Annotated in this window: 59 protein-coding genes; 12 read left to right on the top strand and 47 right to left on the bottom strand. The window is 39.0% G+C overall.

Features of this window, described 5'->3' with window-relative positions; genetic code table 11:
• Nucleotides 1–241: 241 nt before the first annotated feature.
• Both DC498_RS23500 and DC498_RS23490 read right to left on the bottom strand, forming a co-directional pair.
• On the bottom strand, nt 242–676 hold the full coding sequence (locus DC498_RS23500) for a tyrosine-type recombinase/integrase (RefSeq protein ID WP_255415866.1): 435 nt from the start codon (nt 674–676) through the stop codon (nt 242–244).
• A 206-nt stretch (nt 677–882) separates the two neighbouring features.
• A complete protein-coding gene (locus DC498_RS23490; protein ID WP_165813942.1) occupies nt 883–1,896 on the bottom strand; it encodes a helix-turn-helix transcriptional regulator in 1,014 nt (337 codons plus the stop codon).
• Nucleotides 1,897–2,244: 348 nt separating this feature from the next.
• On the opposite strand from DC498_RS23490, the gene DC498_RS23485 reads away from it, so the two are divergent.
• The 4 genes from DC498_RS23485 (at nt 2,245) to DC498_RS23470 (ending at nt 8,329) form a co-directional block, all read left to right on the top strand.
• Nucleotides 2,245–4,689: a TonB-dependent receptor gene (locus DC498_RS23485; protein WP_116876596.1), complete on the top strand. Its 2,445-nt coding sequence runs from the start codon at nt 2,245–2,247 to the stop codon at nt 4,687–4,689.
• A 24-nt stretch (nt 4,690–4,713) separates the two neighbouring features.
• Complete coding sequence (locus tag DC498_RS23480) at nt 4,714–6,099, top strand: hypothetical protein (RefSeq protein WP_116876595.1); 1,386 nt, start codon at nt 4,714–4,716, stop codon at nt 6,097–6,099.
• 227 nt (nt 6,100–6,326) lie between these two features.
• Entirely contained in the window at nt 6,327–7,340 is a 1,014-nt protein-coding gene (locus tag DC498_RS23475; protein WP_206197733.1) for an FAD:protein FMN transferase, read from the top strand.
• Between the two features lie 209 nt (nt 7,341–7,549).
• A complete protein-coding gene (locus DC498_RS23470; protein ID WP_116876594.1) occupies nt 7,550–8,329 on the top strand; it encodes a patatin-like phospholipase family protein in 780 nt (259 codons plus the stop codon).
• Nucleotides 8,330–8,355: 26 nt separating this feature from the next.
• Here the strand turns inward: DC498_RS23470 and DC498_RS23465 are convergent, their stop codons facing one another.
• Complete coding sequence (locus tag DC498_RS23465; protein WP_133176963.1) at nt 8,356–9,186, bottom strand: hypothetical protein; 831 nt, start codon at nt 9,184–9,186, stop codon at nt 8,356–8,358.
• Between the two features lie 185 nt (nt 9,187–9,371).
• Here DC498_RS23465 and DC498_RS23460 point away from each other — a divergent pair, with 185 nt between their 5' ends.
• Entirely contained in the window at nt 9,372–9,932 is a 561-nt protein-coding gene (locus tag DC498_RS23460; RefSeq protein ID WP_116876592.1) for a hypothetical protein, read from the top strand.
• On the opposite strand, the gene DC498_RS23455 is transcribed toward DC498_RS23460, so the two are convergent.
• The 3 genes from DC498_RS23455 to DC498_RS23445 all read right to left on the bottom strand — a co-directional run bounded on the left by DC498_RS23455 (nt 9,929) and on the right by DC498_RS23445 (nt 13,606).
• Nucleotides 9,929–11,011 (bottom strand): oxidoreductase, encoded by a 1,083-nt coding sequence (locus tag DC498_RS23455; RefSeq protein ID WP_116876605.1) that lies wholly within the window; start codon nt 11,009–11,011, stop codon nt 9,929–9,931. The two genes, DC498_RS23460 and DC498_RS23455, sit on opposite strands and share 4 nt — an antisense overlap.
• A 274-nt stretch (nt 11,012–11,285) precedes the next feature.
• A complete protein-coding gene (locus DC498_RS23450) occupies nt 11,286–12,344 on the bottom strand; it encodes a response regulator (protein ID WP_116876591.1) in 1,059 nt (352 codons plus the stop codon).
• Nucleotides 12,341–13,606, bottom strand: a complete 1,266-nt coding sequence (locus DC498_RS23445) for a PAS domain-containing sensor histidine kinase (RefSeq protein WP_116876590.1) — start codon at nt 13,604–13,606, stop codon at nt 12,341–12,343. The genes DC498_RS23450 and DC498_RS23445 overlap by 4 nt, the downstream gene beginning before the upstream one ends.
• Nucleotides 13,607–13,927: 321 nt before the next feature.
• Between DC498_RS23445 and DC498_RS23440 the strand changes: the two genes are divergently transcribed.
• Complete coding sequence (locus DC498_RS23440; RefSeq protein WP_116876589.1) at nt 13,928–14,329, top strand: hypothetical protein; 402 nt, start codon at nt 13,928–13,930, stop codon at nt 14,327–14,329.
• Complete coding sequence (locus DC498_RS23435; RefSeq protein ID WP_116876588.1) at nt 14,329–14,607, top strand: SelT/SelW/SelH family protein; 279 nt, start codon at nt 14,329–14,331, stop codon at nt 14,605–14,607. The genes DC498_RS23440 and DC498_RS23435 overlap by 1 nt, the downstream gene beginning before the upstream one ends.
• A 2-nt stretch (nt 14,608–14,609) precedes the next feature.
• On the opposite strand, the gene DC498_RS23430 is transcribed toward DC498_RS23435, so the two are convergent.
• From DC498_RS23430 to DC498_RS23275, 32 genes are all read right to left on the bottom strand, one after another.
• Nucleotides 14,610–15,014, bottom strand: coding sequence for a cytochrome C (locus DC498_RS23430; protein WP_116876587.1), 405 nt, complete (start codon nt 15,012–15,014; stop codon nt 14,610–14,612).
• Nucleotides 15,004–15,279: a hypothetical protein gene (locus DC498_RS23425; RefSeq protein WP_116876586.1), complete on the bottom strand. Its 276-nt coding sequence runs from the start codon at nt 15,277–15,279 to the stop codon at nt 15,004–15,006. The genes DC498_RS23430 and DC498_RS23425 overlap by 11 nt, the downstream gene beginning before the upstream one ends.
• Nucleotides 15,276–16,286 carry a cbb3-type cytochrome c oxidase subunit II gene (locus DC498_RS23420; protein WP_116876585.1) on the bottom strand — a complete coding sequence of 337 codons (1,011 nt, stop codon included), beginning with the start codon at nt 16,284–16,286 and terminating at the stop codon, nt 15,276–15,278. Before DC498_RS23420 ends, DC498_RS23425 begins: the two co-directional genes overlap by 4 nt.
• Before the next feature lie 10 nt (nt 16,287–16,296).
• Complete coding sequence (locus tag DC498_RS23415) at nt 16,297–18,264, bottom strand: cbb3-type cytochrome c oxidase subunit I (protein WP_240628085.1); 1,968 nt, start codon at nt 18,262–18,264, stop codon at nt 16,297–16,299.
• A gap of 222 nt (nt 18,265–18,486) precedes the next feature.
• The gene (locus DC498_RS23410) at nt 18,487–18,918 is read right to left on the bottom strand and encodes an RrF2 family transcriptional regulator (protein ID WP_116876583.1); all 432 of its coding nucleotides are present in this window, start codon (nt 18,916–18,918) and stop codon (nt 18,487–18,489) included.
• 209 nt (nt 18,919–19,127) lie between these two features.
• Nucleotides 19,128–19,454, bottom strand: coding sequence for a metal-sulfur cluster assembly factor (locus DC498_RS23405; protein ID WP_116876582.1), 327 nt, complete (start codon nt 19,452–19,454; stop codon nt 19,128–19,130).
• A complete protein-coding gene (locus tag DC498_RS23400) occupies nt 19,451–20,719 on the bottom strand; it encodes a hypothetical protein (RefSeq protein WP_116876581.1) in 1,269 nt (422 codons plus the stop codon). Before DC498_RS23400 ends, DC498_RS23405 begins: the two co-directional genes overlap by 4 nt.
• A gap of 28 nt (nt 20,720–20,747) precedes the next feature.
• Nucleotides 20,748–21,581: a DUF2249 domain-containing protein gene (locus DC498_RS23395; protein WP_116876580.1), complete on the bottom strand. Its 834-nt coding sequence runs from the start codon at nt 21,579–21,581 to the stop codon at nt 20,748–20,750.
• 42 nt (nt 21,582–21,623) lie between these two features.
• The gene (locus DC498_RS23390; RefSeq protein WP_116876579.1) at nt 21,624–22,559 is read right to left on the bottom strand and encodes a DUF542 domain-containing protein; all 936 of its coding nucleotides are present in this window, start codon (nt 22,557–22,559) and stop codon (nt 21,624–21,626) included.
• A gap of 376 nt (nt 22,560–22,935) precedes the next feature.
• Nucleotides 22,936–23,298 (bottom strand): ApeI family dehydratase, encoded by a 363-nt coding sequence (locus tag DC498_RS23385; protein ID WP_116876578.1) that lies wholly within the window; start codon nt 23,296–23,298, stop codon nt 22,936–22,938.
• Nucleotides 23,288–23,911 (bottom strand): hypothetical protein, encoded by a 624-nt coding sequence (locus DC498_RS23380; protein WP_116876577.1) that lies wholly within the window; start codon nt 23,909–23,911, stop codon nt 23,288–23,290. The genes DC498_RS23385 and DC498_RS23380 overlap by 11 nt, the downstream gene beginning before the upstream one ends.
• Entirely contained in the window at nt 23,889–24,524 is a 636-nt protein-coding gene (locus tag DC498_RS23375) for a LolA family protein (RefSeq protein ID WP_116876576.1), read from the bottom strand. Before DC498_RS23375 ends, DC498_RS23380 begins: the two co-directional genes overlap by 23 nt.
• A complete protein-coding gene (locus tag DC498_RS23370; protein ID WP_116876575.1) occupies nt 24,517–25,290 on the bottom strand; it encodes a polysaccharide deacetylase family protein in 774 nt (257 codons plus the stop codon). The genes DC498_RS23375 and DC498_RS23370 overlap by 8 nt, the downstream gene beginning before the upstream one ends.
• The gene (locus DC498_RS23365) at nt 25,284–26,321 is read right to left on the bottom strand and encodes a beta-ketoacyl synthase chain length factor (RefSeq protein ID WP_116876574.1); all 1,038 of its coding nucleotides are present in this window, start codon (nt 26,319–26,321) and stop codon (nt 25,284–25,286) included. The genes DC498_RS23370 and DC498_RS23365 overlap by 7 nt, the downstream gene beginning before the upstream one ends.
• Complete coding sequence (locus tag DC498_RS23360; RefSeq protein ID WP_116876573.1) at nt 26,321–27,526, bottom strand: beta-ketoacyl-[acyl-carrier-protein] synthase family protein; 1,206 nt, start codon at nt 27,524–27,526, stop codon at nt 26,321–26,323. The genes DC498_RS23365 and DC498_RS23360 overlap by 1 nt, the downstream gene beginning before the upstream one ends.
• Before the next feature lie 130 nt (nt 27,527–27,656).
• Entirely contained in the window at nt 27,657–27,920 is a 264-nt protein-coding gene (locus DC498_RS23355; RefSeq protein WP_116876572.1) for a phosphopantetheine-binding protein, read from the bottom strand.
• A complete protein-coding gene (locus tag DC498_RS23350) occupies nt 27,901–28,551 on the bottom strand; it encodes a hypothetical protein (RefSeq protein ID WP_206197732.1) in 651 nt (216 codons plus the stop codon). The genes DC498_RS23355 and DC498_RS23350 overlap by 20 nt, the downstream gene beginning before the upstream one ends.
• Before the next feature lie 135 nt (nt 28,552–28,686).
• A complete protein-coding gene (locus DC498_RS23345; protein WP_116876570.1) occupies nt 28,687–29,943 on the bottom strand; it encodes an NAD(P)/FAD-dependent oxidoreductase in 1,257 nt (418 codons plus the stop codon).
• A 191-nt stretch (nt 29,944–30,134) separates the two neighbouring features.
• Nucleotides 30,135–31,205, bottom strand: coding sequence for a class I SAM-dependent methyltransferase (locus tag DC498_RS23340; RefSeq protein ID WP_116876569.1), 1,071 nt, complete (start codon nt 31,203–31,205; stop codon nt 30,135–30,137).
• Nucleotides 31,206–31,225: 20 nt separating this feature from the next.
• Complete coding sequence (locus DC498_RS23335; protein WP_116876568.1) at nt 31,226–32,359, bottom strand: beta-ketoacyl-[acyl-carrier-protein] synthase family protein; 1,134 nt, start codon at nt 32,357–32,359, stop codon at nt 31,226–31,228.
• A gap of 15 nt (nt 32,360–32,374) precedes the next feature.
• Nucleotides 32,375–32,800, bottom strand: coding sequence for an acyl-CoA thioesterase (locus DC498_RS23330; protein ID WP_116876567.1), 426 nt, complete (start codon nt 32,798–32,800; stop codon nt 32,375–32,377).
• 114 nt (nt 32,801–32,914) lie between these two features.
• Nucleotides 32,915–33,556 (bottom strand): hypothetical protein, encoded by a 642-nt coding sequence (locus tag DC498_RS23325; RefSeq protein ID WP_116876566.1) that lies wholly within the window; start codon nt 33,554–33,556, stop codon nt 32,915–32,917.
• Nucleotides 33,557–33,565: 9 nt separating this feature from the next.
• Nucleotides 33,566–33,979, bottom strand: a complete 414-nt coding sequence (locus DC498_RS23320) for a 3-hydroxyacyl-ACP dehydratase (protein WP_240628084.1) — start codon at nt 33,977–33,979, stop codon at nt 33,566–33,568.
• Nucleotides 33,980–34,405: 426 nt separating this feature from the next.
• Nucleotides 34,406–34,648: a type II toxin-antitoxin system RelE/ParE family toxin gene (locus DC498_RS26845; protein WP_370443933.1), complete on the bottom strand. Its 243-nt coding sequence runs from the start codon at nt 34,646–34,648 to the stop codon at nt 34,406–34,408.
• A gap of 48 nt (nt 34,649–34,696) precedes the next feature.
• Entirely contained in the window at nt 34,697–34,918 is a 222-nt protein-coding gene (locus tag DC498_RS26020; RefSeq protein WP_133176961.1) for a hypothetical protein, read from the bottom strand.
• Nucleotides 34,919–35,081: 163 nt separating this feature from the next.
• Complete coding sequence (locus DC498_RS23305) at nt 35,082–36,761, bottom strand: SulP family inorganic anion transporter (protein ID WP_116876563.1); 1,680 nt, start codon at nt 36,759–36,761, stop codon at nt 35,082–35,084.
• Between the two features lie 77 nt (nt 36,762–36,838).
• A complete protein-coding gene (locus DC498_RS23300) occupies nt 36,839–37,144 on the bottom strand; it encodes a hypothetical protein (protein WP_116876562.1) in 306 nt (101 codons plus the stop codon).
• A 212-nt stretch (nt 37,145–37,356) separates the two neighbouring features.
• On the bottom strand, nt 37,357–38,139 hold the full coding sequence (gene scpB, locus DC498_RS23295; protein ID WP_116876561.1) for an SMC-Scp complex subunit ScpB: 783 nt from the start codon (nt 38,137–38,139) through the stop codon (nt 37,357–37,359).
• A gap of 77 nt (nt 38,140–38,216) precedes the next feature.
• Nucleotides 38,217–39,098, bottom strand: a complete 882-nt coding sequence (gene atpG / locus DC498_RS23290; protein ID WP_116876560.1) for an ATP synthase F1 subunit gamma — start codon at nt 39,096–39,098, stop codon at nt 38,217–38,219.
• Between the two features lie 136 nt (nt 39,099–39,234).
• Entirely contained in the window at nt 39,235–39,729 is a 495-nt protein-coding gene (locus tag DC498_RS23285) for a hypothetical protein (RefSeq protein WP_133176960.1), read from the bottom strand.
• Nucleotides 39,730–39,764: 35 nt separating this feature from the next.
• Nucleotides 39,765–40,439, bottom strand: a complete 675-nt coding sequence (gene cmk, locus DC498_RS23280) for a (d)CMP kinase (protein WP_116876558.1) — start codon at nt 40,437–40,439, stop codon at nt 39,765–39,767.
• Between the two features lie 213 nt (nt 40,440–40,652).
• On the bottom strand, nt 40,653–43,184 hold the full coding sequence (locus DC498_RS23275; protein WP_116876557.1) for an ATP-dependent Clp protease ATP-binding subunit: 2,532 nt from the start codon (nt 43,182–43,184) through the stop codon (nt 40,653–40,655).
• Nucleotides 43,185–43,425: 241 nt separating this feature from the next.
• Here DC498_RS23275 and DC498_RS23270 point away from each other — a divergent pair, with 241 nt between their 5' ends.
• Nucleotides 43,426–43,803 carry an STAS domain-containing protein gene (locus DC498_RS23270; RefSeq protein ID WP_116876556.1) on the top strand — a complete coding sequence of 126 codons (378 nt, stop codon included), beginning with the start codon at nt 43,426–43,428 and terminating at the stop codon, nt 43,801–43,803.
• A 225-nt stretch (nt 43,804–44,028) separates the two neighbouring features.
• Here DC498_RS23270 and DC498_RS23265 read toward each other — a convergent pair whose 3' ends face one another.
• The 6 genes from DC498_RS23265 to DC498_RS26275 form a co-directional block, all read right to left on the bottom strand.
• The gene (locus tag DC498_RS23265) at nt 44,029–45,033 is read right to left on the bottom strand and encodes a bestrophin family protein (protein WP_116876555.1); all 1,005 of its coding nucleotides are present in this window, start codon (nt 45,031–45,033) and stop codon (nt 44,029–44,031) included.
• A gap of 838 nt (nt 45,034–45,871) precedes the next feature.
• On the bottom strand, nt 45,872–46,534 hold the full coding sequence (locus DC498_RS23250; protein ID WP_116876552.1) for an NAD-dependent epimerase/dehydratase family protein: 663 nt from the start codon (nt 46,532–46,534) through the stop codon (nt 45,872–45,874).
• A 153-nt stretch (nt 46,535–46,687) separates the two neighbouring features.
• Complete coding sequence (locus tag DC498_RS23245; RefSeq protein WP_116876603.1) at nt 46,688–47,530, bottom strand: CvfB family protein; 843 nt, start codon at nt 47,528–47,530, stop codon at nt 46,688–46,690.
• Nucleotides 47,531–47,849: 319 nt separating this feature from the next.
• Nucleotides 47,850–48,635: an oxygenase MpaB family protein gene (locus DC498_RS23240; protein WP_116876551.1), complete on the bottom strand. Its 786-nt coding sequence runs from the start codon at nt 48,633–48,635 to the stop codon at nt 47,850–47,852.
• Nucleotides 48,636–48,644: 9 nt separating this feature from the next.
• Nucleotides 48,645–49,133 (bottom strand): hypothetical protein, encoded by a 489-nt coding sequence (locus DC498_RS23235; RefSeq protein ID WP_116876550.1) that lies wholly within the window; start codon nt 49,131–49,133, stop codon nt 48,645–48,647.
• 100 nt (nt 49,134–49,233) lie between these two features.
• A complete protein-coding gene (locus DC498_RS26275; RefSeq protein ID WP_165813941.1) occupies nt 49,234–49,410 on the bottom strand; it encodes a hypothetical protein in 177 nt (58 codons plus the stop codon).
• A gap of 16 nt (nt 49,411–49,426) precedes the next feature.
• On the opposite strand from DC498_RS26275, the gene DC498_RS23230 reads away from it, so the two are divergent.
• From DC498_RS23230 to DC498_RS23220, 3 genes are all read left to right on the top strand, one after another.
• Entirely contained in the window at nt 49,427–49,894 is a 468-nt protein-coding gene (locus DC498_RS23230; protein WP_116876602.1) for a PA2169 family four-helix-bundle protein, read from the top strand.
• A gap of 123 nt (nt 49,895–50,017) precedes the next feature.
• Nucleotides 50,018–50,374, top strand: a complete 357-nt coding sequence (locus tag DC498_RS23225; protein ID WP_206197731.1) for a hypothetical protein — start codon at nt 50,018–50,020, stop codon at nt 50,372–50,374.
• A gap of 28 nt (nt 50,375–50,402) precedes the next feature.
• Nucleotides 50,403–50,786: a response regulator gene (locus tag DC498_RS23220; protein ID WP_116876549.1), complete on the top strand. Its 384-nt coding sequence runs from the start codon at nt 50,403–50,405 to the stop codon at nt 50,784–50,786.
• A gap of 29 nt (nt 50,787–50,815) precedes the next feature.
• Here the strand turns inward: DC498_RS23220 and DC498_RS23215 are convergent, their stop codons facing one another.
• Nucleotides 50,816–51,187 (bottom strand): STAS/SEC14 domain-containing protein, encoded by a 372-nt coding sequence (locus tag DC498_RS23215; protein WP_116876548.1) that lies wholly within the window; start codon nt 51,185–51,187, stop codon nt 50,816–50,818.
• A gap of 155 nt (nt 51,188–51,342) precedes the next feature.
• On the opposite strand from DC498_RS23215, the gene DC498_RS23210 reads away from it, so the two are divergent.
• Nucleotides 51,343–52,578: an isocitrate dehydrogenase (NADP(+)) gene (locus DC498_RS23210; RefSeq protein ID WP_116876547.1), complete on the top strand. Its 1,236-nt coding sequence runs from the start codon at nt 51,343–51,345 to the stop codon at nt 52,576–52,578.
• A gap of 180 nt (nt 52,579–52,758) precedes the next feature.
• Here the strand turns inward: DC498_RS23210 and DC498_RS23205 are convergent, their stop codons facing one another.
• Both DC498_RS23205 and DC498_RS23200 read right to left on the bottom strand, forming a co-directional pair.
• Nucleotides 52,759–53,058 carry a HigA family addiction module antitoxin gene (locus DC498_RS23205; RefSeq protein WP_116876600.1) on the bottom strand — a complete coding sequence of 100 codons (300 nt, stop codon included), beginning with the start codon at nt 53,056–53,058 and terminating at the stop codon, nt 52,759–52,761.
• Between the two features lie 10 nt (nt 53,059–53,068).
• Nucleotides 53,069–53,350 (bottom strand): type II toxin-antitoxin system RelE/ParE family toxin, encoded by a 282-nt coding sequence (locus DC498_RS23200; protein WP_116876546.1) that lies wholly within the window; start codon nt 53,348–53,350, stop codon nt 53,069–53,071.
• Nucleotides 53,351–53,660 lie beyond the last annotated feature (310 nt).

Genomic DNA, 53,660 nt, shown 5'->3' with positions numbered 1-53,660 from the left:
CCCAATCAAGGGCAGAGTCGTACTTGATAGTTTGATATGGTTCAACTCTAATTATATCACCACCGTCAAATATTTCAAAATATGTTTCAGAAGACTGTTTCATAAAAGTTGCCTACAACTCATAAATATACGAAAGTTTTCCTCTCCTAAAACTTTCGCTTTTTTTGTTATCGCCTTATTTTTCAAATGCTTATAAATATTGTTTACTACTTTAAAACTTTCGCAAATACAATTTAAAATATTATAATTTTAAATCGTCTAGAGGACTGATTATTTGCAGCATATCCCGGTTCGTTACATGCAAATAACGCAGCGTGGTTTTTATGTCATTATGTCCAGGCAATTTCATAATAAGGGTAACATCGGTTCCCCTGTCAAGCAAATGTGTTGCAAAATTATGTCGCAATGCATGTATACTTCCGGGTTTTAGAATGCCTCCTTTTTTCTTTGCGGCTGCCAACACCAGTTGTAAACTCCGGCTGCTGTAAGGTTCACCCGGGTATTGACCCGGAAATAAATAACCTTTTAACGATGGCTTTGCTTTTTTCCAGTACTCCCGTAACATAATCAGCAATACCGGACTCAATTTTACTATTCTGTCTTTCTTTCCTTTAGCCTGCTGTATCATTATGGTCATGCGCCTGCTATCTATATCTGCCGTTCTTAAATTAACCACTCACTCACCCGCAAACCTGATGAATACGCCAGCATGAGCATCGTTTTATGCTTAATATTTCCTGCTGACTTAATAATAATAGTTATCTCATCCTTGTTAAAAAAAGATGGTAGTTGTAATGGCTTCTTTGGTCTCGGTATTTCCCAAAGAAATTTCTCCTTTTTCAATACCTGCTCATAATAAAACTTCAGGAAGCTGCAACCAACTCACGCAGTCGCAAAGAATGGAGATTCCATAAGTGCGATCATCTCCGGCTGACTTAAAAAAGGAAGGAGAAACACTTTAATTTTATTAGGTAAATACCCGAAATATTTTTTAAAGGCAGTAGTAAAATGCGAGGCATGTTTATAACCGGCAAGTCTTGCAATTTCAGAAATCTTTTTCTCGCCTTCTAATAATAATACTCTCGATTTTTCCATACGTTCTTTTTGCAGGTAGCCATATACGGTAGTGCCAAATACCTGCTTGAAATGTTTTTTCAGGTAGCAATCATTGGTACCTATTTGCTGTGCAAGATCAAGAATAGAGCAGGAATTACCTATGTTTGAGGTAATAATATCTCTTGCCCTGTACATCTTTTCTACGTGAATATTATCAGGCAATTCTACTGCTGCTCTTTCACCCGCATTCTCAAACTGCTCCAGTTGCAACATGAGTAGTTCAATTACTTTCGCTTTTATGAACAGGCGTTTATAATACTGCTTCTGCTCGCATTGCACAATATCATACAACAGGGTTAACATGCGCGGGCTTACCTGCAATGCATATTCTCCTAATACCGCGGGTGTATTTTCATACACGCTGCTTACAAATACCTGGTGTAAAGGATGATTTTGAGGAATAAATCTTTCGAAATAATCAATAGTGAGATTAATGATAAAAACCTCAGCTCCTGCATCGCCATCCCACTTAATTTTAGTTTCCTGGTTTGAAATAAATACCAGGCTGTGTTCATTACGGTATATCTCGGCGAAGGCAGTATTGGTTTCCTGGTTAATATAAGTGCAATCAATTTTCTGGCAAAAAACCATACTGATATAAGATTCCTTACTCTTAAAAACAACTTCTTCTTTTTGTGCGCTTTTATAAATGAAATGCATGAAATGGATACCCGGGATAAGAAACTCTTTGCATTGATCTACGGGTGTTCTTACATGCTGTGGATTTTCGCGATCAATGATCTCATGCTCTTTTAATGAAAAAAATTCGGTGTATGCCAAGCTTACCGGTTGATGATGTCGGCAAATTCCAGACCTGGTTGTTGCAAAAAGTGGGTTGTTATTCATTTGCTCACATTATGATTTCCACACATTTGGCAAGTATAAGCGTATCTGGCTACAAAAATGTCATTTTATTGTAAAACAAAGTTTCGAAAAGCGAAAAAAATATCCAATACCTGCGATTGTTCTCCTTTTTGCGTAATCATATTTCCGTTTACAGTTACTCTTTGTTCCCACCTTTGCAAACTGAAACGCAATGTATTATCATCAAATCAGCCAAAACAGCACTGCTTTTTGTTAATCGGTAATCATCTGCTTTTCAATAACTAAACCGCACTTAACAAAGAGATGAGGCACAATAAAGCAGTTTTATATCTAATAAGTTTTCTCCTGTTTTTTGTTATTTACAGTAATAAACTTAGTGCACAACAAACTGTAACAGTAAAGGGAATTGTAACAGATGAAAAAAAACAGCCGGCAGCCCAGGCTACCATAGGCATTGCCGGTAAAGATAAATTTACAGTAGCAGGTGCAGACGGGCATTATCAATTACAACTTACACCCGGCAAACACAAATTAGTGTGCACAATGATAGGCTATGAAACACAGGAACTTGACATTGTCATTTCAGGCACACAACCGGCTACACACAACTTTCACTTAAAAAAATCAGATAATAAACAATTAAAGGAAGTAACCATACAAAGTATCTCCACTAAAAAACAAATAGAAACCTCGGGATTTGCGGTAAATGTGGTAGAAACCAGGGAAGCTGCTTTACGCAATATTCAAACCAATGAATTGCTCGACAGAACTGTTGGTGTAAGAGTACGTCAGAATGGAGGTGTTGGATCTGCTGTTGAATACAATTTAAATGGAATGTCCGGCAGATCAGTCGGCATTTTTATTGACGGGCTTGAAATTTCCACTTATGGATCGTCATTTAACCTCAACAATATTCCGCCATCCATGATTGAGCGGATTGAAGTGTATAAAGGTGTTTTACCTTCTCATCTGTCAGGAGATTATATGGGCGGCGCCATTAACGTAATTCTCAAAAAAGATGTTTCACAAAATAATATCACCGCATCAGTTTCTTACGGATCATTCAACACCTTCCAGGCTGATGCAAGTGGTATGTACCGGAACCAAAAGAATGGTTTTACAGTGAAGGCTTCAGGCTTTTATACGTATACAGATAACGACTATGAAACCTGGGGAAAGTTTTCGAAATACATTGCATATAACGGGGTGGTTACGAGAAACTACAGGGCAAAGCGATTTAACGACTCCTACAAATCATATGGCGGTCGTTTTGAACTTGGCTTTACCAATGTGAAATGGGCTGATGTGTTTTTGTTTGGATATAACGGGTCAGAAACACATAATGAGATCCCTCATGGGCAAACCATGGGCAGACCTTATGTAGGACGTTTTAACGAGGCGCAGGCACATGTATTCAGCTTAAATTATACCAAGAAGAATTTGTTTACGGAAGGTCTGAATCTTACGTTTAATGGTGTATACAGCAACAGGAATATGTATTTGCAGGATACTGTAGGCTGGGTATACAACTGGGATGGTAATTACAGGCTCGATATAAATAAAAACCCTATGTACAGGGTTGGCGAAGGTCAGCAGGGTGATAAAGTGATTACGGACATCAACAGGAAAATAACCAACTTTCGTACTAATCTCAGTTATGATATTTTTTCAGGGCACAGGCTTTCAGTTAACCATGTGTTTTATACTGTTAACAGAAATGATGAAGATCTGCTGAAACCGGTTGACAATAATACTTTAAAAACCAAAAGTGATCTCTATAAAAATGTTGTGGCTTTAAATTATGAAGCGCAAACCATCAGCAATAAATTAAAGACAAACTTATTCGTAAAATATTACCAGCAAAACGTTGGCCGCAACAGCCCGGTTGTATCAGTGGTGGATGGTAAAAATGTAGTGACGATGGTAAAAAATGATGGAAAGGTTGGGGCAACCGGTTACGGATTGGCGGCATCGTATACTGTTGTTCCCCGTGTAATCATTATCGGATCAGCAGAAAGAGCGGTACGTATGCCGGGTGAATCGGAAATACTGGGCGACCCCAATGAAAATGTGCTGTCCAATTTTACCATCCGGCCTGAAGTAAGCAACAATTTCAATATTGGGTTCAGGTTAGGTTCTTTTGATTTTGGTAAACACAAATTCACACTTTCAACCAATGCATTCTGGAGAAATGTGAAAGATAAGATCATGCGGCAGGCAAATGCTAATCTTGTAGACCAGGAAGTGGAAGTTTCTCCTTTTATAAATTTAGGCAAAGCACAGTCGCTGGGATTTGAAGGAGAACTTGGTTACATCTATAATAACAAGCTGAATTTTCTTTTCAGTATTTCCAAATTCAATTCTGTGTTTAAGGGAACAGGTTCAGCAGCAGACCGGTTATCTCAATATTACAACAAACAGGTACCTAATGAGCCTTTTTTTACCATGAATGGGAATGTGCAGTACCGGCTGAATAATATCATACAAAAAAAATCTATTGTAAACCTGTTCTACAATTTCGGATATGTAGCACCATTCAATACTGTTTGGCCGAAGTCTGAATGGTTTACCACACCTGCTCAGCTTGTACACGATGCAGGAGTAAATTACCGGTTCCCTAACAGGAAACTTATTATAAGCATTGATGCTAAAAACATCTTTAACTCTGAAGTGTACGACAATTTTGGCGTACAAAAACCAGGCAGAGGTTTTTATGGAAAAATAACTTATACAATTGGCAAATTTTAATACAAATCAAACAATAGAAGTAGCATGGAAAAAAAAATGTTTAAACCGTTAATACTGGGTACTGTTGTAGCAGCTTTTGCATTGGCAAGTTGCAAAAAAGATGATAATGGTGGTAGCACAGAACCACCGGTAGATGAAAGCCGCTGGATTACGCTTTCAGGAGCCATTGATGATCCATCCAATACCAATCCCGCTGATGGCGATGCCGGAACAATGGTATATAGCCTGACTGCCGCAGACGCTAAAAACCCGAGTATAACCGTGAATGTTTTTAATGATGGTATGCATGTTAAATCTTCCCGCACAGCCCGTTTACAGGCTTCTGCTGATGGAAATTTTTTGTACAACATACAATATACCGGCGATGATGGTGGTATATTCAATAAATACAGTGTACATGGTGCTAATGACTTCAGAGCAAGCGGCGCTGAAGTGGAAACAGCAACTTATGTAAGCTCTTCACCACGCTGGTTAAAAGCTGCAGAAGGTATAGGTATTGCAGTAAGAGGCACAGCCAATGCAGTGGTATATGAAGGCACCTCTCCTGACTTTGTGTTCAAAGAGAGAACTGCTAAAATAGATATTCTTTCACTGGACCTGAATGATCCCAAGATCATCAACACTGCCACTACTGCTAAATTTTCGCTTTCTGAAGAAGAAACAGCAGCCGGTTATTATATTTCCCGTATTGATGTGCCTGTAGTTAACAAAGCTGGTAATAAAGTGTATATAGGTGTAGCCGTTTCTAAAGTTAAACCTGAGTCTTTCACCATTGGTACTGATGGTACTCCAACATTTGCTACAGACAATGCCAGCCCTAAAGCCTGGGCAAAGACAATCGTAGCAGACTATCCGGCCCTCACTAATCCTACACTTATATCTTCATCCAATACAAGAGCTAACACTAATGGATACCGCAGCACTATGCAGTATATAGGAACTGATGGTAATGTATACCAGGCTACTTCAGGTGAAGGCTATGGCAACGGTGGTTCAAAAATTTTAAAAATCAACGCTTCCGGCAACGATTATGACAACAGCTATGTATTTAGTTTGGATGCCGCTTTAGGCTTAAGCAATACTTATATTGAAACATGGAGATATGTTGGTGACGGAATTGGATTTGTAGTATACAGTTTGGTTAGCAGTGAGGGAGAACGTACAGGTGGTTATATTGCCCGTATTAATCTCAATGATAAAACAGCTACAAAATATACGCTTCCTAACGAATCAAGTTTGTATTTTGGACAGATCCAGAATATTGCACAGAATGGCAACGATGTTTTTATTGCAGTAGCAGTTCCTGGTCAGCAGGGTAATATTTATGTTTTCAATAAAGAAACCGGGGAAATGTCTGCGGGTGCAAAACTGGGCAACCAAACCGGCGGACAGTATATTGGAGCATACTAAAAACCAGCGGTAAACCCTAAGACTCGCCTACCGGAAGCCGGGTGTCAAATGCTTAGTTTACCGTCTGACTTTTCGCGATTAACTTAACACTAATTTGTTATCAAAGAAGCCGTAAATAATAACGGCTTCTTTGTCGTTTATACAGGTTTGTTCCATAGCGGTTTTAAAAAAATTATATTATGTTACGCTTGATCCTATTAGCGGGATAGCATAAACTTGCAGCAACTATGAAGGTTAACAAAGGCATTTGGCTGATACAATCCTGCAGCGTTGTGCTGATGGTATTATTGAGCAGTAATGTTTCAGCACAAACCATACGCAAAAGAGTGACAACTTTGATGGGATCCCGATTTGAGATCATTATTACAGCAAAAGATTCTGTATCGGCTGAAAAATATATTGATGCGGTTATTGCAGAAATTACAAGGATTGAAAATCTTATCTCAGAATGGCGGCCTGCAACCCAAATATCTGAAGTGAATAATAATGCAGGAATACGACCGGTAAAAGTTGATAAAGAGGTTTTTGAACTGACCAGGCGGGCCATATATTTTTCCCGGATTTCTGATGGAGCTTTTGATATCAGCTTTGCTGCTATGGACAGGATATGGAAATTTGATGATTCAATGACGGAAATGCCCTCTCCCGAATCAGTGAAAAAATCTGTAGCAAAAGTTGGTTACAGGAATATTATTCTCGATAGTATCAACTCCACTATTTTTTTGAAACTGGAAGGCATGAAAATTGGTTTCGGATCCATTGGCAAAGGGTATGCAGCAGACAGGGGAAGACAGGTTATGCTTGAGCATGGCGTATATGCCGGAATTGTGAATGCTTCCGGAGATATGACCGCATGGGGAACACAACCAGACGGAACAGACTGGAAGATTGGAATTACTAATCCATTCAATGCAGATTCACTGCTGGCTGTTATTACGCTAAAAAATGCTTCTGTAACCACGTCAGGCAGCTACGAAAAATACGTGGAGTTTAACGGCAGGCGCTACTCGCATATCATTAACCCCAAAACCGGCTATCCGGCTACAGGGCTAACCAGTGTAACGGTTACCGGCCCCGATGCAGAAACAGCAAATGGTTTCAGCACTGCATTAATGGTGTTGGGCAGGAAAAAAGGATTACGTTTAATTAAAAAATACCCTGCCTATAGTTGTATTATGATTACAGATAAGGGAAAAGTTGTTAAGTCTGAAAATTTTAATAAACATGTAGAGACATATTAAATGCGAAGTGTGGAACGCGGAAAACAGGTTCCACAGGATATACCCGCATTAATCAATGCCTCCTCTGCATTCATTATACTATTCCGTAACAGGTACATTGCCGTAATACTGAATCATTATACCACGAAGGGCAATTGCAATTACTGGTAATATCTGTAGATTAGCAATCCGTATAAACAAGTCATCACAGCATAAACCAGCGCTTTAAAATGATTTTAAATAATAAGATCGGTATCACACTTTCCGGCGGCGGCTTTAGAGGCATAGCCCATCTTGGTGTAATAAAATATTTGCAGGAACAGGGTATTAAACCGGATATGATTTCCGGTGCAAGCGTTGGCTCATTGATTGGTGCATTCATCGCAGCAGGATATATGCCTGATGAAATCCTGGAGTTCAGCAAAAAAGAAAAACTGTTTACCTATTCTGATTTCTTTACCAGCAGGGGAGGTTTGTTCAGCACGATAGTTTTTGAAAAGCTGATTAAAAAATATATTCCGCATGACAGCTTTGAAAAACTGAAAATGCCGCTATACGTATCCGTTACTGATATCACCCATGCCCAATCGCTTATATTCAACGAAGGCTCACTTTCATTTGCGGTGAAATCATCCTGTTGTTTCCCATTGGTTTTTCAGCCTGTATTATATAAAGATAACACTTACCTCTGCGATGGCGGGCTTTTAAATAACTTTCCGGTGGAGCAGCTCCGCTCTATCTGCAGTAAAGTAATAGGTGTAAATGTTGACCCCATCAGTACCCTGGAGGGGCCCCTGGGCTATAAAGCGATGATTGCCCGCATTATCAGGATGACTACCGCACTGAAGGCTGTTAATTCAAAACAGCTTTGTGATGTATACCTGCAACCTGATACCCTCAATAACTACAGCACATTTGAAACAAAAAAAATTGATGACATATTTCAACTTGGCTATGATTATGCCAAAGGATTTAAAAAAGAATTGCTGGCACTGAAAAAAAACAAGTAGACCGGCATCTGTATTGTCAACCCAGCTTAAATAAGTTCATCGTTATCTATTTTAAAACCGCGTATTTGCTTTTGATTATCATCTTTCCACCTAAACTCATTATTCTTTTCAAAATACTTTGGGTATTTATTTTTATATTTTTCTGAGACTTTATTTTTCTGTTTTTTATTATTGATATACAGATCACCGTCTTTTATTTCAATTTCAAAAGGTTCATTTTGTTTTATCAGTCCATCTTTCTCCAGGTCAGCTTTAAAATTATTCAATTCATCCAGTTTAACTTTTGCCTCTCTTAATTTAACCCTGGCTTTACGCATGTTCAGATCTACATCATTTTTCATTGCAAGTTCCATCTGTTTCCTGCCACGCTCCAGGTTTAGCCGGTTCAGTTCCATTTGCCTGTTTGCATTTGCCAGCATCCTATGCTGCTGCTGCATAAATTTTTTATTGATCATATCATAGTCAATATTTTCCTGCACATCTGCAAGTATCCTTTGACGTGATCTATACATATCCTGCAAGCCGGTTTCGTCGAGCGTCTTACGATAACTGTCCTTTATATAATTATCATAATCCTTTCCCAGTTCTCTTTTAAGCCTTTGCATACTGCGTTCCACTTCACGCATAGCCTGCTCAACCGCCTGCAGGTTTACTCTGTTATTCTCCAGATGCTCATTATCAGCGGAGATTCGTGGTAATCTTTTTTTGGGAGGTACCGTATCTGTTGTTGTTTGGGTATTGCGGGGGTATCCCCGAAAGGAATCGCCATCATTACCGGAAAAGGCTAATGCAAAAATTGTTATTGAGCTAAAAACCATCATAAGAAAAATGCGCGTACTTAATGCATAGTGTATCATGTGCGGAGTTTTAAATTATACAATTACGATAAATTTCGTATAAAAATACGATTATTTTCGTATTTCCAAAATTCACATCGTTATTTATCGATGTTTTTTATGCTTTATTCAACATTTAACATATCATCAAAGTCCGGAAGCTTTATTTTGCAGCACTGTATATCTTTGCCATAAATATCTATCTCATGAAAAAGTGTATATCACTACTTATTATTGCCGGCTTTGTAATAACGCAACACGCAATTGCCCAGGAGGAAGACCAGGAGCCGGTGCAAAAAGGTTTTGATAAATCCAAATTGTTTTTTGGCGGAAATTTTGGGTTAGGATTCGGCACCAACACTTCGGTGAATGTATCTCCGCAGGTAGGTTACAGGTTCAATGATTATTTAGCTGCAGGCGCCGGCGTGAATTTTAATTATTATAATTACAGGTATTTCGATTCGAGAGAAAGCTATGGATATACAGGATTCAATGTATTTGGACGCGTTTATCCCATTAAATTTATATTGTTGCAGGCCCAACCGGAATTAAATTATAGCTGGGGTTCAATAAAATATTATAACGGCAATGAGAGACAAAAACTAGCAGGACAATTTGTCCCTTCACTATTACTGGGTGGCGGAGCCGCAATACCAATGGGCGGCAGAAATGGAGCCTTATTACTTATGATACAATATGACATTTTACAAGAACAGCGCACTCCTTACGGGAACCGCCCTTTCTTTTCGCTCGGGTATAATTTCTAATCATCATAGCTGATATCCATCAAACCGGTGCAGGGTAAAGTTCTTTTCTCTGCATTGCTTTGTATAGCAAGCTGAATAATGCGGATGGTATTGTAACCGTGTTCCGGCTTTTGTTTTACCGGTTTGCCATTTACTATAGTATCATAAAGATCAAGATAATAATCAGCATAACTTCCTTTGAGCGAAGGATAACGTTCTTTAATAATTTCACCATTAACATCAGTATGCAGCAATCCATACGTATCTTCCTTTTCAGCACCCCAGTCCTCCCCTGCCGGTGGTTCCCCGGCTCTTAGTCTTGCCTCTTGCGGGTCTTCACCATATTTAATAAATGATCCCTTTGTGCCATGGATCATATACCTGGGTCCCTGCTCACGGAAAAGCATACCTGCATGAAGTATTACTTTATTAAACCCGTAATCAAGCCAGATATTAAAATAATCATCAACCCTCGCATGAGGCCTTTGAAGGCGTATGTCCGCGGTTATATACTTTGGTAACCCAAAAAAATATAAAGCCTGGTCAATAATATGCGCACCAAGATCATATAAGATACCACTACCCGGCAAAGGAGCTTCACGCCAGGCTGTTGGCCGCTCTTCCGCGCGGTAACGATCATAATGTGCTTCAAATTCGTGCACATCGCCCAGCAATTTATTATCCAGTATCTGCTTTATTGTTCTGAAATCACTTACGTACCTGCGGTTCTGGTATACGCTCAGCACTTTACCGCTACTAGCCGCTATATCAACCAGTTGTTCTGCTTCTTCAATAGTGTTAGTGAAAGGCTTTTCAAGCACAACATGCTTACCTGCTTCCAGAGCCATTTTGCTATAAGGAAAATGTGTATCATTAGGTGTAGTAATAATAATAAGGTCAATATCCGGGTCACTCACCATTTCTTCAATGGTACGCACAATTTTAGCCTGCGGAAACTGCGCTTTTGCTTCACTCCCTTTGCGCTGCAGAATACTCACAAATTCATATTGCCCTGGTAAAGTTGTTACAAAAGGAAGATGAAAAACTTTTGCAGAAATGCCAAAACCAACAACGCCTGTCCTTATTTTTTGCTTAGCCATGATACTGTTTTGAATAAAGATAAAGGAAAAATAAAAGCGTTTAAAATAGGGCCATCCTGATTTTTTGCATACAAAGACCGCTGCTAAAGCAGATGCCTCGTGCCCCGACATGACGGACTACAGTGCAGTATTCAGCGTTAGTGCTATTGTTGAACATTTATACTACTGTTCAACATACCTTCTCCTGCCTGTCGTGCCGACGCACCAGGCATCTGCACGAAATTACTACACGCAAAGATTTGAAATGCGACCTTTTAAACAGTAACCCCTTATTTTAATTCAACAATGCCGCAAGCTTTTTCTCATTAAGAATAATGATCTCTCCGGCATGTATTTCAATTAACTTCTCTGATTTAAAATCACTTAAAGTTCTGATAAGAGACTCAGTTGCCGTTCCGGCTATATTCGCAAGATCTTCTCTTGATATCTGGATCGAAAACTTATCCGTATGTGCTTTTTTATATTTCTGCTGCAAAGTCATCAGCGCATCGGCGACTCTTTTCCGCAGTGAATTATATGCAAGCCCCAGCAGCTGCTCTTCTTTTTCCTCAACATTTTTTGCAAGCAGCTTTATAAACTTTTGCATTACTTCCTTATTACTATCTATTAATCCCCTGAACTCTTCAACAGGAATGATCGCCACCTCTGCCTCACTGATGGCTTCTGCCGTTTCTTTATATGCAGATCCTTCCAGCATGGCAACATAGCCAATAAATTCTCCCTCGCCGTGTAACCCTACAGTAAATTCTTTTCCGTCCGCATTTGTTTTGAATGTTTTAATCTTCCCCTTTTCAATATAGTATAGTTTATTAGGATGATTCCCCTCTGAATATATAACCTGCTTTTTTTTGTAATGATTGACATGCCTGTCTTTTGTAAGATTCTCCAATGCCTTTTTTCCACCAGCCTCGTGCAGCATTTGCTGCATACCATCTGCATTCAGTTCAAAATTCTTTTTAAGCAGGTTCACTTTATTCAGCCTGCTTTCAATTGCACTCAGCAATTCAATATCGGTAAATGGCTTCGTTACATAATCGTCCGCACCCATTTCCATTCCCTTCCTGAAATCGCCCCGTTCTGCTTTAGCTGTTAAAAAAATAAAAGGTATGCCTTTCAGTTCAGGGTTAATATTCAGTAAATGAAGCACACCATATCCATCCAATACAGGCATCATTACATCGCACACTATAAGATCGGGCTTATTGGAAAGTGCTTTCTCCACCCCTATCTTACCATTTTCAGCTGTTTCCACTTTGTAACCGCCAAGTTCCAGTATCTCAGCTGTGTTCTCTCTTATATCATTGTTATCTTCTATTAAAAGTATCCGTTTCATGCCGGCAATTCATCATTTTTAAAAGTTATTGTAAATGCAGTGCCTTTCTCCAGCTTGCTTTCACATCTAATATCTCCATTCATTAATTCAACATACTTTCCTACAATATGCAGTCCTAAACCTGTACCCTGTATGTTTGTGGCATTTTTAGCCCTGAAAAAACGTTCAAATAAATGTTTCTGATCTTCAACAGAAATACCCATACCATAATCTTTCACCCCGAATATAATATAATCTGCATTTACACTGCTTTTTACTTCAATTTTCCCATCTTCAGGAGAAAATTTTATAGCATTAGACAGCAGGTTCATAAAGATATTCCTGAGCAAAGTGATATCGAGATATACATTAGCCTCGCCTTCGTGATCATATATAATATACTGCGTCTTTTTAGCTATCCCCTGCATCTCGCTGCATATATTCGTAATCAGCTCTTTTACATTGAAGTTGCTGTAGTGCGTTACAATTTTCCCATCTTCTATTTTACCTATAGAGAGAAATTCATTAAGAATATCAGTAAGATTATTTACTGAAGACTTGATACGCAATATATGCCTGTCTCTTTTTTCCTGTTCTTCGGTTTGGGTATATTTTGCCACCAGTGATGCAGAAGATAAAATAGTACTTAACGGTGTGCGGAATTCATGCGACGCCATAGAGACAAAACGACTTTTTAAATCACTCAGCTCTTTTTCTTTATTCAGCGCCTGCGCCAGCTCATCTTTAGATTCCTCGAGCTCTTTCATTGCCTGCTCCAGCTGGCTTGTACGTAATACAACCTTCTGCTCCAGCTCATCATTCAATTTTTCAATTTTCAGGTTAACTGCTTCAAGCTCTTTTTTTTGCTGCAATAGTTCGGCTTCAATTTGCTTTCTCCTGGTAATATCATTTATAAACGCAATAATAAAAGTAGCGTTATGACTCTTGTAGGTGCTTAAACTGACTTCCACATTAAATTCTTCGCCATTTTTTTTAATGCCAAACAGATCCATTCCTAAACCCATTGGCCTGGGCTGTGGATGAGCTGCATAATTATCACGGTAGCCTACATGATTATGATGAAACCTTTGTGGAATGAGTACTTCGATACTCTTCCCGGTTAATTCAGCAACATCGTTATATTCAAATTGTTTTAAAAGGAAATTGTTTACAAGGATGATCTCCCCTTTTTGGTTAACAATTAAAATACCCAGCGAAACATGTTGAAAAAGAGCATCAAATTTCTCTTTTTCGTTTAATAGTTCTATTTGCGCAGAAGCCATATCGGGAAATATCTTTTGGTAAAAATAGTATCCTTATTTCAAATAAAATCAGCCGGGCGGCAGGGACTTCGGTTTTAAAATGATATTTTAAACGCTAAAGACAAATATCCATTAGTTAAGCAATAAAAAGTTTTATAAAGGAATTGAGATTCCACAAATTAAGATTGCCTTAAATTTTTTAAAAAGCGAACTCCCTGCAGCCGCTACCTGTTATAAAACAGCACGTCTTCATTTGTACATTCATAAACTTTTGTTATTTTGAACCATAGGTCTGTACTTTTGCATACCAGCAACCGTCTATGGTTAGTAAAACACTGCAAATTGAAAAAACTTTTACTTTTCCCCCTCCTTGTATTTCATACTGTGATTTTTGCGCAAAAAATCGACAGTATATATTTCAATCTCTATACTGACAGCTTAAAAAAAGGCACTTACAATTATATTAATGTTGAAGGGAAATTAGCAAACGGTAGCATCCGCCCGCTTGACAGCACTCAATTGTCGTTTATAAGCTCTTATAGTAAATTTTCCGGGAACAGTTTATGGATACCTTTTGAAACTAATGAGGAGAAGATAAACATAACCGTGATCCTGAAAAACAACCCCAACAAGGTGATTTATAAAACCATTTATATCAAAAAGAAGAAGGAAGACTCACAACTGAAAACAGTTGATGAAATACTTGCTGATCCTCCCAAAACGAAATCAAAGAAACGGCATTAATGAAACCAACTATATCCATTGAGTATTGCCCCAAATGCGGCTGGATGTTACGCGCAGCTTATATGGCACAGGAGCTGTTAACCACTTTTTCTGATGATGTAAAAGCTGTTTCGCTCATTCCTTCTGAAATAAGCGGGCGCTATACCATAAGCATAAACGAACAAATTGTTTTTGACAGGAAAAGAGAAGGAAGATTCCCGGAAATAAAAGGGCTGAAGCAATTGGTCAGAGATATTATAAACCCTGGCAAAGACCTCGGACATTCTGACAAAAAATAATCTTAAGAAATAGAAAAATACCTGTACAGGTAATACATTGCCCACCCGGTAAATACAATTATGATTATCCAAACCCAGGAGGGTATACTTTGCGGTGTTTCACTACCTTCAATCAAAAAAGATTTCTGATCGCCTTTTCCGTATGCATTGATCATTAAAGGTAATACTCCGTCAACTATTGCATTTTCTTTGATTCCTTCAACTGCTATAGCCGGTCCGTTACGAACAATAAAAGGGATCTTGCGTATCCCCTCTTTGCCGGAAGGATCCCTGCTTACTATCTTCAGCACATGTTCCCCATCCGTTAATTTACGTGTGTCTAGCTCAAAACTAACAGGGGATAATACTTCTGCTACCGGTTTAGTATCATTATCAATAAAAATAAATATAGTACTGTTATCCTTCATAGTATTCGTTGTTTAAAATAACCCGTTTGATATGTCTTTCAGATCGCTCTCCGGGATATATTATCCACTTTACAAAATAAAAAGCTGATACAGCAACTATCACTACTGCTGAGCACACAATAAGATAATCCCAGCGGCTTTCAGGTGCAGTGCCATGCGTTATACCTTTTAAAACTGCCGGCTGGTTGCGTTCACAAACTTCACAGGCAAGTATTTTACAAACAGAAACAAGTGGCAGAAAAATACTGCATACGATCTTTTTCATTCTTTTGATATTTTAAGTTGAATGGCTTCCATAATTTTTTTTGCCTCCTCAGGCGTTATTTCACCACCTTTATTTCCCCAACTATTGCGTTCATAGTTCACAATGGCCGCTACTTCATTTTCTGTGAATCTCATATTAGTCCCCACAGGCGGCATTACTCCATATCCAGGATTGGCATCATAACCATTCATTATAATATCTATATACAATTGGAGATTATCGCCTGTCACAACCGGGCTTCCTTTTAAAGAAGGAAATGCCCCGGGTAAGCCTTCGCCATTTGCCTGATGACAAGCCTGGCAATTAGCAGCAAATAGTTCTTTACCATTTACGGCATTTGTATTATCACCGTTTCCCGGTAGTTGTTTTTGTGTTTGCTTGTACAAAAATTCCGGCGCATTTTTTCCATCAGGCAGCGCTGCCTGTTTTAAATACTGGAGATAAGCAACTAAATAAACAGCATCTTTATTAGCCACCACTTTGCTTTCTTTATCCTGCAAATAGGATGATGGCACATTAACTGCAATATCCTGTGCTGATATTTTTTTCTTTATGGTAAACAACCATGGATAAGCAGGCATTACGGATTCTTTTACAACAATTCTTGGATTGAACAAATGAACAAGATGCCAGTCTTGAGAAGGCTGACGGTTACCGATATTTGTAAGATCAGGCCCGGTACGCTCTGTGCCCATAAGCGTTGCAGTATTCCGCCAGAAATCCGTCCGGCGGATATTTGCATAATCTGCTGCAATTCCCGGCCTGCTGCCCCACACTTTATCCATGTCTACATTTCGCACCTGCTGCGTATGGCAGGCAACACAACCATTGGCAATAAATACAGCTTTACCTTTTATTACATCATCTCCGGGTTCAACTGCACCGGCAAGTGGCTTATTCTTATTTTGATTGTGTATGGCCGGCATAATAGCTACAACCAATGTAAGCGTTACAAACATGACTGCTGCCGTGCCAAATAGCTTTTTATGATTATCAAAAAATTCCATTATTCTTATTTCACAGATGGTTATATAATGTTGTATGTCCGGTTGAAAGATTTTGCTTTAATTGATCTATCGCTGTTTCCCTGATATCTGTTTCCGGCCTTCGTGCTATCATTTTATACATATTATAAGCAAAGAACAAATGTGATAACCACATCAGGCTGCCTCCTATAGCACGCCATAACCAGTAAGGCGCCATCATGGTTACACTTTCCATAAAAGGTTTACCATTCATCCACAATAAACCTTTAAGGGTTCCGCCATACATCAGGGGAATAGTATAAAACAACATCCCGATCAATGCGAGCCAAAAGTGTGCACCTATAGTAATTTGCGGCGCCTCTTTACCTGTAAGCCTGGGCACTACGGCATAAATACATGCCCAAAGAAAAAAACAGATAATGCCATACATGGTAAGATGAGAATGTGCCACTGTAAAATCAGTAAAATGCCAGAGCAAATTGGTGTAGCGGAAGGCTTCGGCAGTGCCCTGCATTGACCCTGTAAAATAAAAAACAGTACCCACCAGGAAGAAGGGAAGCGTATAGCTGTCCTTCACTTTATACCATGCACCGTTAAACGTCATTAAAAAATTGGTGGTACCGGCAATTACCGGTATTGCCATACCTGCACTACCTACTATTGCTACCGTTTGCAGCCACCAGGGTATAGAACTGAATACAAAATGATGTGTGCCGATAAGTGTATAAAACAATATCTGCGTCCAGAAAGCAAGCACACCCAAACTATAGGAATAAATAGGCTTATTTAACTGTTGCGGAAGAAAATAATATACTATGCCAAGCGTAAATAACATAAACCACATGCCTACACCCTGGTGCATGTAGTAACCCTGTATAATAGTTTCGCCTAACCCATTTTGCCAGTAAGGAATATAAGCTGCAAGAGAAATGATAATAGTAAAAATAATGGCAGAAACCATATACCAGTTAGAAATATAAATTTCCCTGGTCGTTCGTGATGCAATTGTTTTAATATAATTAATAAGAGACAATCCCAATGCAACTCCGAACAGCAGCATAACCGGCCAAATGTATTCTCTGTATTCTCCCCCTCCGTTGTTTATGCCTGCCATCAAACATATTGACCCTATAAGCACACAGGCATTGATGCAATAAAGTGCATACCAGCCTAGCCTGAGGCTATATAATTTAACATTACTTACCCTCGGCACTATGTAATAACCGAGCCCAAGCATACCAAGTGAAGCCCACCCCCAAAAAACCGAATTGGTGTGCACCGGTCGCAATTTTCCAAAACTAAGCCAGCTGGATTGATCAATATCAGGAGCTACAAACTTGATACCTACATATTCGCCTACAGTAGTTCCAAACAACAACCAGAATGTAGCACATCCCAGGTACCATAAAACCAATTTCGATAATGCCGGATCAATATTAGGACGGGGCAGCGCTTTCTTTTTAATAGCAACTATAGGCAAACCAGGCTCCTGGTTTATATTTAATAACCCTTTTGAATCTTCAGGAGGTTCATTACCGGATAATTCATTATTGGCTAATGTATATTCCAGGGCTGTTTTTCTTTTCTTAAGCGTTTCGCTTAATTCTTCATCGGTAAGTGTTTGCAGGTATTGGGCAAACTTGGCAGCCTCCTGCATATTAAGCTTGTTTTTATGTTGAGTTATAAGCCTATTCAGTCTTACAATAAACAGTAAAACAGCTGCAATAATGGGAATTAAAACAAGGATAATAGTAATAATAATTCCCCCTTGTGACAGGAGTTCACCCTTCTCCGTCATTGGCTGAGCTGTAAGGTTATTTGCGGAACCTGTAATAAGAACAGAAAGCAAAAGCATTAAGGAACTTTGTCTTCCTGTTTTTTTCCAGGCTTTGTATTTGATAATCGTTTCAATTTGTTTGCCCGTAAGCTTATGCATATGCGCCCTGAAGACTTTGCTATCACCTTTCTGCTGTAGCTCACGGCGTTTTTTTTGCAGCATTGATACCTTTTTCTTTAAAACCAAAACAGCAGCAAGTAAAAAAAACAACATTGCAAATATGCATCCCGTTTGCAAGTGAGCAGAGCTCAGGGTAAACCCGGAAGGCCTCATCTCCTGTCCATTTACGTTGCCGTATACTACCAAAAGGAGAAAGTTTATTATAAATCTCGATTTCATATTAAAGATATTAATACCTTTTTATCTTTTATTAGGTTAAAAAAATTATCGCTTAAGAAAAGCAAGGCTACTTTCAAGCGCTTCGGTAAATGCTCCTACTTTTGCCTTATCCAACATTACAAACAACTGCTTCCGTAATCTTTTAAACTCGTGATGTATAGGGCATGGCTCTGCCTCTGAACATTGTTTTAAGCCCAAACCACATCCCTGGAATACTTTATCGCCATCAATGGCTTTCACAACATCAGCTATTGACTGTTTCATAGAAACTTTATCCAGGTAAAACCCTCCATTAGGTCCCTTAGCAGACTGAACGATGCCCTTCCTGCTTAAATCCTGCAATATTTTAGCAATAAAATGTTCAGGAGAATCTATTCCCTTTGCTATCTCTTTTATCCCTACCCGCTCTCCTTCTTTTGTTTTCTGCGCTATAAATATTGTTGCTCTTATGGCGTATTCACATGTTTTTGAAAACATCTTTTCATTTTACTTATCAAACGTACATGAAATTTTTCATTCACAAAATACACAAAGGGTGAACAAAGAATTTCATCGGCGTTTCTCCTGGCTATAAAACAATAACAATTATTCAGGAGAAATTTACCGGTTAATTAAATATAAATCTTTTGTGATCATTCAAATTTTAATTCAGTTTAATTTTTTGTATACACTATAACAGCATACACTCAAACCCCCAATTGTGCCCGGCCTTCTTCTGTCAGCATTTCAAAATTCCACCTGGGCTCAAAAGTCAGGTTAATATTTATTGTACGCCCCGGAAATGCTATTTCCAGCGCATTGCGTACTCCGTTTGTTATTGCTTCCCCCATCGGACAATGAGGAGTTGATAATGTCATTGTTACTGTTATACTATTTTCCCCGTCAAAATCTATTTCATATATCAATCCAAGATCTATTACATTCACAAAAAGCTCCGGATCTATTACATTATATAAAGCCTGTTGCGCTTTAATCTTTTCGTTTGCATAAGGCTGCGACAATGAAACGATCATGACAAAAGCGTTTTTTTGTGCAACAATACCTTCATAACATTCAATAAATATATAGTTGCCAACAGCAGCCAGAATACAGACGCAACCTGTACAATAATTGTGTTATTCATTAATATACCTGCTGCAAGCAATACCATTGCTGCTATAAAGATGCGAAACTGCCATTGCACCAATCCTTCGCTGTACAGGTTTTTAGGAAGCGGTATTTTAGCTTTCCCGGAAAGATTTTTATAATGCCTGTTCCAAACAATAAATGGCAAGGTTTTAAATGTTTTTCCAAGAATGAGCCCTGTAATCCACCCCATAAATAAAAACGCTCCATATACAATACTCCAGCGGGGATCATTGGCATATAAAACAAAAGGCACCAGTAATATCGCAATAACAATGCCTAGGAATGAAAGAAATGTTTGCTTCATCTGGATATCAGCTTTTTTCCGTACCCGGTTACGAAATGCATCATAAAGATACAGCAACCAGCAGGTAATGCCTGCAGCAACAAGAACTGCGTAAACAAACATTCTTAATGCAGGCATTTCAAGAAAGTATCCATCAAACAAGAAAAGCAATAACCCTGCATTCTGAAGTATAAAAGCGTACAGCAGTAACTTTTCTTTATCTGATTTGCCAAGCAAAAACATCGGAACCAGTTTACTGCTTACACCGGTAATTAATTGAAGAAACCATCCTGCCAGGCCGGCATGGGCATGGAGCTTAAGAAGCTCGAGGTGATTTTTTGTAAAGAAGACATACCGGAGATTAATGGCAAGCAATAAACCAATTAAAGTAGTAAATAATAACCAGAAAGCAGAGGAAAAAATAAACACCCGTACAACAGAATAATGAATAAAAACACTGCCTGTAAATGCGGTATTAATGAAATAAGCTAAAGCAGACAATACAACCAGCACTCCCCCGCCGATCATTAACCAACCGGTCTGCATGTTCCAGAAAGCATAAGCAAGGAATATTATTCCTGCAGTTAAAAAATACCAGCTTACCGAGGCTAATACAGGGTTAAATAAATCACGTTCACAAATCACTGGCAATAATTGATGAGCTGCCCCCATAATGATCATTGTGCCCCATCCCAAAGCAGCCATGTGTACAATAGCCAGTAAATGAGGGTTAAAATGATGCTGTGTAAGGCTGCCCGGATCTGCCAACAATAAAAGACAAAGCAACCAAAAAACAAAGGCTCCCGTTGCATAAAAAGGGAGTATGACTTTATCAGGTGGAGCATTTCCTATATGAATGTTTGACATAACAATGATTACCTGTAACCAGAAAACTTTATGCTTTTTTGAATATTATCATTTTTACATTTCCTTCGGCAATAGCATGTATATGCACCTCATAATGTTTATCAGCAAGCTCTTCCAGTAAATATACAGGTACACGTTTATGATGCACATAGAGCATACTATCCTGAGGCAATTTATTCAACTCCTGCAATATAACCTGCATAGGCTGCGGCATCTCCAGGTGCCGGACATCAGTTTCTATTACCTGTTTTTCAGAAAACCGCTTATATATTGCTTCAAAAGAATTACTATCATCAGCTGCTACAGCAGCATTTGCCTCTTTTTTTGCAATTCCACCTTTATTTTTAAGAAAATAAGTGTGAAATTCATCAGGACTTATGGTTTCTACATAACTGCTTTCTACTTTTTCCTGTTCCAATAAATGAATCAGCGGGGTAGGTATAAAGCTGTTAATGATACACAATACCTCACCGGGAGCTACATCTTTAAGCCTGTTCAATATTTCTTTTAAAGGATCAGTACCTGATTCAATAACAGGACGGACATCGTATCTCGTAATACATGCTTCATTCGCCCGCTGCAGCCATTCCGGCTTATATTGCACTTCACTAATATCAATTGGCGACGGCTTGTAATTAAACCCCAGGGGAGTAAGTGCATTCACAATATCTTCAACTTTACATCCCCCCATTTTTGCAGCCTCCAGTATTGTTACGCGGGGCGCCATTATTTTCCTAAGGATGGGATTTTTTAAACGCTGAAAAGGTTTTGCTACGCCTGCAATAGCATTAATGCAGCTCTTATTTGCTTTTATTAATGCTGATATTTTAGTATCGTTGCTGAAGCTCATTATATTTTCCATATCTCATCCTGATTTACAAATATTTGTTGCGCAGGTTTATTATTATAAAGCAGCAGCTTTTGGAAATAAAATATTATTCTCCAGGTGCAGGCACTGCTTCAGATCCTCTTCCAGTTCCAGCAGTTTTTTATATAAATAGGTATAAGAATTACATGCTTCTTCCGGTAGGGTATACCCATTTGTTATTTTCCTGAAATATGCAAGATCTTCTGCTATAATATGATGTTCCTTTTGTAATAAAAGGATAGATTGTTGTATCAGCCCTTCCTCATACACTACCGGCAATGAGGGGTCTTTTTTTCTGCCGGTTTTCTGTCTTATTACCGGAAAAAAAGTCTTCTCTTCTTTATTGATATGCACCAGCAGGTTTTGAAAAAAAGCAGGAACAGATTGTAGTAACCGGTATAGCTCAGGGTGTTGGTTACCATGCCGGCCGGCAACTTTCTCTGTTAATCCGCAGATGGTTTCAATATTTTCCCTTATATATTGATAATGTGTATTGCTGATATAATCGGTTAAAAATTCCGGGGACCATTTTGCAAAATCCTGGGATGCAGTAAGCGGTTGATTGCCGGCATTTCCTAATGCGGTTTCTAATTCTTCTTCTGTTATTCCGGCCTCAGCGGTAGCCTGCGCCAGCGTTTTATTTCCACCACAGCTATAATCAATTCCCTTTGCCTTAAATATAGCAGCTTTACGCATATCCTTAGCCGCAATCTCTCCAATGGTTTCTTCTCCCGGTGTATTCAATAGCTTTGCTATTTTTACCTGCCACCTTTGAGGCCCCTGCAAAAGATATTCCCAGCTAAATATATTCCCACGTTCTCCGAGCAATTGATAATACAGTGGCTTGGGATCATGATCATTGTCAATTACAAAACTTTCGCCGCTATCTAAAGCATCAAAGTATTTAAAGATGGTAGGGTGTTTAAGTTTTGGCTCTATCCGGGTTACATCTAATATTTCTGCTGTGATCATAGTGTATTATTTAAAATGTATTCAGTAATGTGAATACAAAATTAAGGATAATAAAAATAATAAAAGACATTTTTATCTTTTATTATTTTTATGCTAAAAGCTGCATAAAACATTGAACAAGCTCTTCAGAAAATGGATAACCTGGAAATTACTGGGGTGCATTTCAGATTTTCGCGAATCGGGCAATCATATGCAGATGCCTCGTGCCTCGGCATGACAGCAGCAGTGCGTTGTTCAGCATTGATACAAATGTCTGGCAATGGTAACATAGTTCGGCATTGCACCGCAGTCTGTCACCCCGAGGCACGACGGGTCTGCTGTAGCAGTAGTACCTATATGCGAAAATTTGAAATGCGCCCAATTACTGAGTAATACTTCAGGATTGAAATATTCCTTTGAACTTTAAACAAATCCTGTCTTCTTTTGCAAGGGAAGCCGTTACGGATAGGCCATTTTCTTCTTCGGTATACTTTATTACCGCCTTAACAACAGCAGAATGATCAGGAATTATAACAGAGAGAAACTTTATATGATCGGCTGATTTTAGCTGAAGATTATAGTCCAAAGCTGTTTCAAGGATTTCTTTTATCATCTGCACCTGGCAAACGCCGGGCACTACCGGCTGACCGGGAAAATGTCCTTCAAATATTTTGTGCGCAGGATTCAATTGCAATTCAGCAATAATATTGTTATCCTCATTGCTGATTGATCTTGTATAAAAAAAATCATTATTGAGCATCTCTTTGCAGGCGTTTTAGCTGTATATCAAAATTAAAATTATAATGCCTTATTCCAATGCTATCCGGCACATTATCAGCTCCTGGCTTAATTAAAGCTTCTACTACTTTTTTACGTTTGCTGCCACGTTCCATACGTATTAAACTATCGCAGGCACCGTCGGTAATATAATAGTATATGTCCCTGCCATCCGGGAAAACATGATACAAACCCTGGCTTTCTTTTGCCGTATACGATTGCTGTGCATCAAGATGGCGCATCAATACCAGCTCAAAATCTTTGCGCAATGTTTTAATCACGGCTTTTTTATCCATCTGGTCGAAAACATAATACACTTTGAAGTCATCCTGCTCAAATCCAAAATCAAAAAATTTAAACCCTGCTTCATTGGAAAATACCATACGCACACTACTGTCGGGCATTGTTTTTATAATAAGCAAGCCGCTTAAATGTTTACCGATCACATCAACCTGTGTAGTATATAAAGCGGTTGCAAATGCAGGTTTAAACTTTTTTACACAAGAAGGATCTGCTTCCGTGCGCTGCAATGCTTTGTAGGAAGATGAACAGGCTGTGCAGTATAAAACTATACTAATGAATAGTAAATAACGCATCAGGAAGATTGGTATTCAGTTCACGATTCACAAAATTGATAACAGTATTATCACCCGAAGGCTCATGCATTTCAATTGCAGTAACGCCAAAGCTTTTCTTCTCAATGATCATGTTGATATTTTTGAAAAGCTTTTTCATATTCTTATCTACAGGTATGAGCTCCGCCAGATAGGTACTGCTATTTTCAAAAACCTTTACGGTAAAATCGCCACTCTGCAAAGCTTCGCCTTTTACGCAATCCACCATTATTTTATTGATCTGCTGAAACAGCTTGTTTGATTTTACAGATACCTTATTCTCCTTCTGGCTGTCTTTTACATATACATTCGTGCCATTTAATATCATGAGGTATTGAAAAGGTTGAGTATATTCCATGCGCACAAGGTTATCTTTTTTAAACCAGAATTTTCCTTTTGATGTGATTTTTTCGGCCAGTAAACTCAGGTTCTTTTCCTGCACAAAATCACTTTTAATAGCGTTTGTTTTTTTAGATGCTTCCGCGAACTGCACTTTAAAAGCGGCAGCGTCTGCCACAGGTTTGTAACCGGAATATTGCGCATTGGCAACAAGGCTAGACATCAATATATACCCTAATAAAAAAATGCTACGCATAAGGCTCCAAATTAAGCAATTTATCCAACCGCACAATATCGTACCCCATTTCCCTGGCTTGCTTAATGAACGCGGAAAGTATATCCAGCGTAGTTTTGCTGGTATCATGAAATAAAACCACGGCGCCGGGTTTTAACGAAGCCGTAACTTTTGCGAGTAATTTGCGGGCGTCTTTTACCACTGTATCCATAGAGCGTATATTCCAGCCAACTGTAATATACCTGCCCTGCTGTATGGCTTTTTTCAAATTCGGATTGGTAACACCATAAGGCGGGCGAAAAAGTTTAGGTTTTTTGCCAATAGTTTTTTCCATCACACTATTCATCATCTGCAGATCTTCATACATTTTTTTAGCAGAAAAAAGATCAAACCACAGATCATGCGAATAACTGTGATTACCGATAATATGCCCTTCTTCGTGTACCTGTTTCAGTAAGTCTTCGTTCTCTTTAATACGTTTGCCTATACAAAAAAAAGCTGCCTTCACTTCATGTTCTTTGAGTATCTGTAATATCTGTGGGGTATAATCTTTAGCAGGACCATCATCAAAACTGATAGCAATTTGTTTAAGCGGTGTGTTGGCAGAACTGATGGTTTTTACATAAAAGTTGGAGCGTACATTATAACTCCCATAGGCGAGTGCTGCCGCATACAGCACCAGCAGTATGGCAAACACATAATAGGAAAATCCGTAGAAAAAATGTATACCTATAAGCGCTATCAGCAGCACAACAAATATAGCGGTGATGGTATTGAATCTTAACATGCAGAAAGCAGGTATAATGAGTGATGAATAGTAAGATAATGATTATAGATCAATATTTTTCCGGGCGCTTTTATTTTTTTATGCGCGGGTATTTTACCCGTTTTCATAATATTGGCAGCCAGCCATAATGCAAAAGCCGGTGCTGTTGGATATTCGCCGCAAAAATGTTTGAAAGCTTGTGTTGCAGTATCATTAAACAATGTCTTCTTCATATCTGCATACCATTTATCATTAGCGGCATCTCCATTTTCGCCGGATACCAGCAAACCGATATCCCCTGCCCTGATATTATTTCTATGCAAAAAATCATTCACGAAACCAGCTACTTCCCCGGGTGAAGAAGGTTTATACAAAGTAGCCATATCATCCAGCTTTGCATAGCTGTTACCGGTAGTTTTTTTTGACAACAAAAAGAACCCTGCTCCTTCGCCCGCTATAGTTCCTTTTGAATGGTTGTTATACAAATCAAGATTAGAAAAAGCATGTTGTTTATATAAACCGAAACGGCTCAGTAATGTATGACTGGTATCTGTTATTTCATCCACACCACCAACCAATACATCTTCAACTGCATTTTCATGTAATAATGTTATAGCATCCAGCATAGCGCTTTCAAAGGAAAACCCACGATGCACAAATGTATTATTATAGTTATGGCATTTAAGCATCAACGCTATCTGTGCACCAACGGTATTATGGGTAGATTGAATAAATGCTGTAGGTGTAAGCAGTTCTTCTTTATTCTCTACCATTTTAGATAAAAACAATTCCGTATCGGCAAGACAACCATAAGCTGTTCCGGTTATAATTGCACCGGGGCTTTGTACATCTGCCTGATGTAAACAATCTTTCGCTGTTGCAACGCCCATTTTAATAATACGGCTCATGCGCCTTATTATGCGTGCATCAAATAATTTGGTATAATCAGGCTCTGCACAATTCAACCTGTTGCTATTATAGGATGCCGGTGATTGCAGTATCTGCTCAAACGAAACCTGGGGTGATATGGCTGCGGCCGCTTTAATATACATTATGCCTGCAGTTTTGAAAAAATGAGTGAAGAACAATTACCGCCAAAGCCAAATGAGTTTGACAGCACATGATTTACTTTTTCTCCTTTGCGGAAAATGGTTTCAGGAGCAAAAGGCAGCGCTGCCATCTGCGTTTCAAAACGGAGATTGGGATAAATCAGTCCATACTGTAATGCCAGTACAGAAAACACCGCTTCAATACCACCGCTTGCACCAAGTGTATGCCCTGTAAATGATTTGGTTGAGCTCATCTTCGGATACTTACCTTCAAACAATAATTTAATGGCTGTGCCTTCAGCTATATCGTTATTCTGTGTGCCTGTGCCATGAAGGTTAATATAATCAATATCAGCAGGGTTTAGCCCGCTTTGTTCAAGTGCTCCTTTCATAGCAAGATAAGAACCTGTTCCATCAGGTGAAGATGCAGTTTGATGATATGCATCATTGGCATTACAATACCCGCTTAATGTGCAAACAGGATTTTGCTTTAACGTTTGTACTACTTTTTCAGAAACCAGCACAACATATCCTGCCCCTTCACCCAAATTCAGTCCACGCCGGTTTTCATCAAAAGGCTGGCAATACTGCTGATCAAGTATCATCAATGTATTAAAGCCATTGAGGGTGAATTTTGTGAGCGAATCCGTGCCACCGGCTATAGCAATATCCAGGATATTTTGTTTGATAAGTCTTGCAGCATAGAACACCGCGTTGGCCGAAGATGAACAGGCTGTACTTATTGTAGATACATAATTTTTTATACCAAGCACATCAGCCACCAGTTCTGTCGCAGCGCCACATTCATGATGTACCAGGTTTCTTAATCTTCCTTTTTGTGGATCACTTAAAAAATCCGTGAAAAAATCTTCTGTTTTATCCATCCCGCCTACTGTGTTGGCAGAGATAAAGCCACTGCGTAAACCTTTGAGGCTTTCCAGTCCCGCGTTTTGTATTGCTGCTTTTGCAGCAATAGCGGAAAGCAATGCCGTGCGGCTGATATGTGCAGGCATTCCTGCAAGTGCTGCCAGCGCTTCATTATTCATCTTTACCTCAGCTACCGGCAACTTTTCTTTATGAGCAGAAGAAAGATATTCCATTTTTGCCATACCGGCTTTTCCATTTTCAAGTGCAGCAAGATTCTCCTGCACATTGTTGCCAATGGCAGATATTACGCCTGCACCTGTAATAAAAACCGGTTTAGTCAAGAAGATTTGAAATTTGAAATTTGAGATATTTGTGGTTTATGGTTTGTTGTTTATGGTTAGAGGTTTCGTAAACTACAAACCACAAACGCAAAACCCTTTCCCTTCTACCCTACTTACACCTTCTACCTCACTACACCGTTTTCGGTTGATGCTCCGTAATATATTGTGCCATTGTCCTTACTGAACGGAACACGCTTTGTCCTTCTTCAGCACTGGCAAGCTTAATTTTATATTCCTGCTGAAGTAATACGATCAGTTCAAGAGCATCAATAGAATCCAGTCCAAGTCCCTCAACAAATAAAGGCTGGTCATCACCAATATCCTCAGGTTTTAAATCTTTCAGGTTTAACTGTTCAATGATCTGTCGCTTCAGATCAGCCATTAACTTTTCCATTTGCTAACTCGTATATTTTATTAATATGTTCAGTTTCCCACGGCAAAGATCGTTCTGTTGAGCGATTTTCCACCAAATAAAGTACAGCCTTATATGACCCTCCTAAAAAATCTACCCAGCCTGCAATACAGCAATCTATTGTTTTTCTTTTAAACAGATCGTTTACATAAAACTCCAGCCATGCCGCATCAAAATCTTCAGACACAAAAAAAGCATTTTCTCCTTTTAAACCATGCCTGATGCTGATTTCGCCGATCACAATATTAGGCAAAGTATACACAAATTGGGCAGGGCTTGGTATATTTTTCACTGTTTCAAAATAAGCAATGTCCGCATCAAGGCTTGCATTGGCATTACTCAGCACAACACCCGCTCCTGCTTTTCCATATTCTTCCGCAACATTCCTGTTTTGCAACAATATTTCCGTAGCTAAAAAGCCAAGCTTACACAGATTATCCATTTTATAATATTTTGGATAATCAGCCTGCAGATACTTGTATAAAGAAAGAAGGAACTCTTGCGGAGATAATGATTGCTCCTCAAACAAAACAGTACCGTCTTTTGAAGCGGCATTACCTGAAATAGTGCTATATGTGGTGATGTGTTGCAATGGACAATAGTGAATAGGCAATGGCTGCAAGATTGCAAGTTACGGGTTTCAGGTTACAGGTACCTAAACTAAAAACATATTGCTAAATAGTGAGCTGGTGTATGTACTTGCAACCTTAAACCTGTAACTTCTTAGCCGCTATACCTTCCACCACGCTTATTTCATTCCTCCTGCTCTTAAATCATCTCTCATTTTAATAATGCGCGCCAATTTATGCAGTGCGGTGGTATGATCTTTTACATAGGGATTTGTGGTATCCCAAACATATCCTGCCAGCACTGAACAAATCTGGCTTTTGATCAAAGGATCCTGATCGTCTGCAAAGAAGATAGTATCCAGTGTGCCTTCGTACCATGCCATTACATATGAGCGGAATGTATTTACACCCTGCAACATAATATCCATATATGATGCATTCCAATCTATTGTTTCGCCTTTCAGTTTTCTTACCACAAGTTTTCCTGCCAGTTGGCTTGAAACCGTTGCCAATGTAACGCCTGATGAAAATACCGGGTCAAGAAACTCGGTAACATTGCCTGTAAGCACAAAACCATCTCCATAAAATTTATCTGTGGTGGCAGACCATGACTCTAATGTTCTTGGCTGGAATACCAGTTCAACATCTTTAAATCTTTCAGCAATATCTTTTTCACCTGCAAGCATTGCCCGGTATTTTTCTTCGTCCGTTCCTTCAAAACCATCAAAAAACTCCCTGTCGCCCACAAAGCCAACCGATGTAATGCCGTTAGAAAATGGTATGATCCATATCCATACACCTTTTTTATGCACTACAATCGTAATACGGTTCGGCTCGTCTGCCATTGAACGCTTTTTATCAATAGTATGTGCAAACAATGCTTTACGTGGCGGAAGATTGGAAGGACGCTCCATGTTGAACAGCTTTGGTATCACTCTTCCGTAGCCACTTCCGTCTATAATAAATCTTGCTTCAATATGTTTCTTATTGCCGTTGTTATCTTCAACCGTTGTTACGGATCTTCCGTCATCATTAAAAACAATACCGGTAACGGTAGTTTCATATTCAACCGGTACGCCCATCTTTTCAACTTCCGTAGCAAGCGTATTATCAAAATCTGCACGGGGAACCTGCCATGTCCATTTCCAGCCCTGTGTAAACTGGTCTGCAAACTGGTAATCACATACCTTACCATTCTTAACAAACTTGGCTCCGTTTTTTTCCTGGAACCCCCTTGCCTTCACCGCATCAAGGAATTTAGCTTCTTCCAATGCCTCCATACATCGGGGCAGCAAACTTTCCCCTATTACAAAGCGGGGAAATTTTAATTTTTCTACTATCCTTACTTTGTAGCCTTCCTGGTGAACGATAGATGCGGCAACGGTTCCGGAAGGCCCCGCACCAATTACCAGTACATCTGTTTTTTCTGTTTGCATATATTTAGTTTAAAGAGATTAGCGGTGAGCATTGGGCTTTGAGCGGTCAGCGATTAACAGTTTGCTATTGGCCGATGCCAGGTCAACATCTCACATCATACCTGATAGCTTTAAGCAATTAACTGAAAACCCGCTGCTCATAGCTCACTGCTGATAGCTGACTGCTGATACCTGACTGCTGACCGCTACCCCTATTTCCTCTTCCTGCATTTCAGCAATGTATGACTAAGCCCGATATTATCAACCTGCTCCACAATTTCAAAACCCGCGTCATATATACATTGCTTAAAAACTTTTGAATCATACATCTGGCTGTTACCATTTGCCAGTGCTGTAAAATAAATGGATGTTTGCTGCAGGCAGAATGCTGCGGTTTCGAAACGCTGTGTATCCCAGAATGCTTCCAGGATAAGCACATAGCCATTTTCATCTATGGCATTTGCGCAACGTTTCAATATTGACACAATTTCCTCTTCAGAAAAACAATCCAGGAACTGGCTCATCCAGATGGCATCAAATCCCTTTGGAAAAGGCTGGGATTCATCCAATATGTTTACAGGGTGAAATGATACCCGGTCAGAAAGCCCGAGTTCTTCCATTTTCTTTTTCGCCATTTCCAGTTGGCCCGGCAAATCCATTATGGTAACATGTATATCATCGGCATGTTTTGCAGAAGCAATGGCCCACTTCCCGGTATTACCTCCAATTTCAAGCAGGTTCTTAATGCCATCTTTATATACATGCTTAATCACCAAAGGAAAAGCGATGTCTGAAAAGAAATGATCAAAGCCAAACCAGCTTTTCTGAATATGTGGTGGCAGTTGAGACAAACCCTCATACACCGTTGCCCAATTACCGAGTTCCTTCAAGCCTTCGGGTTTACCGGTTTCAATACTTTTATCAAGATGAAATAAGCCCTTATAACATACATCATGCACAAAATCCATATTTACTTTGGTCAATGGGTCGTGCAGTATAAAATAACCTGTTTTTGTAATAGTATACCTGCCATCATTCAGCAGTATCAAACCAATGCCTAAACAAGATTCAAGCAATACCCTTACGCCATAACGCGATACACCGGTTTTCTCAATGATCTCTTCAATAGTTAAACCATTGCTGGCGCTATCTTCAATAGCTTTTAAAATACCGTTATCTCTAACCACTTTTGCCACCTGGAAAACCACGGGTCCGAATGCAATAAATTGAGCGAGATGCTTAGCTTCTAGTGCTGTCTTAGTATCTTTTGTATAAAATTCCATGAAAACGTTCTGTTATCTTTTTATATGTTTATTTTTTTCAAAACTATTGCCGCATTACAGCCGCCGAAGCCAGAGGCAGTTTTAAGGCATGCATTATATATTCCCTGCTTCAATTGCCTGTTCACATTAACGGGTTTGGTTGTGCCTGGTGTATCAAAGCCGGGAGTGGGTAAAACTACGTTTTCTTTTAAAGATAAAACAGAGGCAACTGTTTCTATCAATCCTGCAGCGCCAAGCGTATGTCCATAATATCCTTTCAGGCTATTCAACGGTACATCCTGCAAGCCTGCAAGGTTAAAGGCCCTGGCTTCCATTTCATCATTATACATTGTGGCTGTGCCGTGTGCCGAAATAAAATCAACCTCTGTAGCATCAATCCCTGATTCCTGCATGCTCTGCTGTATTACCTGGTACAATTCTTCGCCGGTTCTTGAGGGACCTGAAATATGATTGGCGTCATTGCTTACAGCACCACCATTGAGCACTATAGCTTCTTTTCCTTTGGGTTTTTGGGAAGAAAGAATAATAGTGGCTGCTGCTTCGCCCAAGTTAATACCGGTGCGGTTCGCATCAAAAGGTTTACAAGCCTGGTTACTGATGGCATGAAAAGACTGGAAACCGGAAAGTATAAATTGCGTGATGATATCCGCGCCGGCAACAATTACATGATCATATTTGCCTGACTGAATCATGCGCATGCCTGTGATCAATGCAACCAATCCTGAAATACAGGCATGAGAAACAATTATGGGTTTATTGACGACCTTAAAGTGTTCCGCAATAAGTTTTGCAGATACAGGCAGGGACATCCTTTTCACCAGCGCTTCGTTCTGCGTACTGGTTTCAAGCAAACTGATATTGCCTTTGGTAGAGGAAATAATTAAACCTGTTCTTTCATCAGCGGGATTAATATTTGTCAGCGACAATGCATCACTTACAGATGCTATCAGCAACTGTTCAAATTTCGTGTATACATTATCGCTTACAAAACTTTCTTCCGGAAACAATGAGGCAAAAAAAGGCTCAGGAGAAAAGCGCGGTATATTATGCTGTTGTATACCGGATCTGCCTTCTTTCAATAAGGTGAAATTATCCAGCGCGGTACCAGCAATCGGAGAAACAATATTTTCAGCAATAATATAAACCGGGTTCATTAGTCTGGTTAAAAATTATATCAGTCCATTTTGCGCTTTCCATTCTTCAAAAAAATCCGGATTAGTTAGTTGCAATACCGAATTTTCTTTTTCTAAAAACACCTGCACAGAAGAACCTGTAGCTACAACCTGTTTGGTTCCGGCATTAAATAGCCTGTATTCAAATTTTAATTTAGCCGCATCGCAGGGAACAAAAGTCGTTTCCACGATCACTCTTTCACCATATTTTAAAGAACGTTTATAATCACATTGAATACTTACAATGGGTATGACATAGCCTTTTTTGTAAAAATCAAGATAACCAATACCATGCTCATTGCCAAAGGCTTCACGGCCATCTTCAAAATAACGAACATAGTGCCCGTGCCACACTATACCCAACGGATCTGCTTCATTAAACCTGACATTTATTTCAATCCTGCCGGATAAGGTCTTTTGCATTTATAAATTATTCTTTCGTGTGACTGAACGCTTTTAAAAGGGCACTAAATTAAATGAAAAAGTGAAAGATGCCTGTAAATCTTTCACTTTCGCATTTTAAAAGTATATATAATATCAATTGGCTGCCTTCCACTCTTTGTATTTCGATTTTTTTATATCAGCAAGTACTTCGTATATTGTTTTAGCCCAATAGTTTCTAAAACCAAAACCAGCAGCTTTAGCCGTCATCCTTTCAGTAAGCAATACCTTACGGCTCGACAAATCGATCAGCGTAACGTACATTGAGGCTTCTGCGCTTGCTTTATTCATGCTTTCCATAATAAACATTAGGCCGATGCCTTTTTTACCACCAAAGTCATAACTTTTAACTATCACATCAATATCCGCTTTTTTCAGGTGTACCGCATCAGAGCCTGACTCAACCAGCTTTTCAGCATCAATTTTTGCATTTTTTGCATTCACCAACGCGATATCATTATTAACAGTAGTTTTTGAAAATGCTTTCTGGAAATCATATTTCTTGGGTTCATTAATAATTACCTGGTTAATGGCCGGGAACTGCCTGTCTCTTATGTCCATGTTGTTCACTGCAACCTCATTTAAAATTTTGGCCCTGGTAAAATCAACGCCGAGGTAAGTAAGAGGCACCTCAGAAGAATTGAAGAACTCTTTAAGTGACTGGGCTGAGACTTGCTGAACGCCTGCAACCAGTACTATAAAAAGCAAAAGCAGTGATGATTTGAGTATACGTTTCATATTGTATATTTATTTATCAGGTTGAATAAAAATTTTCATTTCACATTGTGCTACTGGTTTTTGCCTGCAGGTTATTTTGCCGGAAATAAGCGCAACATTCAATACCTGGTTCTTTACAGTAATTTCCGTTTCAAGTATATCGTTAACTGAAGGAAGTGCAAATACCTCCAACTGTTGTACTGCCCCGATAAAGCCTACCGGCACGGGTTCATTTTTTTTACTGCACAGATAACCCGTATGAGCTGCTGCAGTTTGAGCTATATTCTCCACCAAAGCCGGTTCGCCTAAAAACCCATTGTTCATAAAAATATTATCCGCATCAACAAGAAATTTTGTTGTACAAGCCTGTGCATCTGCCTTAATAATTTCACTAACCATTACAAATGGCGGCCGTTGGGGAATGAAGGATAATATATCACTCATAACAGTTATTTGTTACCACCAGTAGGCGGATATTATCAGGACATGAAAGTAAGTAAATCCCTGATTATAGAGAAAATGTATCTAAAATGAATGAGCCGCCCAATCAGATGCAAGGTTGCAAATATTGGGGTACCAGGCGCGTCACGCTTGTGCTACTCATTTCAGATAAATAAATCAATCCCATATACTACCGCAAAACAGATAAAATAAAGCTTATCATTATTGCCAAAATTATATTTACGACTCACGATTAAATCTAAAAACTATTAACCGGCTTCTGAAATTAATTACAGGGCATCAGGTATTAACGGCACAAACGGGACGCCTGGTGCTCAAGTATTTTTAGCAGTCCATAATTCGCTGGCTTATATGCTTGCGCTATTAGGTGCTATTAGGTGAAAAGCAGGCAGGCAAGCGACCTGCGGTTTAATATTTTGAAGAAAGGTTTGTTTTTATACTTAATATCCGGATTATTGTTATGTTATTATCTTCAACTTTATATACAATCTTATTTTGCTTACTGAAAATAAAGACGCTGAGTGTCTCATCGTTTTTTGAAGGTCTGCCAATAAGTGGTTGCTTAGTTAACAAATGGCAAAATTCAATCAGATTCCTACGGAACTTCTGAGCATATATTTCTCCGAATTTATCTGTTATGTACTTATAGATATAGCTTCGTCTTATCAGCGCTCCTGGTGAAACTCAGCGTGTAACGTATCATTTCCGTTTGCTGATAAAGTCTTCAAGCGTTATTACATCACCCTTTTTATAATCTGCAATACCTTCCTGCACCAAACTCCATTCTTCAGCAGACAATTCAATCGCATCACTATTTTCTATATCCCATTCTATCTGGTGTTTCCAGTGTTTTAATAGGGTTTCGTCGTTTATAGAGTCTACTAAATTTTTTATAGATTCTTTATATTCATTTAAACTCATATTGAAGTTTTTTAGAGATATTAAAATCTCATTAAAATTAATAAGATTTAACTTTCCCTCCTGAAGAGAAACCCAAAATGTAATATAGAATGAATACGCTGCACACTTTTCCCAAAAAAATTGCCGGTTGAGTACAACCGGCAATTCATATAAAAAAATACAATCATTCATTTACAGGAGGCCTTCCTGCATTCAGCTCCCTGAGTAATTTTTTATGTTTTCCTGCTGATGTTTTTGCAGTTTTATCTGAAGCCAGTTCGTCCATCATCTGGTAGTGTACATTTGAACCCTGGGGAATTTTATAATCATTCCTGAACCCTACCAGCGAAACAGTGATATTCCTGTTAGGCGCCTGCACATCGTGAAACTCACGGATCTCTTCAAGCACATCATAGTCTATATACTCCGATTTAGAAGCATCAATAATTACAGTGCTTCCATCAGCAATTGAGCCAAATGTTTCTTTTATACTTCCTTTATTCAGGAAAGATACTTCCTGTGCCAACTCAAGACGGGTAATATCTCCGTTATCAGATTGCACCCTGCGGTAATAATAAGGTATCCGCATATTAGCCCTTAATAAATAAAATATATTGATCACAAATCCTATTGCAACACCTTTTAATAAGCCGAGGAAAGGAAGTGCTACAGCTACGGCAGTTACCACAAACGGTATAAATTCTGTTGGTCCTACTTTATACATATGCCTGAATAATGCAGGACGGGCAAGTCTGAACCCTGTATATATCAAAATGGCGGCAAGGGCGGATTTTGGTATATAATTTAAAATGGCCGGAATAGATGCAACACAAGTTAAAAGCAATACACCATGAAAAATAGCGGAGAGTTTAGATTTGGCGCCTGCATTGATATTGGCGCTTGAGCGCACAATTACAGATGTAATAGGTAAGCCTCCGATAAGACCGCTAAGCATATTACCAATTCCCTGCGCTTTCAATTCCGCATTGCCCGATGTATTCCGTTTCATAGGATCGAGCTTATCAGTTGCTTCAATACAGAGTAATGTTTCTATTGATGCCACCACGGCAATGATGGCTCCGAACTGCCATACTTTCGGATTTAAAAATCCGCTGAAATCCGGAAAGCTGAATTGTGCAAAAAAGTCTTTGGCAGAAGTAGGAACATTAAGCTGTACCAGGAACTCATCATCGAGATGAAGCGTTCCGGCAGTAGTTTTAAACAGCATATTCAAGAATGTACCTATTAAAACAACCAGTAACCCTGCCGGGATCAATTGAAATTTCTTCATTCTTTTTGTTTGCCATAAAGCAAGTATTGCTATTCCGATCACTGTGATCAGGAGTGCCCCGATTTTAATATGATCTGTAATACCGGTAAGAATTTCAAAATTCATACCCCGTTCACCATCACGCATACCAATCAACTGATCTGGTCCGTTATACCCCACAGCATCAGGTAACTGCTTAAAAATAATAGTAAGACCAATACCTGCCAGCATCCCTTCAATAACACTGGAAGGAAAGAAATTAGCAAATGTACCAGCCTTTAAAAAACCAAGTAATACCTGAAAAAGACCGGCCAGCATTACAGCGCATACAAAAATTTCAAATGCCTGCAGCTCTGCTAAAGCACCAACAACTATTGACACCAAACCCGCCGCGGGCCCGCTAACGCTCAACTGCGATTTACTGAGGTAACCAATAACAATACCACCAATGATGCCTGCCACTATTCCTGAGAAAAGCGGAGCATTAGACGCCTGCGCAATACCTAAACAAAGTGGTAATGCAATAAGGAAAACAATAAGCCCGGAAACGATGTCTTTTTTTGCGTATGCAAATAAGGATTTTTTTTCAGCCATATAATGTGTAATAAGACCTGAAACTCTGTTCAGGTAAATAAATAAATGAATAATAAATACAGTAGGAACCTATCTTATTACGCAAAACAATTGGGAGGCGGGACAGTTATTTCGAAATAGAGGTGAGAAAGAAGAGGCTCTTGTGCAATAACACGCAACGCCATGTCTTCATTTGCCAAACCCTGGAACTGAAACCTGTAGTTTGACGGTTCAGTTATACTATCGGCTTTAACAGCCTTATTCACAGCATCCTCATTACAGGATGTGTTACAACATTTTTCTTCTAAAACATAGCCTTTAGAAAAAACAAAGCTTATCACCTCGTAAGAAAAACTCTGGAAGGTAAAAAGCAATAATAAAAATATTGCAATGATTTTTTTCATCGTATGAAAGCAAAAATATGTAATTCCCGGCTTAACTTTTATTTAAACTTCAGAATAAAATGCAAATTATACTTAGTTAATAAAAAAATAATATCATGTAAATAAAGGATAGAACTGCAATTCATACATATCCGACAGAAATTTAAAAATAAAAAAGCCGCCCGTTAACCGGGGGCTCCTGTATCTTATTTTATACCTGTAGGAAATCTCAACTATTCATCCTTACTAGTATTATCATCTTCCTGCGTTTGATCAGTATTATCATCATCCATTTCGCTATTATCCTGCTCATTGGTGATGTTACTATCATCAGTAATCACATTATCATAGGGCTGCGCCTCATCCAGTTGTTTCTCCAGCAATTCACCATTTTCCCCTACTCTTAAATTACTCTCGGCTTCTACCTCAAAATGTTCAGCATTTACCAATGTTGGCTCTACAACCTGTTCAGCCAATATTTCTTTTATTTTAGGAAGATCATCAGCAGAGTTGATACCAAAATAATCCATAAAGGATTTTGAGGTAGCATATATCAATGGCTTACCAGGAAGCGCTTCATTTCTGCCGGTAATAACCACAAGATCTTTTTCCAAAAGTTTTTGCACAACATAATCGCAGTTTACTCCGCGTATGGCCTCAACTTCTCCCTTTGTGATAGGCTGCTTATAAGCAATAATGGCAAGTGTTTCCATTGCTGCGGCTGAAAGCCGTTTTAAAAACTTATCACCATTTAATTGACCAATGGTTTTATGGTATTCTGCTTTGGTAAGAAATTGCCATCCTCCCCCACTCTGCCTTACTTCAAAAGGATAAAATTCACTGGCGTATTTTTCGCGAATGCCCTGTATGGCTGAATCAACCTGGTCCATAGTAGCCCGGTCTTCAATAAAACCCAAAGCCTGGTTTACAAGATCAGCCAGTTCAAGACTTGTTAAAGGCTTTTCACTGGCAAATATCAATGCTTCTATATGTGGTATGATCTGTGAAATTTCCATGAGAGGCTAACTCAAATATATAAACTCAAAAAATCGTGCCGGGCATAATTCATTTCATTATTATGCCAATATCCAGGTTATCCCTGTAATGCTGCCGCGCCACTTACAATTTCGGTAAGCTCGGTTGTAATAGCAGCCTGGCGTGCACGGTTATAAGAAATTTTCAAACCTTTCAACAGCTCATTTGCGTTTTCACTGGCTTTATCCATCGCCGTCATTCTTGCGCCGTGTTCGCTGGCATTGGCATCAAGCACAGCTTTATATAATTGTGTATTTAATATTTTCGGCATCAGTTCTGCAATCAGCGTTTGTTTATCAGGCTCAAAAATAAAATCAGCCTTTGTGGTATTGCCTTTGTTTTCTACTTTAGGAATAGGCAAAAATCTTTCCACTACAAAACGCTGTGTAGCTGCATTCCTGAATTCGCTGTACACAACCTCCACCAAATCAAATTCTTTTTTGGAAAAGGCTTCAATAGCAGACTGGGCTACTTCCTGCACATGTTCAAAAGAAAGAGAAAGAAATATATCTCTATACTTATCAATTACAGTCCATTTAGCTTTCTGAAAATAATCGTATGCTTTTTTGCCAATCGGCCAAACAATAACATTGCCCTTTGCAAGTTGTCTGGGATATTTTTCCTGCGCCACATTACGGGCAGATTTGATGATATTGGCATTGTAAGCGCCACATAATCCCCTGTCGGAAGAAATTACAATCAATAACACTTTTTCAGGGGTACGCTCTACCGCAAGATCAGCGCCGGTATCGCCATCTGTATTACTCACGATATTGCTCAGCATTTCCTGCAGCTTCTGTGCATAAGGACGCATTTGGATAATAGCATCCTGGGCACGACGCAGCTTTGCCGCGCTCACCATTTTCATGGCTTTGGTAATTTGCTGTGTACTTTGTACTGATTTTATACGATTACGAACCTCTTTTAATGCGCCTGGCATATTTGAGAAAGTTAATTAGTTGATTGATAATTAGTTAATTGAAACTTTTAACGGCTTCTTTTAAAACGACCGCAAAGGTATTTGAAATGACCGAAAAAACCATATAATGCCTCGCTATGTTGAATAATTGGGGAATTTAATCAAACAACTCATCTCCCTGCCGTATTTTTTCATTATTCCTGAAATCACCCAAACTACCTTTCCGGGATTTTACCAAACCCTGTATATTAATGATTTTGTTATTGCTCAATTGAATAACCTTTACTCCAACCCTACTTTTATTATCAGATGCGAAGTATGTATTGTAAACAACATACTTATATCCTTCATTTGTGAATTGCAAATAATTAAGGTCCATGCCTTCGTTTTGCCTGCCGCCGCCTCTCAGGTAAAATGAATATTCAAACTTGTCCCAACTATGCTCTTTGCTACCCGGAAATTCAAATTCAATATTACCGCCAGTACCAAATCTATAGACCAAATATTTATTACCGGTATCTTTTGCAACTATTACCTCCTTTCCGGTTATGGTTTGAAAAGAAAATACCACCTGCTCATTAGAAAGAATATACATTTGAGCTTCGCTCCTGACGGAACAAATTAATATTGTGAATAAAACAATTATTCGCATTATCTTTTTCTTTAACTGTTATAACCAGCAAGCATTCAGGCTCTCTCTTTTACCCACTCCAATGCCTTCTTCAATTGCTGCTCCTGAGTAATATTGGAATTATCCAGTATCATCGCGTCTTCTGCCTGTCGTAAGGGACTTACTTCACGGTGTGAATCTATATAATCCCTCATTTCGAGATTATTCTTTACTTCTTCAATGGTGATATTAGGGTTTTGTGCAAACAATTCTTTAAACCTCCGCTCAACCCTTATGGCATTATCAGCAGTCATAAATATTTTTAATTCTGCTTTGGGAAAAACAACGGTACCAATATCTCTTCCATCCATTACGATACCCTTTTTCCCACCCATTTTTCGCTGCTGAGCCACGGCAAAATCACGTACCTGTTTTATAGCAGCTACCTCACTCACTTTTTCAGCAACCACCAGGTCACGAATAATATATTCTACATTTTCATCATTCAGGTATATCTCTGTTTTCTTAGTCACATCGTTTGTCCTGAATTCGAGTTGTATGTTTTGCAAAGCTTCTTTTACAGCCTTTTCTTTTTTCCAGTCAATGGAATTACGCAAAAAGTATAAGGTAATGGCACGATACATAGCTCCGCTATCAATATATACATAGTTCAGCTCTTTGGCCAACTGCTTCGCCAACGTGCTTTTTCCGCACGAAGACCAGCCATCTATAGTAATGATAATTTTTTTCATGAATGCTGATGCAAAATAGGTATAGTATGCGAAAAAAAGAAGGGAGGGGGAGTTTGAGGTTTGTAGTTTGTGGTTTATGGTTATATGCAAACGACAAACCACAAACCATAAACTATAAACTATAAGCCATAAATCACAAACCTATACCATTCACTAAAAAAAGAGGCTGCCTTCATTCAGACAACCTCTTATATTCATTCTATTCAAAAAATACTACGCTTCAGATTTTTCTTTTTTGCCTTCACCTTTTAACGTAAACGTTAACTGCGACTTGTCGGCATTAAGATCAGCGATTAATATATCGCCTGCTTTCACATTCATATTCAATATCTCTTCTGCAAGCGGATCTTCAAGATACTTTTGTATTGCCCTGTGCAGCGGACGTGCGCCAAACTGCTGATCATATCCTTTTTCTGATATGAACTTTTTGGCTTCTTCTGTAAGCTCCAGGGAAAATCCGAGGCTGCTCAGACGCTTCATCACGCCTTTCATTAAAATATCAATGATCTGGAAGATATGCTCCTGCGTAAGCGTATTGAATATCATCACATCATCAATCCTGTTTAAAAACTCAGGACTGAATGTACGCTTCAACGCTTTTTCAATAACCGCTTTGTTATTTTCATCAGCGCTTTGCTGGCGTGCCGCGGTTGCAAAACCTACACCTTCACCAAAATCTTTTAACTGGCGTACACCAATATTTGATGTCATGATGATAAGCGTATTCTTGAAGTCAACTTTCCTGCCTAATCCATCAGTCAACTGACCATCATCCAGTACCTGTAAAAGAATGTTATAGATATCAGGATGCGCTTTTTCAATTTCATCCAGCAATACCACGCTGTATGGTTTACGGCGAACACGTTCTGTTAACTGGCCACCTTCTTCATAACCTACATATCCGGGAGGCGCACCAATCAAACGGCTTACGGTGAACTTTTCCATGTATTCACTCATATCAATGCGGATCAATGCATCTTCAGAGTCGAACATATATTTAGCCAGCGCACGTGCCAACTCGGTTTTACCAACACCTGTAGGGCCCAGGAAAATAAATGTTCCGATTGGTTTTTTAGGATCTTTCAGACCTACGCGGTTACGCTGAATGGCTTTTACCACTTTCACAATCGCTTCGTCCTGACCTATAACAGCGCCTTTCAGATCATCTGCCATCCTGCGCAATTTCTCTGTTTCAGCCTGCACCATTCTCTTCACCGGAATACCGGTCATCATACTCACTACTTCAGCAATAGCTTCTTCGTCTATAGGATACCGTTTGTGTTTGCTTTCTTCTTCCCATTGCGCTTTTGCTTTTTCCAGGTCTTCCTGCAAACGCTTTTCATTATCTCTTAAAGAAGCAGCTTCTTCAAAACGCTGGCTTTTTACCACCTTGTTTTTTTCCTGCTTAATATCTTCAATCTTCTTTTCCAGCTCCACTATTTCGTTAGGCACATTAATGTTTTTCAAATGCACCCTTGCTCCCACCTCATCCATTACATCAATAGCTTTATCCGGCAACAGTCTGTCAGTAACATACCGGTCACTGAGCTTTACACAAGCATCAATAGCATCTTCTGAATATGTCACGTTGTGATAGTCTTCGTATTTAGGCTTGATATTCTGCAATATCTGGATGGTTTCATCCACGCTTGGCGGATCAACCAGCACTTTCTGGAACCTCCTGTCGAGCGCACCGTCTTTTTCAATATACATACGGTATTCATCAAGGGTAGAGGCGCCTATGCACTGCAATTCACCACGGGCAAGTGCAGGCTTAAATATATTGGATGCATCGAGAGAACCGCTGGCGCCACCGGCACCCACAATAGTGTGAATCTCATCTATGAATAAAATCACATCACGGTTTTTCTCCAGTTCATTCATAATGGCTTTCATTCTTTCTTCAAACTGACCGCGATATTTTGTACCTGCCACCAGCGCTGCAAGATCTAATGAAACCACTCTTTTATCAAACAATACTCTTGATACTTTTCTTTGCACTATCCTTAATGCAAGCCCCTCAACAATGGCTGTTTTACCAACACCAGGCTCTCCAATAAGAATAGGGTTATTCTTTTTACGGCGTGAAAGTATTTGCGATACTCTTTCAATCTCTTCTTCCCTGCCTACAATCGGGTCTAATGTGCCCATTTCTGCCAGGCGGGTAATATCACGTCCGAAATTATCCAATACAGGCGTTTTGCTTTTTGCATTGGCTGCCTGTGATTTTGATTTTTGCTGATAGCTTTTCTTTTCATCGTCAAAATCATCATCGGCATCGTCTGTATACTCGCTGCGTACATCGTTGCTTTTAACCATACCTAATTCGTTTTTAAAAAGATCATAGTCTACATCAAACTGGTTTAAAATCTGAGTAGCAATATTCTCTTTGTTTTTTAAAATCGAAAGCATCAGGTGCTCGGTTTCTACAGTGGGGCTTTTCAGCGCTTTAGCTTCAAGAACTGTAACCCTTATTACTTTTTCGGCTTGTTTGGTTAAAGGCAGACTATTAATATTAGCTATATTCTTTCCGGTTTTATCTTTAACCGCCAATTCCACTTCTTTGCGAAGTTCATAAAGGTCAACATTCAGGTTCTTCAAAATCTTAACCGCCATATTTTCCCCTTCCCTGATCAATCCCAATAACAAATGCTCCGTTCCAATAAAATCATTTCCCAACCTCAAAGCTTCCTCCCTGCTGAAAGAAATAATTTCTTTTACCTGGGTAGAAAAATTATTATCCATTTAATACATTTTAAAAGTGATCTGTACAATAATAACGAATAATTTTGACTTCTGATAAATAGAACATTGAAGGTGTGTGAATTATTGTGCTGAACACAATATGTAGACAACTAAAGATTTGAGGGCTCCTTATTAGAAAAGCGGAACCCGGTAACTTTAAACACCATTTACATATTCAGGCAAGTAATGAATAGCGGTAAACTCATTGCTCATAAAATCAATCTATCAAAAGAACTCGTTTATGAACGTCAAAATAGATACCAAGGAAAAATTTCATGTCATAACGATAATTCAGCCTTCAATATCTGCTAATATGACAGAAGAAATACGCGAAAAGTTGAATGAAGTTACAGAAAATCATGTTAAACATATTGTTCTGAACCTGGCGCCTGTAGAAAAAATTGATCAGGCTGTGGCGGTTTTTATAGCTGAGCAACAGCAAAATGCCTACGAACAGGGCAGATCCTTCGTGATTTGCGGGATGCAGCAGGCCGTAAAGGATGTGTTTAAGGAAGCCGATTTACTGGATATCCTAAACTATACCCCTACAGAAAGCGAGGCTTGGGATATTGTGCAGATGGAGGAGGTGGAAAGGGAACTGCTGGGCGGAGAAGAGTAAAACAGCAGGCTGACCGGCAGCACTTACGCTTACATTTTATCAAAGTTGTAAGCTGTATATAAAACTATTAAAATTACCAGCATTTGTTGCTGCCCTCATTTTTCCCTTGCACAATTGGAGGGTGACACTATCCTTAAAACAGAATATTGCCGGAGTACGGGGGAAGAATTACCCGTGGTCTATTCAGGAATATTGCGATTTGGAACAACATTTACTATCCAATAGCTATAATACAATATTATGCTGAGCCACAATTGGCTCAGGAAGCGGGGTTTCGTTAAGCATATCACGCATATCAATTTCAATGGTGCGGCTTATCTGTGTGATCGGCACATCATTGGCGCTGCCTTCAAAGGGATTTACCGAGCTTTCACCAATAGTATCCAGCACGTGAAAAACCCATGCAACAATAGCTGAAAAAGGAATATTAAACCAGATGGTGTAGCCTTCCAGCAATGTTCCGTCTCCTATTTTGCTGCATTCTTTTAAAAGCCCGAAAGGCAACAGCGTTACAAAAATGAACATAAGATATGTGGCCACAGAACCGAAATTCCTTGGATAGGGAAAATTCTTGATCCGCTCAGCTTTACCCTGGTTATCCGTCAATTTAATAATGCCATCCTGCAGTTCTTTCCACTGAAAATCATTAATAACACCGGATTGCTTTAATTCCGCCAGGGTTTCCGACTGCAGAGCTATCAGCTGCGTAGCCCTGTTTTTTTTAGAAAGAAGGTATTGCAGCTCATCTGCCGGTAAATATTTTCCAAGCTCATCTTCTGCTTTAGTTTCCCATTCAGGAACAATATACCTGCCCTTCTTATATTGCCGGTTGCTGCTGCGGCGCATGTTTTCCCAACTGCGTGGCTCACGCAGTTGAAAGCGTAACACGGTAAGCCAGGCAAAATGGCGATAAAACATTTTCTTAACCACGGCAGATTCTTTACCCAGCGCATCCCGTAAGGTGTAGCCAAAACTCCTGCTATCATTTATAATAGCGCCGTATATCTGGCGGGCTTCCCATATTCTGCCATAGCTGGCGTTATTTTTAAATCCTACAATAAATGCCAGTGCTGTGCCAAGGATGGCGATTGGCGGCCAGGGCAAGGCGATAAAATGAAAACCCATCACATACAGAACTGTCGGCACCGTGGCTATACAAAGCAGCAGCAGTGTATCCCGCAATGTCCACCTGAAAAATTCATAAGGACTGTAACGTCTACCGGTATGCATGCAGCGAAAATATTTAAAAAATAATTATCCAGGCAGGTGAATAGCACTAAGAGCAGAAATTTCGCTTTTAAAAAGATATTTTAGTGTCAAAAGATAAACATTCCAGTATTCGATCGCCTCTCATAAAAACTGAACTGAAGGTATCTTATGGCGGGAGAGAACTTTTCTCACCGAAAGTAAATGACATCATTACGGATGAATTGAAAAACAGGTTTCCTGCGTTGCGCCGTGTGTATAATGATTTAGCATTACAACAAATACTTTTTATAGAATAGCCACGGAATACACTGATGATACTGATAAACACCGATACATTCCGTAAATATCCACCATATCCGTTTTATCTGTATTCCATTCTGCGTATTGGGCATGCCCGAAGTTATTTTTAAATAACCCCTGATATATTTCCTGCCACGAATTCCGGTGTTCGCATCGGCGAAACAGGACTTGCTACACAAAGCGCCACGAAGGATACACAAAGTTACACAGAGCGTTTTATTATGCTTTGTGGTTCTTTGTGTAGCCTTCGTGTACCTCCGTGAAATAACCAGTGAATAATGCAACCGGTAAGCCGGGAATTTATAAGCTGTAACCGGGCATCCTGCCGCATAGCGGCCAACTGTTTGTAGAAAGAAAGCAAATGTCATCTTTATATTTCTCCTGAATCAGGTTTGGTACTCGATATGACGATACGCCCCTACTCCGTCATTGTGAGCCCGCCTGCATGAAGATTTGAGTTAAAGGTATTTTGCGGCGGGCGAAGCAATCTCTTGCAAGTTCGAGAATGAAGATTACCTTAAAGTTTTTTAAAAGCAAAATCACTGACACCGGGAGTCTCTCATCCCTTTGAAAGCGTATAAATATCTTTTATTTCAAGAACATGCTTATCATATCCGTGCAAAGCAAGATTGATCATTGCCCTGCCTACTTCTTCAAGCGTTAGAAAATAAGAGTGGCTGAAAATCCTGAATACTGGAAAAAGCACATTAATAACTTTATAAAAACCCTTTATATTTTTCGCGCCTTTTGTTGGCTTCATAAATGCAGGACGAAAATTATACACTGCTTTAAACGGAAGCTTCATTAAATCATTTTCAGTTTTACCTTTTACGCGTGCCCACATTTGCCTTCCATTTTCCGTGCTGTCTGTTCCGGCGCCAGAAACATAACAAAATACCATTTGCGGATTAACAGGCGACAATGCTTTTGCAAAATTCAATGTGAGGTCATAAGTTAGTTTGGTATATTTTTCCTCACTCATGCCTACAGAAGAAACACCTGAACAAAAATAGCAGGCATCATATCCCTTTGTTTTTTCAACTATAGAAGAAATATCATTGAAATTACTATGTAGTATTTCTTCAATTTTGGGATGAGCATAGCCGGCAGGTTTCCTGTTAATTAGTAATATTTTTTCCACTGCGGGTTTAACGATGCATTCCTGCAACACGCCCTCGCCTACCATCCCGGTTGCGCCGGTTATTATAACTTTAATTTTCATTTTACTATCACAATGTTTTTGCCACCTTTTCGAGGTTTACTTTCAAAATAATCAATGAACTTTCTTTCTATAATCATAACATCCCTTCAGGATTTTTCAAACACTTATGCCTCCTACCTCACACCTTACACCTTACACCTTCAACCCTCACTTCTACCCTTCTCCATTTTCCTCCAACTTTACGCCTGTTGTAGTAAAACTAATCTTACGCTGTTTATATAAATTACCCAATGTCATTTTAAATGTTTTCTTGCTCATTCCGAAAAAGGCATAAATATCATCAGGATCAGATTTGTCATTATACGGCAGGTAACCATTGTTATCATTAAGGAGCCGGAGTATCTTTGTAGTTTCATCACTCACTTTTTCATACCCTGCTTTTCCGGGAACCACATCAATTTTATTATCCGGGGTAATGAATTTTATAAATCCTTTCAGTTTTTCTCCGGGTTCAAGATCGCGGAACACATCACTGAAATGTATAACACCGGTATGTATATTATTGATGATGACTACAAATCCTAAATCACTTTTCCGGTATACCAGCAGGTCAACTTCATCTTTCTGTTTCACGGTTAAATTCTCGTTGCTTAAAAAGAAATCAATCTTTTCAGTAGCTGCTACCCTACCCGTTTTTTCGTCTATATATATTTTCACCAGATAGCTTTCATCCTTATACATTCTTGATCGCTGCTGCGACTTAGGAACAAAAATATCCTTCATCAGCCCCCAGTCCATAAAAGCACCATGCGGCGTTTCAGACACCACTTTCAATAGCACTATATCGCCTACAACGCCAAAGGGTTTTTGGGTGGTTGCAATCAGTCTTCCTTCAGAATCGTGGTATACAAACACTTTAATTTCATCACCTCTTTTTATATCCAGCGGCATAAATCTTTTGGGAAGCAGAATACCATCTGCCCCATCATCAAGATAGGCTCCGGGATCAACGATACGGGAAACCGGGAGTATATTGTAATCACCAACTTTTACCATATGCTTCATTATATGATAAAGGTATGTGATAAATAAAGATTTTACATAGATGGCTGGGGTTGAGTGTATTTCAAATTTTCGCGTATATGGCAATCTTATGCAGATGCCTCGTGCCTCGGCATAACAAACCATGATGCTGTGTTGAGCATTAGTGCTATTGTTGAACACTGGTACTATTGTGCAACATACTTTTAATTAAATCTTAATTAGGGCAGGATTCGAAAAGACGGGCGAGAGTGTTTGTATTTTACTATCAGCACTGAATCAAAGGGGGATTATTCAACCGCTTGTTCTCTAATTCCTGCACAGGCGGGATGTGCTATAATATACTGCCAGCATATGTTGCGGTATTGTAATTTAATTGCTTCAATTGATGTTTATATGCAGAAGGCATCAGTAAATCCTGTATTGGTTGGGCGCATTGTATTTTTCTGCAGAACCTGTAAAGGGGCAATATCGGTTTTACAACATAACCACCATTTAAACTCAGCAATCTTTTCACCGTGTGCGGGGCAAGTAAACTTTGCACTTCTTTTAAAACAAAGTAGCGGAAAATTCCCAGGTGCTTTTTATATTGTTTAAACAGGTCATCTGTATACCTGCTTCTTTGAAGATCATCTTCTAATTGCGCTGCATGCATTTGCTGCCATGCGCTATAGTTTACCGGCAAATCCTTTACCTGCATTCTTTCTCCAACTTTCAGAAAAACCTGCAGCACTTCTTCTTTTTCCCTGTCTGTTAATTTTCGTTCCAGCAATTCAAATGAAGCAACAGAATAATAAATCAGCATAAACAAAACATCACGGTAAGCCCATTCAGGAATTTGAGCGCCCCTTCCCTTTTCTACCGCCTGATGAATAGTATTCATTTTATCTATGGCAGCATGAGCAGCATCCTTATCGGCAAAAATGATCTGGCGTGCATAACCAACGGTAGAAAACAACCTGCCTATCGGATCTGCGGGTAGTTTACCGGTAAAATATAACCAGTCAACCGCTTTATTTAATGCAAATTCTGCAGCAGCGCCTGCAAAAATGAAGAGAATAGTATCCGACCTTCCCCATATCTTTCTTACAACCGATTTTTCGTCTACAAAATTTTCCATCTGCTTACATTATTTGTTATTGTGTTGGATTTTTTCAAGAAGTAAAATATTCCTGTATACTATAGTAAGTGGAATAATGCCGGTTACACCGAAAGAACAATCTATTAACCTCCAGAAAATCGGGATTTGTCTTATATGACCGGCTATCAAAGCAAGCGGTATTACAAGCACGCAGGCAATACACCCTGTTTTGATCACCCAGACATTCCGAACCGGGTCTTTTAAAACACCAATGAAAAATATGGCAATTACGATATGACCGAACGCCAACCAGTCGTAACCATACGCTATGAATGGATAATTAATATTGGTAGCACGAACAGCTTCATAACTCTTATATAGCCATTCATGCAATATGCTTTGCTCCGGCCACCATGTAATAATCCATGAAAGCCCTGTTTCAACCGCAAAAGCAGTTATGCCGCTTAATACAAGGGATATAATGAAGAAAATGCACCAGCTTCTAATGATCCTTTTATGGTGAGCAATACGTTTCATACAATATTTAAAAGCACTTTGAATTACAAAGTAAATATTAAATTTGCTTCCCTCCTAACTTTTTTCGATGAACTGTTTTGTTCACTGTAGAACTTTGCCCTCATATACCAAGCAGGTTTGAGCAATCCTGCACCACAAATTTGTAGAATATAATACACGTAAGCAGCCTGCCTGGCTTTGTTATCCACATCATTAAAGCAAAACAGCCATTAACAGCCTCCTTTGGCATAGTTTTTCTCCTCTCTTTTACAGAATCAATGATTGCATATTTAATCATCAATGAAATTTATTTTATGAAAACGAATGAAAAGAATATTGAAGTATTAAATGACCTGATACAAATTAATAACGACCGTGCAACCGGTTATGAAAAAGCGGCAAAAGAAACTGAGGCTGTTGACCAGGATTTACGCACTATATTTAACAGCCTGGCATCTGAAAGCCGTACCTATGCCAATGAATTAAGCAGGTATGTAAATCAGCAAGGTGGCACTCCTACAGATAGTACTACTGTTAGCGGTAAGCTATACAGGGTTTGGATGGATGTAAAAGCAACATTTTCCGGAAAGGACAGAAAAGCAATCCTGGAATCCTGTGAATATGGCGAAGACGCCGCACAAAAAGCCTATAAAGAAGCGCTGAAAGCAGACACAGATAACAGGCTTTCGCCGGATGTAAGGCATGTAATTGAAGAACAAAAAAATAAATTGAAAGGCTCTCACGACAGGATTAAAATGTTGCGGGATGCACAGCCTGCATAATGTATCGGGCTGGGCCGTAATTATTATATCTCGTGAAAAATTGCAATTGAAGAACAAGAACACGCATGTGATATGATAAGAACAAAGGTTCAGCCCTTTTTAAATTACTATTAATTAAAGATTATGATACGCAATGCAACAACAGAAGATATGAAGTCGCTGACTTTATGCCTGAATAAGCTTTTAAGTGAAGGATTCGAAGAAGATTTTAAAGCCACAGACGAAGGATTACAATCGCTTAAAACAAACAAAACTTATACACCCGAACAAATACAGGTAGTGAATTTCTACAGGTTTGAAGGAGCAAGTGATCCGGCCGACAACAGTATACTCTATGCCGTAGAAACCACTGATGGCGCAAAAGGAACTTTAGTAGACGCGTTTGGACCATACGCCGATGAAAAGGTTGATAAATTTATGAAAGACGTTGAGGAGATCTATAAAAAAAATACCGCAACAGAAAAAGCTGAACTGCTATAGATGGTTGAATACAGTTAAGATAATTACAATGACGAACACTACTTTGACAAATCCATCGATTTTGTTTGCAGACGATGATGAAGATTTGCTGGAGCTGGCTAAACTGAAGCTTTCGAAATCAGGTTTCAGGGTAAGGATAAGTCATAATGCCCATAATATAGCGAATATGATTTCAGAAGAACGTCCTGATTTGATTTTGCTTGATGTGAGTATGCAGGGTATTGATGGCAGAGATATATGCCAGGCGCTTAAAAATCATAAAGCGACATCTGATATACCTGTAATAATTATTTCTGGTAATAATGATATAAAAAATACAGCGCTGATGTGTGGCGCTGATGATTATATTGAAAAGCCTTTTCACACTGAAACAGTAAAGCAAAAAATACAAAGCATGCTTGTTCAGAAGTGAGGCGTGAAAAAGTAGTCCCTATTCATAATTTATTGCTTTTCCTCAGACACCCAGGCTACCGCTGTTTCCAGCTGGTCTTTCGAAAAACCGCGAAATTCTCCCGGCATCACGATACTGAAAATATTAGTGAATGTTTTGAGCGGCTCACTGTCGCTTAAAATGGCTACACGATTCCAGAGACTGAGGTTTTTTATACCCAACAAAGCATCCTGCAGCCATGCCCCGGCTGTAAAATGCTGCAAAGCCGTATCAATCACCATTAAATAATTCAGTTTCCCGGTTCTTTCTATTAATGCTTTCACCTCAGGCAGCACCTTAATTTCAAAATCTTCTTTAGTTACATCTCCCAATGCCTGAAAGCCAATCATATTGTCAGGTGTATTTTCAATTTTTATAATCATAAGCCTGTATTTTTTAGCTTGTATTGAAAACTTTATGCCAATCTGATAACAATAGAAATCTATATATAATTCTCTTTTAATATCCTTTTGCCATTTTAACTACAAGACTGTACATTTGCCGTCCAAATAATAATTTTAATCTTAAAAAAACTGGCATGGCAGAAAAAATAAAAGTAGCTAATCCGGTAGTAGAACTGGATGGAGATGAAATGACAAGGATCATCTGGAAATTTATTAAAGACAAGCTGATCCTGCCCTACCTGGATATAGATATTAAATATTACGATCTGGGTATTGAATACCGCGATAAAACCGACGACCAGATAACGATTGACGCCGCTAATGCCATTAAACAGTATGGTGTTGGTATTAAATGCGCAACTATTACACCTGATGAAGCAAGGGTAAAAGAGTTCGATCTTAAGCAAATGTGGAAAAGTCCTAACGGTACCATCCGCAATATCCTTGACGGAACTGTTTTTCGCGAGCCGATAGTCATTAAAAATGTACCCAGATTAGTAACCAACTGGACTGCACCTATTATAGTTGGGCGTCACGCGTTTGGTGATCAATACAGGGCAACAGATACCGTAATAAAAGGCAAGGGTAAACTTACTATGACCTTTACGCCCGAAGATGGCGGCGCTCCTCAAACTTTTGAAGTATACAACTTTAAAGGCGATGGTGTTGCAATGACCATGTATAACACAGACGAAAGTATTAAAGGTTTTGCAAGAAGCTGTTTTAATATGGCACTCAGCAAAAAATGGCCTTTATATCTTTCTACAAAAAATACCATTCTCAAAAAATACGATGGAAGATTTAAAGATATTTTCCAGGATATATATGAAAAAGAATTTAAAGCGCAGTTTGATGCTGCAGGTATAACTTACGAACATCGCCTGATTGACGACATGGTTGCCAGCGCATTAAAATGGAATGGTAATTTTGTCTGGGCTTGTAAAAACTATGATGGCGATGTACAAAGCGATACCGTTGCACAGGGTTTTGGTTCTTTAGGTTTGATGACCTCTGTATTGGTAACACCTGACGGAAAAACGCTGGAAGCAGAAGCAGCGCATGGTACTGTTACCCGTCACTACCGCGATCACCAGGCAGGCAAACCAACATCTACCAACCCCATCGCGTCCATATTCGCATGGACTAGAGGTCTTGCCTTCCGTGGTAAATTAGATGGCAACCAGCCTTTAATAGATTTTAGCGAAGCACTGGAGCAGGTATGTATTGAAACCGTTGAAAGTGGTAAGATGACCAAAGACCTTGCTGTTTGCATACACGGCAATAAAGTAAAGCATGGTGAGCACTTTTTATATACTGAAGAATTTTTGGAAGCAATCAATAATAACCTGATTGCTAAGCTGAAAAAGTAAACAGTTGTAGCAATAAATTTTAAGAAGCAAATTTCTTTTCAGAAATTTGCTTCTTTTATTGTATACAGAAAAACATTGGATTGCGGCGCAATAGGTTAAGTCTGCAAGTTTGCTCAGCGGGTGAAGCAATCTGCCAGGCAGCAGTACAAAAGTTGAACATCAGCACCCAACAATACACCGTTAAGCTACTTCTGCATTTAATGCTTTAATGGACTTGAGCGCCGAACCTTTTGATAATATTTCCTCTTCAATGTCAAAGTCGTCTTGTAATCCAAGCCAAAATTTTGCAGAATTGCCAAAGTATTTACTTAGCCTTAAAGCTGTATTCGCAGTAATTCTGCGGTTGCCTTTAAGAATCTCAGAAACTCTTGTTTGAGGGATATCTATATCTTTTGCAAGTTTGTAAGCAGTTATATTAAAAGGTATAAGAAATTCTTCTAAAAGGATTTCACCCGGATGAATATTTTTAAGTTTTGCCATTTTGTAAAATTTAATGATAGTCAATTATTTCAACTTCAAAAGCGTTTCCGGCCTTCCATTTGAATATTATTCTCCACTGATCACTTATTCGAATACTGTAAAAATCCTTAAGTTTTCCGGACAGCTTTTCTAATCTATTGGCTGGTGGAATCCTTAGATCAGCTATATCAACTGCGTTATTAAGCATCCTGAGTTTTCTTCTGCCAATATTTTGAATTTCTATTGGCAATTTTTTTACCCGGTTACCTATCCATATTTGTTCTGTATCAGAATTGCCAAATGAAAGTATCATACTGCCGTATTACGTTACTAACGCCAAAAGTAAGTATTTTCCAGGAATTTGAGAAATTTGAACTTTGGCTGTTAATGGCGTACCGGGGTATGGCATGGTGAAGTAATACACTTAAAACTTATTGATGACAGAAAAATGCAAAGACTCTTTTCATTGCGAGCCCGCCCGCATGAAGCTTGAATTAAAGGCATGTTGTATATTCCTGCACATGCTGACCCACTATTCCTGCACATGCTGACCCATCATTCCTGATCATGTTGACCCACTCTGATTAGGGATGGTCATGTATTGTCAAAGTACATTCTTGCAT

The organism is Terrimonas sp., assembly GCF_003075435.1.
Lineage (GTDB): Bacteria > Bacteroidota > Bacteroidia > Chitinophagales > Chitinophagaceae > Agriterribacter.
The sequence above is the reverse complement of the archived record's forward strand: the minus strand, read 5'-3'. Positions and strand labels throughout refer to the sequence as shown.

What these genes read in the sequence shown, in the direction of transcription:
- DC498_RS23305 (WP_116876563.1), bottom strand. Translation starts at nt 36,761, where the DNA reads ATGGCTGAAAAAAAATCCTTATTTGCATACGCAAAAAAAGACATCGTT.
- DC498_RS23420 (WP_116876585.1), bottom strand. Translation starts at nt 16,286, where the DNA reads ATGGAATTTTTTGATAATCATAAAAAGCTATTTGGCACGGCAGCAGTC.
- DC498_RS23485 (WP_116876596.1), top strand. Translation starts at nt 2,245, where the DNA reads ATGAGGCACAATAAAGCAGTTTTATATCTAATAAGTTTTCTCCTGTTT.
- DC498_RS23405 (WP_116876582.1), bottom strand. Translation starts at nt 19,454, where the DNA reads ATGATCGTTTCATTGTCGCAGCCTTATGCAAACGAAAAGATTAAAGCG.
- DC498_RS23455 (WP_116876605.1), bottom strand. Translation starts at nt 11,011, where the DNA reads ATGGCTAAGCAAAAAATAAGGACAGGCGTTGTTGGTTTTGGCATTTCT.
- DC498_RS23415 (WP_240628085.1), bottom strand. Translation starts at nt 18,264, where the DNA reads ATGCTGCAAAAAAAACGCCGTGAGCTACAGCAGAAAGGTGATAGCAAA.
- DC498_RS23460 (WP_116876592.1), top strand. Translation starts at nt 9,372, where the DNA reads ATGAAAAAGTGTATATCACTACTTATTATTGCCGGCTTTGTAATAACG.
- DC498_RS23235 (WP_116876550.1), bottom strand. Translation starts at nt 49,133, where the DNA reads ATGAAACGTATTGCTCACCATAAAAGGATCATTAGAAGCTGGTGCATT.
- DC498_RS23475 (WP_206197733.1), top strand. Translation starts at nt 6,327, where the DNA reads ATGAAGGTTAACAAAGGCATTTGGCTGATACAATCCTGCAGCGTTGTG.
- DC498_RS23465 (WP_133176963.1), bottom strand. Translation starts at nt 9,186, where the DNA reads ATGATACACTATGCATTAAGTACGCGCATTTTTCTTATGATGGTTTTT.
- DC498_RS23265 (WP_116876555.1), bottom strand. Translation starts at nt 45,033, where the DNA reads ATGCATACCGGTAGACGTTACAGTCCTTATGAATTTTTCAGGTGGACA.
- DC498_RS23445 (WP_116876590.1), bottom strand. Translation starts at nt 13,606, where the DNA reads ATGGCTTCTGCGCAAATAGAACTATTAAACGAAAAAGAGAAATTTGAT.
- DC498_RS23335 (WP_116876568.1), bottom strand. Translation starts at nt 32,359, where the DNA reads ATGAACCCGGTTTATATTATTGCTGAAAATATTGTTTCTCCGATTGCT.
- DC498_RS23380 (WP_116876577.1), bottom strand. Translation starts at nt 23,911, where the DNA reads ATGCGTTATTTACTATTCATTAGTATAGTTTTATACTGCACAGCCTGT.
- scpB (WP_116876561.1), bottom strand. Translation starts at nt 38,139, where the DNA reads ATGGAAATTTCACAGATCATACCACATATAGAAGCATTGATATTTGCC.
- DC498_RS23300 (WP_116876562.1), bottom strand. Translation starts at nt 37,144, where the DNA reads ATGAAAAAAATCATTGCAATATTTTTATTATTGCTTTTTACCTTCCAG.
- DC498_RS23320 (WP_240628084.1), bottom strand. Translation starts at nt 33,979, where the DNA reads ATGAGTGATATATTATCCTTCATTCCCCAACGGCCGCCATTTGTAATG.
- DC498_RS23220 (WP_116876549.1), top strand. Translation starts at nt 50,403, where the DNA reads ATGACGAACACTACTTTGACAAATCCATCGATTTTGTTTGCAGACGAT.
- DC498_RS23330 (WP_116876567.1), bottom strand. Translation starts at nt 32,800, where the DNA reads ATGCAAAAGACCTTATCCGGCAGGATTGAAATAAATGTCAGGTTTAAT.
- DC498_RS23365 (WP_116876574.1), bottom strand. Translation starts at nt 26,321, where the DNA reads ATGTATATTAAAGCGGCCGCAGCCATATCACCCCAGGTTTCGTTTGAG.
- DC498_RS23215 (WP_116876548.1), bottom strand. Translation starts at nt 51,187, where the DNA reads ATGATTATAAAAATTGAAAATACACCTGACAATATGATTGGCTTTCAG.
- DC498_RS23275 (WP_116876557.1), bottom strand. Translation starts at nt 43,184, where the DNA reads ATGGATAATAATTTTTCTACCCAGGTAAAAGAAATTATTTCTTTCAGC.
- DC498_RS23435 (WP_116876588.1), top strand. Translation starts at nt 14,329, where the DNA reads ATGAAACCAACTATATCCATTGAGTATTGCCCCAAATGCGGCTGGATG.
- atpG (WP_116876560.1), bottom strand. Translation starts at nt 39,098, where the DNA reads ATGCCAGGCGCATTAAAAGAGGTTCGTAATCGTATAAAATCAGTACAA.
- DC498_RS23225 (WP_206197731.1), top strand. Translation starts at nt 50,018, where the DNA reads ATGATACGCAATGCAACAACAGAAGATATGAAGTCGCTGACTTTATGC.
- DC498_RS23470 (WP_116876594.1), top strand. Translation starts at nt 7,550, where the DNA reads ATGATTTTAAATAATAAGATCGGTATCACACTTTCCGGCGGCGGCTTT.
- DC498_RS23325 (WP_116876566.1), bottom strand. Translation starts at nt 33,556, where the DNA reads ATGAAACGTATACTCAAATCATCACTGCTTTTGCTTTTTATAGTACTG.
- DC498_RS23270 (WP_116876556.1), top strand. Translation starts at nt 43,426, where the DNA reads ATGAACGTCAAAATAGATACCAAGGAAAAATTTCATGTCATAACGATA.
- DC498_RS23480 (WP_116876595.1), top strand. Translation starts at nt 4,714, where the DNA reads ATGGAAAAAAAAATGTTTAAACCGTTAATACTGGGTACTGTTGTAGCA.
- DC498_RS23345 (WP_116876570.1), bottom strand. Translation starts at nt 29,943, where the DNA reads ATGCAAACAGAAAAAACAGATGTACTGGTAATTGGTGCGGGGCCTTCC.
- DC498_RS23250 (WP_116876552.1), bottom strand. Translation starts at nt 46,534, where the DNA reads ATGAAAATTAAAGTTATAATAACCGGCGCAACCGGGATGGTAGGCGAG.
- cmk (WP_116876558.1), bottom strand. Translation starts at nt 40,439, where the DNA reads ATGAAAAAAATTATCATTACTATAGATGGCTGGTCTTCGTGCGGAAAA.
- DC498_RS23385 (WP_116876578.1), bottom strand. Translation starts at nt 23,298, where the DNA reads ATGCTCAATAATGATTTTTTTTATACAAGATCAATCAGCAATGAGGAT.
- DC498_RS23285 (WP_133176960.1), bottom strand. Translation starts at nt 39,729, where the DNA reads ATGCGAATAATTGTTTTATTCACAATATTAATTTGTTCCGTCAGGAGC.
- DC498_RS23390 (WP_116876579.1), bottom strand. Translation starts at nt 22,559, where the DNA reads ATGATCACAGCAGAAATATTAGATGTAACCCGGATAGAGCCAAAACTT.
- DC498_RS23340 (WP_116876569.1), bottom strand. Translation starts at nt 31,205, where the DNA reads ATGGAATTTTATACAAAAGATACTAAGACAGCACTAGAAGCTAAGCAT.
- DC498_RS23240 (WP_116876551.1), bottom strand. Translation starts at nt 48,635, where the DNA reads ATGGAAAATTTTGTAGACGAAAAATCGGTTGTAAGAAAGATATGGGGA.
- DC498_RS23410 (WP_116876583.1), bottom strand. Translation starts at nt 18,918, where the DNA reads ATGTTTTCAAAAACATGTGAATACGCCATAAGAGCAACAATATTTATA.
- DC498_RS23355 (WP_116876572.1), bottom strand. Translation starts at nt 27,920, where the DNA reads ATGGAAAAGTTAATGGCTGATCTGAAGCGACAGATCATTGAACAGTTA.
- DC498_RS23210 (WP_116876547.1), top strand. Translation starts at nt 51,343, where the DNA reads ATGGCAGAAAAAATAAAAGTAGCTAATCCGGTAGTAGAACTGGATGGA.
- DC498_RS23200 (WP_116876546.1), bottom strand. Translation starts at nt 53,350, where the DNA reads ATGATACTTTCATTTGGCAATTCTGATACAGAACAAATATGGATAGGT.
- DC498_RS23425 (WP_116876586.1), bottom strand. Translation starts at nt 15,279, where the DNA reads ATGAAAAAGATCGTATGCAGTATTTTTCTGCCACTTGTTTCTGTTTGT.
- DC498_RS23395 (WP_116876580.1), bottom strand. Translation starts at nt 21,581, where the DNA reads ATGGAAAATATAATGAGCTTCAGCAACGATACTAAAATATCAGCATTA.
- DC498_RS23205 (WP_116876600.1), bottom strand. Translation starts at nt 53,058, where the DNA reads ATGGCAAAACTTAAAAATATTCATCCGGGTGAAATCCTTTTAGAAGAA.
- DC498_RS23430 (WP_116876587.1), bottom strand. Translation starts at nt 15,014, where the DNA reads ATGAAGGATAACAGTACTATATTTATTTTTATTGATAATGATACTAAA.
- DC498_RS26275 (WP_165813941.1), bottom strand. Translation starts at nt 49,410, where the DNA reads ATGATTAAATATGCAATCATTGATTCTGTAAAAGAGAGGAGAAAAACT.
- DC498_RS23230 (WP_116876602.1), top strand. Translation starts at nt 49,427, where the DNA reads ATGAAAACGAATGAAAAGAATATTGAAGTATTAAATGACCTGATACAA.
- DC498_RS23400 (WP_116876581.1), bottom strand. Translation starts at nt 20,719, where the DNA reads ATGTCAAACATTCATATAGGAAATGCTCCACCTGATAAAGTCATACTC.
- DC498_RS23450 (WP_116876591.1), bottom strand. Translation starts at nt 12,344, where the DNA reads ATGAAACGGATACTTTTAATAGAAGATAACAATGATATAAGAGAGAAC.
- DC498_RS23245 (WP_116876603.1), bottom strand. Translation starts at nt 47,530, where the DNA reads ATGGTAAAAGTTGGTGATTACAATATACTCCCGGTTTCCCGTATCGTT.
- DC498_RS23370 (WP_116876575.1), bottom strand. Translation starts at nt 25,290, where the DNA reads ATGTTAAGATTCAATACCATCACCGCTATATTTGTTGTGCTGCTGATA.
- DC498_RS23375 (WP_116876576.1), bottom strand. Translation starts at nt 24,524, where the DNA reads ATGCGTAGCATTTTTTTATTAGGGTATATATTGATGTCTAGCCTTGTT.
- DC498_RS26020 (WP_133176961.1), bottom strand. Translation starts at nt 34,918, where the DNA reads ATGAGTTTAAATGAATATAAAGAATCTATAAAAAATTTAGTAGACTCT.